A 55,419-nucleotide genomic window follows, 5' to 3' on the forward strand; every position below is an offset into this window, starting at 1 on the left:
TCCACGTCGTCCGGGTGGACGCTCACATCTGAGCGGACGGCGACGACATAGCCGATGCCCCGGCGCTCCAGGCCGTCGCGGAAGTCGGCGTTCTGGCCGTAGCCGGCATCGGCCACCACCACCGGCGGGACCAGGCCCCATCCGGCCAGCTCATCAAGGGTGTCCAACGCCAGGCGCCACTTCTCCCGGTGCCCGATCTCCTCAGGGATCCCCGTCTTGCGCCGACGGACCGGATCGGCCGCCCACTCCTGGGGCACGAACAGGCGCCACTGCAGCGGAACCGACGCGGTGTCGGAGACCGCGTGCACGCTCACCGCGACCTGGCAGTTGGCCTGCTTGCCCAAGGCTCCGCAGTACTGAGGGGCGACCGCCACCGACATCTTCCCGTCCTTGGGGAACGACACATCATCGACCGCCCAGGCATCCGGGCCGATCTGCGGCACCATCCGCTCAGCGATCCGCCGCCGCACCAACACCGGATCCCAGGTCGACTGGTTCACGAACTGCTGCAGGTTCTGCTCGTTGCCGTCCGGCAGCCGCTCCGCCATCGCCTGGATGGACTTGCGACGACCGTCGAGCATCAGTCCCCGCAGATAGCAGTCACTCTTCGCCCGCTGGTCCTTGCGCGGCACCGACGCGAACACATCAGCCACGAATAACCCCAACTTCACCCGGGCACGGTTCACTTCATGTGCGTCCATACCCCCAACATGCCCCCAAACAGGACCGCGAGACAGACGTAACGGAGTCCTACTAGGAGTTGTCTTCAAATGTCACGCCCACATCAGGAGCGAGGCGAGGGTGACAGCTGCTTGGTAGGACTCGATCGTCTTGTCGTAGCGGGTCGCGATGCCACGCCACTGCTTGAGACGGTTGAAGCACCGTTCCACGACGTTGCGCTGCTTGTAGAGCTGCTTGTCGCAGGCCGGTGGGCGCCCGCCACGGCTGCCGCGCCGGAGCCGGTTGCGGACCTGGTCTGCTCGCTCGGGGATGGTGTGACTGATGCCGCGGCGCCGCATCCAGGTGCGTATCGCCCGGGAGCTGTAGCCCTTGTCGCCCAGCACGTGGGCGGGCCGAACCCGTGGCCGGCCCGGCCCGAGGCGAGGCACCCGGATCGCCTCCATCACCGTGGTGAACTGCGTGCAGTCGTTGGTGTTCCCGCCCGTGACCACGAAGGCGGGCGGGCGGCCGAAGGCATCGCAGGCCAGGTGGATCTTGCTGGTCAGACCGCCTCGGGAGCGTCCGAGGCCAGGGCTGCGGAGCCCCCTTTACGGGCCCCGGCGGCATGCTGGTGGGCCCGCACGACCGTGGAGTCGACCGACACCAGCCAGTCGATCTCCCTGGCCGCATCGGCTCGGGCCTGGGCGGCCTCAAGCATCCGCTCGAAGGTGCCGTCCAGAGCCCACCGGCGAAACCGCGTATGCAACGTGGCCCACGGGCCATATCGCTCGGGTACATCCCGCCAGGCCGTGCCCGTGCGGAACTTCCACACGATCCCGTTGAGCACCCTTCGGTCGTCCAACCGCTTCCGCCCCCGCAGGGTGGTGGGCAACAGCGGCCGGACGAACTCCCACTCCTCATCGGACAGTTCATGGCGACGCATCACCCGACCATGATCCACTACTCAAGATCATCATTTGAAGACAGGTCTTAGGCGCTCCTGCGGCTCGGTGCTGGGCCCATTGATCTTGCCGGTTGCGTGTAACGCACCACCGGCGTGGTTGTTGCCGCCTCCAATGGCGCGCAAGGCCGAGCGGAACCGGGGCGAGGAGTACCCGGCGGCATCCGTGCGGCCTTCGTTCACGCGTACACCGGGGGTAAGGCCCTGCGCTGCGCGTTCTCCTATTACCGGGCCCTGCCTACTGGCGCGCAACAGATCCAGGACGCCGTCGCGACGGCTCGGCTGACCATGCCCACCATGGCCGTCGGCTCTCACCCCGTCGGCACCGGGCTCGAACGCCAACTCCGTCCCATCGGCGATGACCTGGTCGGACACCATCTCCAGGACTGCGGCCACATCATCCCCCTCGACCGCCCCGACGCGTTGTTCGTGCTCCTTGCTCCCTTCCTCTCCACCGATCTGCCGAAGTGACTGGAGCGGGGCCGAAGGATCACGGCCGGCGGTTCGGGTGTTCGTCCCAGCGGTGACTTGCCCAGGACCGCCGGATCAGGCGGCGCACGGTGATGATTGTGTCAGCGAGGTCGAAGAAGGCATCAATGACAGTGACGCGACGCTCTTGACTTGCTCCTCGGGCTGAAGCCCGAGGATTCTGGCCTTCTCGATCGTTGCTGTGCCGCTACGCGGCAAAGGTTTCGGTCGGGAATCCGTGGCTTCCTGCTTCTTCGCGCTGTGCCGGGATCGCTCCTGGTCTTACCGGCGCTCCGCAGGCCGATACCGCCAGTCCGGCGGCCGTCTTCACGTTGATCGCGGCGTTGGTGTCCCGGTCGTGGACCGTACCGCAGGCAGTACAGGTCCACTCCCGGACATCGAGGGGTTTGGGTCCGTCCTTGACGCCGCAGGTGGAGCAGGTCTGGGAGGTCGGTTCGAACCGGCCGATCTTGACCAGGGTGCGGCCGTACCGCTCCGCCTTGTACGCCAGCATGGTGATAAACGAGGACCAGCCGGCATCGTGGACGGACTTGGCCAGCTTCGTGCGGGCCAGTCCTGCCACCGACAGGTCTTCCACGGCGATCCCTTGGTTCTCGCAGATCAGTCGCGTGGAGAGCTGGTGGTGGAACTCGCGGCGTGCGTCGACGACCTTGGCGTGGGCGCGGGCGACCCGCAGGCGGGCCTTGGCGCGATTCTTGCTTCCTTTCTGTTTGCGGGACAGCTCGCGTTGGGCCTTCTTCAGTCTCTTCTCCGCGCGGCGCAGGAACCGTGGGGAGTCGATTTTCGTGCCGTCGGACAGGACCGCGAAGTGGGTGAGGCCGAGGTCGATGCCGATGGTGCGGTCGGCTGCGGGCATCCGCGCCTGGTCGGCGGCGGGGTCGGTGTCGATGACGAATGAGGCGAAGTACCGCCCGGCCGCGTCCTTGATAACGGTGACGGAGGTGGGGGTGGCGGGCAGCGTGCGGGACCACTTCACCTTCACCGCCCCGATCTTCGGCAGGTTCAGCCGGCCACTGCCGGTGATGCTCCAACGGGCATTCGCGGTGAACCGGATCGACTGCCGCGAATCCTTGCGGGACTTGAAGCGCGGAGGGCCGATCCTCGGTCCCTTGCGGGTGCCCTTGAGGGAGGCGAAGAAGTTGCGGTAGGCGGTCTCGACGTCCCGCAGTGACTGCTGGAGGACGACGGCGGAGACCTCACCCAGCCAGGACCGCGCAGCGGTCTGCTTCGCCTGAGTGATCAGGCGAGTGGACAGCTCGCCGGCCGTCGGGAACGGCTGCCCGGCCTTACGGGCGTCTTCCCGGGCGCGGACCGCGTCGTTGAACACGACACGGGCACACCCGAACGCCCTGGCCAGCGCGGCCTGCTGAGCGGCGTCGGGGTACAACCTGAAGGCGTACCGGAGCTGCATGACGATCACACTAGACAAGTCGAACCCACGTCGTCACCGAGAACATACGAGCGATCCATCACCGTCACGAAGCAGGGTCCAGCTCCGCCGGAACGCCACCGCGACGCTCCGCGTCGCAACCATAGAATTCGCTTCACCCTCCGGCCTGAAGGCCGGAGCACTGCGAATGAATCCCGGTAGCACCGGGCGAGAGGGTGAAAGGCATTCTGCCACGCGTGAGTGCGTTCGACGCGCCAACGCCGACTGGCCTGAATGGGCGCCTTCTCCCTCTTGTGCGCGATGCGTCCGTGCGGGCCGCGTTCGCTGAGCTGGGCGCGGGTGGTGTCCGAGTCGTAGCCGGCGTCCAGGTGCACGGTGATGATGTCGGGCGGCGGGCCGAGGCCCTCCAGAGACGGTCCGGAGTCGGGGCGAGCAGCGAAGAGTCGTGGCGGTTGGCAAGCTGGCCGCGGCCATCACGCTGGCCGGTCGCATCCGTCGCGCTCAGCCGCGCGGCGGCCTGATCAATGAGTACCAGCAGTCCGCGTGACCGGGACGCGCCCGCCAGAGCCGAGGCGCGACATGCCTGATCAGCGGTCCGACCTCGGGTTTTCAAGCGGGGCAGGGTGTCCACCCTCGGGAACGTAAATGGTGCTAAGACAGGGTTATGAAGGGATTCTTTGGCCCAAAGCGTCATGAGTCGGATCGTCTCTTCGCTGGCCTCTCGCGTGAGCGAGGTGAGTCCGCGGGCTCGTGGCTGCGCTCTTTGCTGAACCTGCGCACCGCCGCCGGGCAAGTGTTCGTCTTGCAGATCGTGATCGTGGTGCTGCTGGTGGCGGCCGCGGTGACGGCCTTGTTGCTCCAGGCGGGTCGCGACAGTACGCGGGAGGCCGCACGCCAGGCGCTGACCGCAGCTGAGACCTTCGCGAACGCCCCGGGCACAGTCCAGGCATTGCACAGCGAGGATCCGACGGCCGTGCTGCAGCCGCGTGCCGAAGCAGCCCGCAAGAAGGCAGGCGTGACCTTCATCGTCGTCATGGACACCAACGGAATTCGCTATACGCACCCCGACCCGCGACAGATCGGGAAGAAGTTCATCGGCACCATCAAACCGTCCTTGGAAGGCCGCACCACCATCGAGCGGGCCCTCGGACTGCCCCTGCCCGAGGGCAGCGGGCCGGTCATCCAGGCGGTGGTCCCGGTGACCGATGACCGCGGCTCGGTCGTCGGCCTGGTGTCCGCCGGAATCAAGGTCCACAGAGTGACCACGCTGTGGGCACGGCAAATGCCGATCATTTTCGGTGCCGGGGCGGCCGCGCTCGCCTTGTCCACCCTTGGGACGGCACTGGTGGCCAGGCGATTGCACGGGCAGACGCACGGTCTGGGCCCGGCGGAGATGACGCGGATGTACGAACACCATCACGCGGTGCTGCACGCGGTCCGGGAGGGGGTCCTGATCATCGGTGCCGACGCACGGCTGATGCTGGCCAACGACGAGGCGCGGCGGCTGCTGGAGCTGCCGGCGGATGCGGAACAGCGGCAGGTGGCAGAACTGACGTTGGATGCGGATATGGCGCGGCTGCTGGCGTCGGGTGAGCCGACCACAGATGAGGTGCATCGCGCGGGGGACCGCTTGCTGGCGGTCAGTATGCGGCCCGCTGCCCCGTACGGCGCTCCGGCCGGCTGGGTGGTGACGTTGCGGGACACCACAGAGCTGGCAGCGGTCACCGGACGGGCGGCGGTGACGCGGGAGCGGCTGACGCTCCTGTACGACGCGGGGATGCGGATCGGTACCACGCTGGATGTGGTGCGCACCGCGCAGGAGCTGGCGGATGTGGCGACCCCACGGTTCGCCGACATCGTCACCGTCGATCTGCTGGAGTCGGTGGAGAGGGGCGGGGAGCCGACCAGGACGGCGGGTATGCGCCGTACGGCAATCAGCGGGGGGTATCAGGAGCGGGAGGGGGTCTACCCGGTCGGAAAACTGATCATCTACTCGCCGGCGGCTCCGCAGGCGCGGGCCCTGGAAGCGGGGCGGGCAGTGCTGGAGGGCGACCTGCGACAGGCCTGGGGTTGGCGGGAGCAGGACCCTGACGGGGCCAGTAGGGCCCTGGAGCGTGGGGTGCATTCGCTGGTGACAGCGCCTCTCCAGGCGCGTGGCGTGGTGCTGGGGACGACGAATTTCTGGCGCACGGGGGATTCGCCGCCGTTCAAGGAAGAAGACCTCTCCTTCGCGGAGGAGCTGGCGGCGAGGGCGGCGGTGGCCATCGACAACGCCCGCCGCTTCACCCGTGAGCACTCGATGGCGGTGACCCTGCAGCGAAGTCTGCTGCCGCAGGGGGTACCGGAACAGGACGCATTGGATGTGGCCTGGCGGTACTTGCCCGCTGAAGCCGGCGTGGCCGGGGACTGGTTCGACGTCATCCCGCTGCCGGGCGCCCGGGTGGCGCTGGTGGTCGGAGACGTGGTCGGCCACGGATTGCACGCGGCCGCGACGATGGGGCGCCTGCGCACGGCGGTACACAATTTTTCCGCCCTGGACCTGCCGCCGGACGAACTGCTCGGGCACCTGGACGACTTGGTCAGCCGCATCGACAGTGACGAGGGCAACGGCGGCGGCCCGCAGAGCCACGCCGAATCGGTCACGGGTGCGACCTGCCTGTACGCGATCTACGACTCGGTCACGGGAGTGTGCACGACGGCGCGAGCAGGACACCCGGGCCCGGCGGTGGTGCATCCGGACGGGACCGTCACCTATCCGGAAGTATCTGCTTCGCCACCTCTCGGCCTGGGAAGTCACCCCTTTGAGGCCACCGAGCTGCACTTGCACGAGAACTCACGACTTGTGCTGTATACCGACGGGCTGATCGAGAACCGCGATCGGGACATCGACACCGGGCTGGACCTGCTGCGCGGGGCGCTGGAGAGGGCGGGGCGCACTCCGGAGGAGACGTGTCAGGCGGCGATCGACGCGATGCTGCCGGCGCACCCGGCCGATGACATCGCGCTGCTGGTGGCGCGCACCCGGTTGCTCGAGCCTTCGAGGGTGGCGCACTGGGAGGTGTTGCCGGATCCGGCGGCGGTGGCCCCGGTACGTGCGGAGTGTGGGGCGCAACTGCAAGCGTGGGGCCTGGAGGACATCGGGTTCACCACTGAACTCATTCTCAGCGAGCTGATCACCAATGCGATCCGATACGGCTCGCCACCCATCAGGGTGCGGCTGCTGCACCACCGCAGCCTGACCTGCGAGGTGTCGGACGGGTCCAGCACCTCTCCACATGTGCGGAGGGCAGCGACAACGGACGAGGGTGGACGTGGGCTGTTCTTGGTGGCGCAGCTCGCCCAGCAGTGGGGCACGCGATACACATCGGGTGGCAAAGTCATCTGGGCTGAACTGTCACTACACAACGGTGCCGCTGCCTCGATGAGCGACACACTCACCGACGCCCTTCTCGACCAGTTCGACGATCCCACCCTCTGATCTGCGTGAACCAGCGGCGCTCCAGCAGGAACTGACTTGGCGGCCGGATCCGCCGCGAGGTGGGGCAAACGCAGTGCTCATCTGCCGACAGCAGCCGAACCGCGCGCCGGAGTGTCAGGTTGCGGGCGCCAGGTGACTTCCGTCCCGCAGCGGCACTTTGACGTCCTCCCGCGCGACACCGTACGTCCCTGGTCTGTCGTACGAGACGAACAGGTCGGGCGGCACCGCGGTCGCCGCCGGGTTCGCTGCCGCGGTCCGCGTGGGGACGAGAGCCGCCGTCAGAGCGGTGGAGACACCGAGCGAGCACACTGTGCGGCGGCGCAGCGGCGCCGCACCTTCAGAAAACTGCATATCGACGTGTCCTTGAGGTCGCCCAGAGTGGTTCACAGGGAGATGGCACCGGTGAGCAGGGCCGCGGCGGTCATCACGAGCGTGGTGCCGAACGCCCAGCGGAAGATGAAGCGCTGGTGCTCGCCGAGTTGGACGCCGCTCATGCTGACGAGGATGAACGTGGAGGCGGTGAGCGGGCTGAGCGGGAACCCGGTGGTCATCTGGCCGAGGATCGCGGCCCGTGCGATCTCCGCCTGGTCGCCGCCGAACCCGGACGCCGTGTGGGAGAGGACGGGCAGCACCCCGAAGTAGTAGGCATCCGGGGTGAAGGCGAGGCTCAGGGGCATGCCGGTGACCGCCACGAGTGGTGCGAGGTGTCCGCCGAGGGAGTCGGGCACGACGGAGACGAGGGCCTCGGCCATCTCGGAGATCATCTTGGTGCCGGTCAGGATGCCGGTGAACACACCCGCCGCGAAGATCATCGTCGTGACCAGTACGACGCTCTTCGCGTGCTTCTCCAGGAGCGTCTGCTGGGCTTCCCAGGTGGGGTGGTTGACGACGAGGGCGAGCGCGAAGGCGATCACGAACAGCACGGGCAGCGGCATGACTTCCGTGACCAGGGCCACGACGAGGACGACGGTCAGCACCGCGTTGAACGCGGTGAGCAGGACCGGCGGACGCGCCACCGAGGGCACCAGCGGGGTGCCGGGACCGTCTCCGGCCGCGTGTACGGCGGACTCCTGCACCTCGCGCAGTCCCTGAACGGCGAGGCGGCGGCGCTCGCGCCGGCCGATCCAGTACGAGGCGAGCAGCACCCATACGACACCGCAGATCATGGCGGGGACGACCGGCGTGAAGACGTCCGAGCTCTCCAGCTTCAGCGCCGCCATGGCCCGCACGGTCGGTCCACCCCACGGGATCAGGTTCATCACGCCCGCACCCAGGCAGACGACACCGGACAGGACGAGTGGGCTCATGCCGAGGCGCTTGTAGAGGGGCAGCAGGGCGGAGACGGTGATGAGGAAGGTCGAGGCGCCGTCTCCGTCAAGGGCCACGCACATGGTGAGGACGGCGGTGCCGACGGCGATGCGCGCCGGGTCCTTTCGGGCGATCCGCAGGATGCCGTTGATGAGCGGGTCGAAGAGGCCGACGTCGACCATCAAGGTGAAGTAGAGGACCGCGAAGGCGATCATGATGCCGGTCGGAGCGACCGTGGTGAGCCCGTCGAGAATCATGTCGCCCATGTCCCCGGCGAATCCGCCGACGAGCGCCGCCAGCACCGGCAGCAGCACGAGGGCCACCAGGACGGAGACCCGTTTGCTCATGGTGAGCACGAGGAACAGTCCTATCGTGCAGAAACCCAGCGCTGCCAGCATGGTTGTCGCTCACCTTCTCCTACTGTTGCGCACCGTCGCGCGTGTCTGCCCGGCTGAGTGACGAGTCTCGGAGCTGCGGCGGATCGGCGTCCAGCATCAAACCGAGATCTATCCATGCGGTCTGCGCATCAATGACAGCCGCAGACCGTACGCTCGTTCGCCATGGACAGCACTCTCCGGCATCTCACCGCGTACGCCGCCGTGGCCCGGGCGGCCAGTTTCACGGCGGCCGCCGCCCAGCTGCACGTCTCCCAGTCCTCGCTCAGTCGCGCGGTGGCCGACCTGGAAAGGCAGTTGGGCGCCCAATTGCTCGAACGCGACACCCGCAACGTCGAGTTGACCGCGGCGGGCCGGGAAGCACTGCGGATAGCCGAGCAGATCGTCAACGCCCACCGGTCGGGGATGAAGGAGCTGCAGCGCTTCCTGCTCGGTGAGGCGGGGAACGTGGCGGTGGCCACCCTGCCGTCGGTCGCGGCGGTGCTGCTGCCGCAGGTGATTCTGGAGTTCCGGCAGCAGCGGCCGCAGGTCGCGGTGCAGATCATGGACGGTCTGGAACAGTCGGTGCTAAGCCGGGTTCTGTCGGGTGACGCGGACTTCGCGATCACCACCACCGGTGAGCCGTCGGGGCAGTTGGAGCATCGGCCGCTGGTGCGCGACCGGTTCGTCGCAGTGCTGCCGCGGGACCATCCGCTGTCCGACCTCACCGAGGTCACATGGGACGAGCTGGCCCGTGAGCCGTTCCTCGCCGTAGGCCGCGACTCCAGTGTGCGGCGCCTGACCGATGCCGCGTTCGCCCAGATCGACGCACGCTCGGCGCCGGCCGCGGAGGCGGGCAACGTCGCCACGGTCGGCGGCCTCGTGGCGGCCGGGCTCGGGGTGAGCGCGATGCCCGCACTCGTGCTGCCGCTGCTCGGCGCGGGCCCGCTCGTGCACCGTCCCCTGGCCGAGCCGACCGTGCACCGGCGCCTGGACATCGCCCTGCGCGCGCAGCGCCCGCTCCCGCTCGCGGCCGACCGGTTCCTGGAGACGCTCCAGGAGTACCGCACGCGCCGACACCCGTTGCCACCCGGCGTGTCCTGGGTCTGACCCCGGTCTGCCAACTCCCTGCACTTATGCGGTTTCCGCAAGGATTCATCGCTCTTTCTTGCTGGACGCACATGTCGGCGGCTGGGCAAGCTGAAGAGCGCCGCAGTCGACCGAGTCGGGGAGCACAGCAGTGTCGAACAATCAGCAGGAGGCCGGCGGCCAGGGACAGTTGCACGGCCTGAAGGTGGTCGAGTTCGCGCACGTGGTGGCCGGTCCGCTCGCCGGGTCGATGCTCGCCGACCAGGGTGCGGACGTGGTGCACGTAGAGCCGCCGGGTGCCGGCGACGCGGCGCGCGCCATGGGCCCCAAGAAGGACGGCCATCCGCTGTGGTTCAAGGTCGCGGGCCGCAACAAGCGGTCCGTCACCCTCGACCTCCACCATGAGTCGGGGCGGGAGATCGCCCAGCGGCTGGTCGCGTGGGCCGACGTGGTGATCGTGACCTTGCGCAACGGCCGCCTGCGCTCCTGGGGACTCGACTGGGAGGCAGTGCACCGTGTCAACCCGAAGGCCGTGCTGCTGCAGATTTCCGGCTTCGGCGCCACTTCGTCGCGGGCCGACGAGCCGGGGTTCGGCAAGGTCGGCGAGGCCCGTAGCGGTGTGGTGCACCTGACCGGCTTCTCCGACACCCCGCCGGTGCACACCGGCTTCTCGCACGGGGACGCCGTGACAGGTCTCATGGGCGCATACGCGGTCCTGGCCGCGCTGCACCGTCGCGACCACGACCCCGACTTCGACGGCGAATGGATCGACCTCGCTCTCTTCGAGCCGCTGTACCGGCTCGTGGAGTGGCAGGTCATCGTCCACGACCAGCTCGGCACGGTGCCCGAGCGCTCCGGCAACCAGCTCGCCGTCGCCCCGGCCGCCGTCATCAACACCTATCGGTCGCGAGACGACGAGTGGATCACGGTGACCTCAGCCACTCTTCGCTCCGTACGCAATGTCGCCGTACTGCTCGGCTGCGACGAGACTGAATTCGCCACCGCGGAACAGCAGTTCGCGGGACGTGGCCGGCTCGACGACGCGCTGCGGGCCTGGGTGGCCGAACGGACGGCGGCCGAGTGCCTGAAGGCGTTCGGGCGGGCCGAGGTGGTGGCGTCGCGGGTGTTCAGCGCGGCGGACATCGCCGAGGACCCCGTCTACGCCGAGCGCGAGGACATCATCACCGTCGACGACGCCGACCTCGGCCCCGTACGGATGCAGTCGGTCATCCCGCACTTCCGGCAGCGGCCGGGCGCGGTGTGGCGGACCGGCCCCACGCTGGGGCAGGACAACGACCTCGTCTACCAGAAGTGGCTCGGCCTGGACGCGGAACACCTCACGGACCTGGAGAAGCACGGTGTCGTCTGAACCCACGGCCCCGCCGCGTCCGCTGTTGCGGTCCCTGCTGTTCGTACCCGGCAACCGGGCCGCCGCCTGGCTGCCCAAGGCGCGGGCAGCCGGCGCCGACGCGGTCATCCTCGACCTCGAGGACGCCGTGCCCGACGGGGCGCGCACTGACGCACTCCAGCAGGTCGCGGACGCTATCGCCCAACAGGACTCGCAGGGACCCGCGTTGTTCGTCCGCATCCCCCCGCTCGACAGCTGGGCCGCGGCCGACGAGCTCCGCGGTCTGTGCGGGCCCGGCCTGACCGGGATCGTCCTGCCCAAGGTGACCGGCCCCGACGACGTCCGCATCGCCGACCGGCTGCTCGGCTGGAGCGAACACGAACACGGTCTGCCCAAGAACCACTTCGCCCTCCTGCCGATCCTGGAGAGCTCCGCCGCACTGCGCGACGCCTATGGCTGCGCGTCGGCCGCCACCCGTGTCGCCTACCTCGGCGCGGTCACCGGAGCGGGCGGCGACGTCGAACGCGCAGTCGGCTACCGCTGGAGCCCCGGCGGCACCGAGACGCACACCCTGCGCGCCCGCGTCCTGCTCGACGTGCGCGCGTCGGGCACGCCGCATCCGGTGGCCGGGCTGTGGACCCGCATCGGCGACCTCGACGGCCTGCGCGCCTTCGCCGAGCAGAACCGGGCACTCGGCTACGCGGGCATGATGGCGATCCACCCGTCCCACGTGCCCGTCCTCAACGAGGTCTTCGCGCCGGGCCCGGACGAACTCGCCCGCGCGGCACGGCTGATCGCCGTCATGGAGGAAGCCCAGGCGCGCGGCGTGGGCGCGGTGACGTTCGACGGGGAGATGGTCGACGAGGCGATGGCGGCGACCGCGCGGGCGCTCCTGGCGCGGCACAGATGAGTGCGGTGCCGGTGTACTGGCGCTGGACGCCGACGGTGCGGGTGCCCATCTTCACGTCCCCGGTCTCGTCGACCACCAGCACTGCACCCTCGTCGAGTACATGGTCCAGGACGCACTCGCGCACGTCATCGCGGACGGCATCAGCGTCACATCAGGCCCGGCCGAGATAGGGGGAGCATCCCGTCAGGGGTGGCCTCTCCGGCCCACTCGGCGATGCTCCAGCAGTCTTTGCGTGGCAGGTCCGCCAGCAGCCCCAGCATCAGAACCCGTACCCGACGCCGGGGTTCAACCCGGGCGAACAGGCCGGCTATCCGGCTCATCAAGCTCTCGAACTCCCGGCCTGCCAGCGAGCAGTTCTACGCGGTGACCTGCGGCCACCGCAAGATCGTCAGTCTGCACACTCCGATGATCAGCGGTGGCCGCGGCCTTCCCGCAGTCGACCCACGAGGAAGATCAAGGTCTATGTCTGGAGGTCGCGCTGGTACCAAGTGCCCGACTTGCCGCCGAGATCGGACGGGATGGCAGGGCCAAACGGAACGAACCCGGCCTTGGCCAAGACTTTCTGGGACGCGGCGTTGTCGTGGGAAGTGGCCGCCCGCAGTGTGCGCAGGCCGTGCATCGCTGTCGCCATCCGGCACAGCTCCCGGACGGTCGCGGTCGCCACGCCGCGGCCGGCGACCCGCTCCGCGACCCGGTAGCCGAGTCTGGCAGTACCGTCCTCCAAGTCGTACAGGTTGAACCTGCCGAGCACCGAGCCGTCCTCGCCGACGAGCACGTAGAAGACGCAGATGCCGGCCTCCTGCTCTGCCAGCGAGGCGTTGTACCGGTCGGTGAACCGGTCGAAGAAGTCGTCGCCGCGGTCGGAGATCGAGGCAGCGAAGTAGGTGCGGTTCGCCAGCTCGAAGGCCAGGACCGCCGGGGCGTGGCCGGCTTGCAGCCGCTTCAGCTCGGGCATCGCCCGACTCTAGCCAGATCGTGCGCTGAGGCCACCTGAGTTTCCGCCAAGGACAGACAGCCTCAAGACCAGAGAACATAACGATTTACGGCCGGAGTACTGATCCTTCACCGATCGCGAGAGTCCACTTTTCCCGAACGGGCTCCCCACGCAGCGCGCGGCCCAGCTGGACAACGTCCAGCCAGCGCGCGGCGCCGGCTGGCCCGTTCGGCTACGACTACTGCGCATGGGTGCCCGGGGCGCGGCGGATCTTGGGCCCCGGACCGGTATGGATCTGGTCGCGCAGGTGTGTGGCGTTGGTGACCTGCGGGGCGGGTGGCCTCCGGCTATAGACTCGGACCGCTCACTATTTTTCACGAATTTCTGGAATCTGCGCGGCCCGCGGGATCAACACCAATCACCCACGAACCCACCTGCCTGTTGGGTGACCGGACTCAGTCGAACTGCCGAGTGACCGGCTCCCGTCCAGCCGGCCGTACTGCGGTCCGGCGTTCCTGGACCTGCGCGTAGTCCACCAGACCGAGCAGGACGGCCAGGAGTACGGCCGACGACCCCGGCGCGCCGGGGTCCAGGCCGCCCTTGGCGACCGGCTTGGTCAGGAAGTCACCCGCGGTGGCGCCCAACGGGCGGGTGAGGACGAAGGCGATCCAGAAGAGCAGCACGTTCGGCACCACCGGCACCTTCATCAGGGCGGCGAGAACGGCGAGCGCCCCGGTCACGAGCAGCGCGCCTCCGGCGTCACCGAGCCCGGAGCTGTCGGACAGCAAGTCACACATCGACGTGCCGAGGGTGTTGGAGACGAGGATCGCCGACCAGAACAGCGCCTCGACGCGTAGGTGACAATGTCACGGATCTGGGGTCATCCCGGTGGCCTTCCACACCGCGAAGATGACCAGCAGGATCGAGATGAGGACCGCCTCCCCGGTGGGGTAGCCAAGGCCCAGTCCCTGCGGGCCCCAACCGAGTGAAGTGGCGTTGCCGGACAGGTACTTGGCTCCCGCGTCACGGATCATGAAGTCGGACATCGTGGTGCCTGCCATGCTGGTCGACAGGATCACGGTCCGGTAGAAGAACGGGTTGTAGCGTCTGGACCTCAACTGCACGATCAAGGTCACCACGAAGATCAGGAACAGCGCGATCGTGGTGAGGAATTGACTTGCTCCTCGGGCTGAAGCCCGAGGATTCTGGCCTTCTCGATCGTTGCTGTGCCGCTACGCGGCATAAGGTTCGGTCGACAATCCGTGGCTTCCTGGTTCTTCACGCTGTGCCGGGATCGCTCCTGGTCTTACCGGCGCTCCGCAGGCCGATACCGCCAGTCCGGCGGCAGTCTTCACATTCCTGGCGGCGTTGACATCCCGGTCGTGGACCGTACCGCAGGCCGTACAGGTCCACTCCCGGACATTGAGGGGTTTGGGTCCGTCCTTCACGCCGCAGGCGGAGCAGGTCTGGGAGGTCGGTTCGAACCGGCCGATCTTGACCAGCGTCCGACCGTACCGCTCCGCCTTGTACTCCAGCATGCTGATAAACGAGGACCATCCGGCATCGTGCACGGACTTGGCCAGTTTGGTGCGCGCCAGTCCTGCCACCGACAGGTCTTCCACGGCGATCCCTTGGTTCTCGGAGACCAGTCGCGTGGAGAGCTGGTGGTGGAACTCGCGGCGTGCGTCGGTGACCTTGGCGTGGGCGCGGGCGACCCGCAGGCGGGCCTTGGCGCGATTCTTGCTTCCTTTCTGTTTGCGGGACAGCTCGCGTTGGGCCTTCTTCAACTTCTTCTCCGCGCGGCGCAGGAACCGCGGGGAGTCGATTTTCGTGCCGTCGGACAGGACCGCGAAGTGGGTGAGGCCGAGGTCGATGCCGATGGTGCGGTCGGTTGCGGGATCGGTCCATCGGATGCGGTCGGTGTCGGGGTCGGTGTCGATGACGAAGGAGGCGAAGTACCGCCCGGCCGCGTCCTTGATCACGGTGACGGAGGTGGGGGTGGCGGGCAGGGTGCGGGACCACTTCACCTTCACCGCTCCGATCTTCGGCAGGTTCAGACGGCCGCTGCCGGTGATGCTCCAGCGGGCGTTGGCGATGAACCGGATCGACTGCCGCGTGTCCTTGCGGGACTTGAAGCGCGGAGGGCCGATCTTCGGTCCCTTCCGGGTGCCCTTGAGGGAGGCAAAGAAGTTGCGGTAGGCGGTCTCGACGTCCCGCAGTGACTGCTGGAGGACGACAGCGGAGACCTCACCCAGCCAGGACCGCGCAGCGGTCTGCTTCGCCTGGGTGATCAGGCGAGTGGACAGCTCGCCGGCCGTCGGGAAGGGCCGCCCGGCTTTGCGGGCGTCTTCCCGGGCGCGGACCGCGTCGTTGAACACGACACGGGCACACCCGAACGCCCTGGCCAGCGCGGCCTGCTGAGCGGCGTCGGGGTACAACCTGAAGGCGTACCGGAGCTGCATGACGATCACACTAGGCAAGTCGAACCCACGTCGTCACCGGGAACATGCGAGCGATCCATCACCATCACGAAGCAGGGTCCGGCTCTGCCGGAACGAAACCGAGGTTGCCAGTATCAGCCTGAACACATCCGGAATGCTCCCTGCACGCCTGCTCAGGCCGCGTGCCGGGCGGCGGGCTGAGGCTGCGTCACGTCCTTCCGGGTCACCGACAGGTACACGACCAGGCCGAGGATGACTGCGAGGAACAGCACACTGGTGACAACCGTGCCCATGCCCAGGCCGCCGTCGCCGGTGGGCTGGGAGAGGTAGTCACCGATGGACGCGCCGAGCGGGCGGGTGAGGACGTAGGCGATCCAGAAGCTCCAGACGGCGTCCAGGCCGAGCTTGAAGTGCGCGAGGGCGACCGCGCCGATGGCCAGGCCGAACAGAACCGCGGCGAGCCAGTAGCCGAGGTCCATGCGCTCGGAGACCAGGTCGCCTGCAGCGGTGCCGAGGGCGAAGGTGAACAGGACGGCGAGCCAGTAGAAGGACTCCCGGCTGGTGCTGTCGATGCTGTGGATCGACAGCGTCCGCTCACGCCGGTACCAGACCACGAAGACGAACGCGAGGATGATCGCGAAGACGGTGGTACTGGTTTCCAGCGGCACACCCATGTTGTCGGTGAGGTTGTCGCTGATCAGCGTGCCGACGACACTGATCAGGGCGACGGCGAGCCAGTACACGCCCGCGCGATACGCGCTGGTGCGGAACTGGACGACCAGGACGACGGCCAGCAGAGCGCTCATCAGCACCGACACACCGGTCAGGCCGAGGCCGGCCTTCTCGTTGAGCAGGTCGGCAGCTGTCTCACCCACGGTGGTGCACAGCACCTTGATGATCCAGAAGTAGGCGGTGACTTCGGGCACCTTGTTCCAGCGCTGCCGGGGCCCGGAGGCCGGCGCCTGGGTGCCGGCCGCCGACGCTGAGGAGGTCTTTGACGTCTCGTATGTCATGAGGCCCGACCGTGCCAATGCATACCTGAACGCATCCTGACTGCCGTGCGGCGTCGCCTGCCGCATCCGCCTCGGCCGAGCACCATACGTGCCGTGACGACTCGTGATCAGGGCCGTGCGGGCCCGGACACGCCGTTCAGGATGCATTCAGGCTCGAAGTGCCATCGTGCGGATCATGATCGCAGAGCACGTCCTCGACGACCGGCCCCTCATCCCCGTACGGCACTTGGCGAACAAGGTGCCGCAGGTGACCGCCTACTTCTGGATCATCAAGGTACTGACTACGGGCATGGGCGAAACAGCGTCGGACCTCCTGGCCCGTACGCTCGGCCCGATACCTGCGGTCGCACTCGGCGGCCTCGCCCTGGCGGCCTCCCTGGTCATTCAGTTCACCCGCCGCCGGTACGTCGCCTGGGTCTACTGGACCGCCGTCGTCATGGTCAGCGTTTTCGGCACCATGGCCGCCGACGTCCTGCACGTCGGCCTGGGCGTGCCGTACGTGGTGTCGGCCCCGGCCTTCCTCGCCGTGCTGGCCGCGGTCTTCGTCCTCTGGTACGTGAGCGAGCGGACCCTGTCGATCCACACCGTCCGAACGCGCCGTCGCGAAGCGTTCTACTGGGCGGCCGTACTCGCCACCTTCGCCCTGGGCACCGCCGCGGGCGACCTCACCGCCGCTGACGGCTTCGGCTACCTGGGCTCGGTCGTCCTCTTCGCGGCCGGCATCTGCATGCCCGCCCTGGCCCACCGTTTCGGCACCATCGGCGCGGTGACCGCGTTCTGGACCGCGTACGTCATCACCCGCCCTCTCGGCGCCTCGCTCGCCGACTGGATGGCACTCGGTCACACCCGCGGAGCTCTGGGCCTCGGACTGGCGCCGGTCACGCTCGCGTGGACGGCCGCGATCATCGGATTCGTCGGCTACGTCGCCGTGTCACAGCGCGACAGGCGCACCCCCACGGCAGCCTGAAGTTGAACCTCCATCCGTGTCCTGCCCCGCTCCGACAGCACTTCCTGGCAGCGGCACGCCATGCTGCACAACTCGGCTCGCCGCTGTCTTCTGCAGCGGTCGTCTTGCGTCCGGAGTCCTCACCGCTGTCAGCGTGGTGACCCATACCCGGGCGCAGGAGCACGGGAGCGCTGCCGGCCTGGTCACTCGGCCGGCAGGCTGACGGTGAATCTGGCTCCGGGCGAGTGGCCGGGATCGTGGGCCACTTCGCCGCCGACGGCGCGGGCCAGGCGTCGCGCGAGCGGGAGTCCCAGGCCCGCGCCGTCGTGCCCGTCGCCGAAGTCGGCGCGACGGCCGGGCTGGAACAGGTCGCTGACGAACTCCTGCGGTACCCCGGGCCCGTCGTCGTCGACGTCGATCGTTACGGCTCCGGGGACTTGCCGCGTGGACACGGTCACGTGGGAGTGGGCGTAGCGGGTGGCGTTGGCGAGCAGGGGACTGAGGATGCGTTCGAGGAGGGCGGGTGCGATTCCCGCCTGTGGCTGCAGAGTTGGTGTCTGCAGTGTGGTCTTGACCTGATCCGGTGTGTCGAGGTTCTGGAGAAGGCGGTCGATGACGGGGACGACGTCGGTGGTTCCGGGGACCGTGGCCGGGTTGAGCGCGTTCTCGCGGGCATCGTTCAGGACCGTGTCGCAGATGGTCCGCATGGACTGTGTGGCCTCGGCGATGACCTCGAGGGTGGCACGGGTATCGGCGTGCGTGCGGGGGCGTGATCGCCACCAGTCGAGTTCCATGACGATCCGGGTGAGCGGCGTGCGCAGTTCGTGGGACAACTCGCCTGTCAGCTGCTGCTCGTGGCGCAGCACGGTGCGGATCCGGTTCAGGAGTGCGTCGAGTGAGGCACCGAGGCGGGCGAGTTCAGCGGGGCGGTTCTTCGTGTCGAACCGCTCCTCGGAAGTCACTGCGCTCCACTGGGTGGCCTGGTCGGTCATCGTTCGCACCGGGCGCAGGGCCCGGCCCACGGACAGGCGGGTGAGGATGTAGGTGCAGCCGAGCATCACGGCGTCCAGGACGAGCGATCCCAGCAGCAGGGTGTCCGCCGAGTTGCGGTACGGAGCCAGGTCCAGGGCGGTGACGACGGTGGCGGTGCTCCGGCGGTCGGTGAGGGGGAGCGAGCACAGCCGGACCGCGTCGACGGTGGTGCAGGCAGGCCCGTCCCTTCTCGCCAGCCGGTCGGTGGCCCGGGTGAGCGGGCTGTGGGTCGCGGCGGAGGGCGGCTTCTCGAGCAGGCGGGTTCCGTCGTAGATCCATACATTCGCATCCAGCAGGCGGTCGTTGGCGGTCTCCAGGACGCGTACGCGGGGCCCGCTGGTGTCGACGGTCGTGGCCACCGCTGCCGCCCGGTCGCGCAGTTCGTGGTCCGCCTGCCGTTGCAGGTGCTCGTCCATCACTGCGTTGAACACCACGGTCAGGGCCGTCATCAGCAGGGCGGCGGTGGCCAGCGCCGCGAGGGAGAGGCGGCCGCGCAGGGTGCGCGGGGCGAGGTGGCGCAGGGCGCGCCGGGCACGGTTCACGACAGGCGGTGTCCGATCCCGCGCGCCGTGCCGATCGTCAGGCCGCTGCCCGCCTCGCGCAGCTTGCGGCGCAGCCGGCTCAGGTACTGATCCAGGGTGTTGTCGCTGACCTGTGCGCCTTCGGGCCAGCCGGCCCGGACCAGGTCGCGGCGGCGCACGTGGTTCCCGTCCGCAGCTATGAGCAGGGCAAGGAGTCGGAACTCCGTGGGCGACAGCGGGACGCGGACGCCGTGCACGGTGACGTGGTGACCGACCGCGTCAAGGCTCAGGTCGCCGGTCGTGGCCGGGGAGCACGGGCCGGCGCGTTTGAGTATGGCGCGCAGCCGGGCGGCGAGTTCGGCGAGGTGGAACGGCTTGGGGAGGTAGTCGTCCCCGCCGGCGGAGAACCCGGACAGGCGGTCGGTGAGCTGGTGGCGGGCGGTCAGGAAAATGACCGGGGCGAGGAACCCGTTGGCGCGCAGGGCCTGACACACGTCCCGGCCGTCCGCGTCGGGCAGGCCGACGTCCAGGACCAGTGCGGCGATGTCAGAGGTGGCCAGCCGGAGGGCTGTGGCTCCGTCGGCGGCGGGCACCGGGTCGAAGTCCTCGTCCCTCAGGCCGCGGCGCAGGACGTCACGCAGGGCGTGATCGTCCTCCACGACCAGGATCTTGGGGCGCATGGTTCTCCATCGGCGTTGGGGCCGGATCTGTCGTGTCGGTGAAAAGGCGGTGGGGCAGCAGGCGGGCGGCCAGGTACAGGAACGTCCCCAGCCAGCCGAGGGCGAACAGCCAGCCGCCCAGGACATCGGTGAACCAGTGCACACCGAGGAAGATCCGGGTCAGTCCGACCGTCACACCCCAGCAGCCCACGGCGACCCTCAGCGCTGTGCCCCCGCGCGGGCGGCGCACCGTGAGCGCGGCTATCAGCAGGCCGGCCGTCAGCAAGGCCGTGGTGGAGTGTCCGGAGGGAAAGGAGTAGCCGCTCGCATGCGTCGTCCAGTCGCTGTGCGGTGGGCGCGCACGGTGGACGATCTCCATCACGGCGTACCGCACCACCTGTCCCAGGCCGAGGCAGGCCAGAGCGAGGGCGACGCCGAGCAGGCGAAGCCGCACGGTGCGCCCCGCCGTGACACCGGCCAGCACGGCGAGCATGTACGGGGCCACGCCGGTGCCTGAGTCCGTTACGCCCCGGGCCACTTCCACGGCCGCATCCGGACGGTGACCGACCGACCAGGTGAGGAAACCGGCGTCCACCCACAGCGGAGAACCGGCTCGGCCGGCCACGGCCGCGGCCAGGACGCCGAACGCCGCCCATGCGCCCAGCGCGACAGGGCCGAGCAGAGCGGCTGCGCCCTTGCGGGTCATGACGCCGACAACAGGGGACGTAGCGAAGTCACCGCTGTCATGCGCCGGGCCAGCGCCGAGGACCGGCGCCCCACCACGAGCATTGAGCCGAGCGCGAGGAGCCCGCCCACCATCAGCCCGGCCAGGACGTCGTGCGGATAGTGCACGCCGACCCAGACCCGCGAGGCCGCCATGGCAGCCGCCACCAGACACGCCAGTGCGCCCAGGCGCCGCGAGACGAACAGCAGCGCCACGGCGACGGCCGCGGCGATCGCCGCGTGGTTACTGGGAAACGACCAGTCACCGGGCGCCGGACACGCCTCCAGGGTCCGCACACGCAGGCTCTGGCACGGCCGGTCCTCGCGCACCAGCAGCTTCAGCACGGCATCTACGCCGTACGCCAGGACCGCGACCACCGGGACGGCGAGTGCCGTCACCGCGGCCGCGGCACCCGCGTGCCGGGCCCGCCACCAGCCCAGGATCATGAGCAGAGCGAACACTCCCAGCCCGTAGGCCGACCACACCGTCACCGCGCCGTCCAGCCAGCCCGGCGCGCGCTGCGCGAGATCCGCTACGTGCCGGTAGGCGGAGCCGTCGATGGACGCCCCGTCGAACGCGGGCATCATCAGCGGACCTCCTTCGCCTGGTCACGCCTGCGGCCGCGGTACAGCTCGGCGGCGAGCGGCAGCAGGGACACCGCCACGATCACAGCGACCAGGGGCAGCAGATAGCGGTCCACGTTCGGGACCGAGGAGCCCAGCGCGTATCCCGCCAGGGTCAGGCCGACGCTCCACACCAGGCCGCCGGCCACCTGCCACACGGTGAACACCCTCACCGGTACCCTCAGCGTCCCCGCCAGCGGATTGAGCACGGTCCGCACCACCGGCACGAACCTCGCCAGAACGATCGCCTTCGCGTGCCCGTAGCGCGCGAGCAGTTCCTCGGCTCTCCTGGCGCCGTCGTGCAGCCGCGCCGAGCGGCTGCGGGCCAGAAGGGGACCGCCCGCCCGGCGCCCGATCAGATAGCCGCACTGAGCGCCGGCCACCGCGCCGAACGCCGCCGCAGCCAGCAGCGGCCCCAGGGACAGCCGGATGCCGTGCTGCCCGTCCCCCGTGCACAGCAGCCCGGCGGTGAACAGCAGAGAGTCGCCCGGCAGGAAGAACCCGATCAGCAGACCCGTCTCGGCGAACATCACCGCGCCGACCCCCAGCACGCCGAAAGCGGCCAGCAGCGACTGGGCGTCGAGCGGGTTCACCGCGAGCTGCGACGATAGAACGACGGGTGTGGTCATCGGCATGAGTCCCTTCCCTGCGGACAACGCGATGCACGGGGGCATGCACAGCACCTGACTGTCTACAAGCCTGTAGACGGTCTACACTACTGTAGACGACGCGAGGGTGAGGATCGTGCCCATGAGCACCGAGAACGACGACCGTCGGCCGGCAGGTGAGCTGGAGGCCGCGGTCATGGCCGCGCTGTGGGCCGCGGATACCGCGCTCACTCCGGTCGAGGTCCAGGCGGAACTCGCCTCCGGGCTGGCCCGGACCACGGTGACCACGATCCTGTCCCGCCTCTACGACAAGGGGACGCTCGAACGGGAGCGCCGGGGCCGCGGCTACGCCTACCGCCCCATACAGGACCCGCCGGGCCTGACCGCCCTGCGCATGCACGGCGAGCTCGACCGTGACAGGGACCGTGAGGCCGTCCTCGCCCGCTTCGTCGCCCAGCTCGGCCCGGACGACGAGCAGGTCCTGCGCCGACTGCTGGAAGAGGGCCCATGACACTCGCCGTGCTGATGATCCCCCTGCTTCTGCCCTGCGTGGCACCGCTGCTGGCACGCCGGATCCTGGGCCGCTGCTCGCCCGTGGTCGCCCTGTGGACGCTCACCGCCTCGGCACTCCTCCTCGCGTCCGGCACCGTCGCGGCGCTCGGCACCCTGGCCCTGACCGGACTGTTCAAGATCCCGGCCCTCGCCACCCTGGGCGAGCTGGTGCACCCGCTGCCCACGCCCGCCGGACGACTGGTCCTGCCCCTGGCGGCCCTCGCCGCCGGGCTGCTCGTGCTCGCCGCGCTCGCCCTCGGCCGTTCGCTCGTACGACATGCCGCGGGCCTGCGCAACGCCCGGTCCCAAGCCGACCGCCGGCCCCCCGCGGGCGACCTGAGCGTCGTAGAGTCCCCGCACCCCGACGCGTACGCCCTGCCCGGCCGCCCGCACCGCATCGTCGTCACCACCGCCATGCTGCGCAGCCTCGACGCCCGAGAACGCGAGGCACTCTTCGCACACGAGCGCGCACACAACAACGGTGGCCACCACTACTTCCTGGCCACGGCGGAAATCGCCGCCCACTGCCATCCCGCCCTGCGCCCGGTTCGCGAGACCATCCGTCTGGCCGCCGAGCGCGCCGCCGACGAAGCTGCCGCCACCGCCGTCGGCGACCGCCGCCTGACCGCGCGCGCCATCGCCCGCGCAGCCCTGGCCACGCACACGACCAACGCCCCACGACCCGTGATGACACCGGCAGCCACCACCAGCCCGGTGCCACAGCGTGTGGCCGCCCTCCTGTCCCCCACCGCGCGCCCCACGCGCGCAACGTCCTGGATCGCCGCACTGCTCGCCGTGTGCGCACTGTTTTCCTGCACCACCGCGGCGGCAGGCGTCCTGCATATCCACCAGGAGATCGAAATCGCCCAGGGCGAGGCCGCCCACTAACGAATCGCCACAACTCGTCACTTCGAGACCCGCTCAGCGTGAGCGCGATCCAGCGACAGAGACATGGACGCGCGCGAACTCGCTCCTCAGCTGTAGTCCTTCATCGAGGCCGGCTGCTGCAGTTCTTCGTCGAGGCCGGCGTGCAGGAAGGCAGCCATCGGTCCACCACGCTCTGCGTGAGCTCATGCTGAGAACGGCAGCCACTCGCGGTCTGGACCCTGACCGGATCTCCTGCACCGAGACCCTGCGCTCTGCCCGGCGCAGCGTGACCGTCACGCCGGGCAGCTTTTCCCCTTGACCTCATGGTCAGAGCGCTGGTGATGCTCGAACAGGACCTCATGGAACGGCTCCTGCCCATCAGCCGCGTCCGCAGCCAGCCCCGCGCGGTGAAACGCAAGATGTCCAACTACCACCTCAAGCGACCTGAACACCGTTCCTGCCCGCAGCCGACCCGCACCGGACCTCCAGCAGTCCTCACATCACAAGACCCCAACCCGCAAGCCTGTAACGCAACGGCATTGGGTCTAAGCCTTGATTGGTGCGGCCGATCTGGCGGCCTGCTCGATCTTCGCGCAGTGGGCTGCACGGGCTTCCTCGTCGATCTGCTTCTCATGTTCGGCGCGCAACCCGGTCCGGCCGTCGAGGCCCTCGCGCAGAATATCGGCGTGCCCTGCATGCCGTATGGACTCGCCGAGGACATGGATCATGACGGCGAACAGGTTCGTGTCGGCATGAGGCTCCGGCCACCAGGGCACGTGGCCGGGGCCGTCGAGGGGAAGCTCGTTGATCGTCGCGTCCGAGTGTTCCCACGTGCGCCGGTAGAACCCGATGATCTGACCGCGGGTCTCGTCCTCGGTCGCCCACAGATCGCTGCCATTGGCGTCCTGCCACCGGGGCAGCGGTTCCGGGGAAGGACGGTCGAAGACCTCGCCGAAGTACCTGGCCTCGACGGTGGCCACGTGTTTGACCAGGCCGAGGAGGTTGGTCCCGGTCGCTGTCAAAGGTCGGCGGGCGTCGTATTCGGACAAACCGTCGAGTTTCCAGAGCAGCGCCTTGCGGTCTCGCCGCAGTCTTCCGTGCAGGTTGTCTTTCGCGAATTCATCGATCATGCGGCATGAGCCTGCCATGGGCTGCTCGTGGCCTCAAGATCCTGTACATGCTCCGCAACGACCGGCGGAGCCGAGGCCTGGCCATGGCCGCCGCCGTGACCTGCTACAAGAAGCTCGCGAAACTTGCCACGTGAGACAACCTCTATGGCTTCACCAAGTCCGGGGCACCTGTGCGCCGGATCATGTCCACGACTTGCACCACCTGCTCCGCGTGGACATACAGACGTACAGGCCCCGCAGAGGAATCACACTCGATTACCCACGCGCCGGTCGGGAGCCACCAATGCTCGTCGAACGTCGAATCGCGTGAGCGGACGTAGCGCAGATCTGCCGGGAGTTCGCGCAGCCCCGTCCGAGACCTGCGAGGTTCCCATCGGAACTCGTGCCCGGCTCGCACCCGGCCACGGCTGTATCGGCGTCCCTGGTCCGGGCGGTTGGCCCCAACCTCGAAGAAGACGGCTTCCCCCGCCGCGGCCCGAGCACGTGTCCGCCGGGCTCGCCGCGTTGCGATTATTGCGCGATGAACGGACTCAGGAAGGCCATGACCCCCGTAATCATGCGCGCAGTAAACCAGGTGGCCAACTGATCGCCAAGGGATCAGGCACCGCTTTGATCTGCCACTTGACCTGCCACTTGATCTGCCCCACCACCTCCAGCTCCCATCCTGTTCGCCACGATGTGCCCGCGGCCGGAAACGACGCCCCGCCATCCCAGTTCCGGCCGGTCCCCCGTCGGAGACATCGTCTGTGACGGTGGGCCGCCGGCTCGGTCTGTAACCGGGCAGGTCAGTGCGCAGTCCCGGGCCGCGGGCCGCCCCGCGCGAGTCTTAGCGCTTCGGGCGAAGCGGCGCCGGCTGTGCGGGCGTCAGGTGGCGGTCAGCCAGGTCCTGGTCCTGGTGTTGGCCACCGGAATCTCCGCACGCACGGTTTGTGAGCCGGATGTCAGCGCAGCAGCCTCTTGGGAACGAGAGCGCGGCGCACGAGGGTGCCGAACATGCTCGTCTGAAGCCGTCGGGCGGTCACGTGCTCTCCCCGGAAGTCGTGGACACGACACCGCCGTCGTTTCTCATCGAGACCCGTGAGCCAGGCAATCACCAACCGCGTCCGAAGGCGGTCGCCAAACGCTGTTCCTGGAGAACAGCGAAGCCACAAAGCCGTACCTGCGAGCGGGTGGAGCTCTCCGGGGACCGTCTGGACGCGCTGGATTCCATCGCCCCGGGCCGGCGCCCGGCCTGGAACACCGCGTAGCAACGCTGCTGCCGCCGGGCCAAGAACCACATCGACGCCGACGGCGCGTTGCCGAGTGAGCTGCGTCCTGGTCTCGCAGGGCCAAGACCTCGACGCAGGGGTGCTGGCACAGCGGCTGGGATGGGACAAGCTCCGCAAGGCACAGCAGTGGCTGCTTGAGAGCGTCCTCAGGATCGAGGAGGCCGGGGAAGACGAGTGGCCGGTACAGCGGACTCAGGACGACAAGTAAACGCTCGGCCTGACCGCCGCACGCCGCTTCCACACCCGCGAAGGACACCTGAACATACTTGGAAATCAAACCGAGTTGGTGCCCGCGGGAGGGTGCGGACGCGGCTCGATCGGCATGGGGAGCGAGGGGGACGGTGTGCCCGTCGCACTCGGCATGTGGATCGCCAACACACGACGGCGAGCCGCGAAGCTCACCCACGACGACGAACGGACTTGGACGCACTCGGCATGCGCTGGTGAATACGTAGAGGAGGCTTCGGGCCTGGCGAGGCAGGCCGCTGATGCGAGCGGGCCGCATCGTCCCGCCGCGCGGAGGGGCTTTGGATCTGGGTTGCATGACCCCCGCCCGGACCCATCCTCTCGGTGCTCCCCGTCCCTTTCGCGATGCGCCGCGAGGCACCTGCCCCCAACCCCAGCCGTCGGCCAGCAGTAATGGGCCACGGGTGACCGTGGCCGATGTCACGAGATCAAAACGGACATATGATGCCATCATCGAGGTCATGCAAGATTCAACCATCCGGCTGGGCCGCACTCCGGTGTCGGCAGCAGGGCCGCTACGTCGCCTCGTCGGCCGACTCCACACCAAGCGGGCCAGCCATGTGGTGCACGGCGCCAAAACCCTCATCGCGGCAATGCTCACCTGGGGCATCGTGGCCCCCTGGTCCCCCGAGGAGCGGCCCTACCTGGCGGTCGCCACGGCTCTGCTCATGGTCAACGCGTCCACCGTGTACCAGTCCGTGACCAAGGCGGCACAAAACGTGGTGGCCAGAGTCGCCGGGCTGATCCTCGCCCTCGCGACGGCCCGGCTGCTGGGACCGACCGCGGGCGCCGTCGCGGTCATCGCGGTGATCGCGGTCATCGCGGGCCCTCGCCGCACCGCTGACGACCGTCTCCAGGTCGCCTCCACCGCAGTCATCGCGCTGGCCGCCACCGCAACCGATCCCATGGGCAGTCTCATATCCTCCGCGCTGCAGACGCTCACAGGCGCGGCGGTGGGCATCGCGGTCAACGCCCTGGTCCTGCCACCGCTCTACCTGAACGAGTCCGATTCCGCCGTACGCGACCTCGCCCGCTCTATAGGAACACTGCTGCACGACATGGGCACCGGCCTCTCCGGGCGACAGCTCACCCCTGAGGCCCACACCTGGCTCCACCAGGCGCGCAGCCTGGACAAACGCCTCACTCGTGCAGAGGAACAGGTACGGCAGGCCGACGAGAGCCTGCGGTGGAACACACGCTGCGTCGCGCACACGCGACGCAAGGAGACGACCTTCGACGACACATTCAGGGTCTTGCGCGGCGTGTCGATCCAGGTGCGCGGAATCGCACGGACCCTCGCCGACAACGCGCACGACAACCACGCCGACCACCACCTGGGACACCAGTTCCTCGACCAGTACGCCGAAACCCTCCAACTGGCGGGAGCAGCCGTCCAGGCATTCGCCGAACCCGGCCCGGCAACGGGCTCACCGGACGCATCTCCCCGCGAACGCTTGCGCACAGCGATCGACGGCACACTGTCCTGGCACGACACCATGACCGACAGCATCGCCCGCGGAACCCTCACCAAGCCCGGCGCCTGGCACGTCTACGGCTCACTCATGACCGACGCGGAAAGGCTGCTCGCCGACCTCGACCGCACGGACACGCACTGACCCACGGCGCAGGCTGCCGACGCCTGGTATCCGGCCAGCGGGACAAGCGCGACCCTGAAGGCGGCACAGTTGAAGGCCCGTTCAAGCGCGGGAAGCAAGTACTGACTCCAACCCGTCGGGCGAGGAGGATCTTCAAACCACCGCAATCTCGTCCCAGTGCCGTAAGGGCTGCAGGCCCCGGCGCATCCGCGCCTTGTCCGCGATGACGTAGGCGTCTTTGGCGGCGGTCTTGCCGTGCCTCGCAAGCTGCGGAAGGAGCCGGGGCTACCGGAACGCTCTGGCGACCGAAGGCTACTGGCGCGCCCGTGACGTGCCCGAGCAGGCAGATGGGGCCCTGAACCTCATCCAGCCGCAGACCGTCACGCAGACCTGCATCGCCCTCAGGAGCCGCCAGGAATCAAGGCGTCGCCTCCGATCGCGATCGTCGTTGATCCGGTATGGCGACTCAGAGGTGATGCGCGGTCAACCGGCAGCACGATCGGTGGCCTTGTGTTGTTGCTGTCCTTGAGTGAGCGGCATCGTCGGCCGGAGCCGGCGACCGGGGCGGGGCCGCTCGGGCACAGCGGCGCACAAACCGTTGCCTGCGTCGCCAGGGTGAGCGCGTACACCGGCCGGGCGGGAGACACAGACTCGCCGAGGAACGGATCCCCGGTCGCCCGTCCCGGCGGTCACCGCCGGTCAGCCGCTAATGGGGCAGGGCATCAGCTTCAGGCCCGGCCAAGACCCTGACAGGTCAGCAGCACCCGGCTCCGCCACGCCAACGAGCAGATCACGCAGCACCAAGCCGGCGGCGAGCAGCCGTCAACACCGACGTGAAGAAGAAGTAGCCGCTCCGCCAACTGCCCGGTCCCAGGCAACCGATTCGGGCTACCGGAAAGTCCGACGCAACGACTTTTCGGGACATGGCGCACCTCACTCCTCAAGTAGTTCATCATTCAACCACCTCCCTGTACTGTCGTCAGTGCCTGATTGAAGACGAGCCCTCGCGGCCTGCTGTGCAGGTCATTGGGTATGCAAGGAGGAAAAAGATCATGGTTTTCACAATTGCGCAACGTGCTGCTGTCGGGGCCGCTTCCGTGACGTTCGCAGCGGCGGGACTCCTCGCGACGGCTGGTTCCGCCTCGGCGGCGGCCGACCCGACCAACGACCGGACAGCCATCGCTTCCCACCACGTGCAGCTCCTCGACACCCCTCACGACGGCCGAAGCCGTGACGCGGGACGGGACAGCAACGACGACGACCGTCGCCGCTGGGTCAGCGACCAGATCGCATGGATCCTGGACCACAGCGGACCTCGCCACTGAGTCCGGGAGAACGAGGGGCCGTCATACCGCTGAGACGGCTACCGCAGGTTCCCAGCAACACCACGGATGCAGGCTTCGAAAACACGTGGCCGTAGACGCCTCCGCTAGCACTGCAACGGGCTTTGGCGTGGCTCTCCAAGGACTGCCGACCGAGCTCGAACGGGCCGATGCCTTCCACGTCATAGCTGCCACCCGCCACGAAACCGTCGTCACGCTGGGCCATCGACCATCCCGGCCACGACCTGTTTCCCGGGCCGCCCCCGGCAGAAACGGGACGCCGTCCCTGCGGCAACGGCACCCACGGGCCGCGTGTCCTCGACTGGGAGAGAGTGGAGGTCCGCCCGACTGGCACCGCGAAGTCCGCCGCCATGCAGCGATCGCCCGCAGCAGCACCAGCCAGCCCCAGGCCATCTCCTACTACACCGCCTGCTGCCCATCAGCCACCACACCCGACGACCCGATCCGCGTCGCCGGCAGCCGGTGGAGCGTCGAGAATGTTTCCAGACCACGAAACAGGACTACGGCTTGGACACCTACCAGGGCCTCTGCTACCCGGGCCGGCACCGCCACATCACCCCCGCCATGACGGCCCACGCCTGCCTCACCGCCCCGCAGGACCTCGCTCTCGATGCCGGGAAAGCAGAAACGGATCCTCCCACGCTGACCGTGGCCGTCGGCACTTCGCGCAAACCGCCAGGTCGACGTCCGCGACTGCGGACCGATGGCCGTTGGCCAGGCCGAGTCCGGGCGGCAGCAGGGCTGGCTCCTCCTGGATCCGCATCCCCGTCATCAGCGCCAGCTCCTACATCGAGCGGTTGTGGTGAGGCCGCCACCCCCGGAAAGCCAAGTCCAGGTCGCCGCCCGGCTGCAGGCCGCCGAACCCGACGTCCCGGAAGAACCGGTACTGGTCAAGCTCCATGTGCCGGACCCACGGGCCCCGCCTCACCCCGCTGCCCAGGGACTCTCCGCGTCCCGTCTCCCGCCAGGGCCGCCCGCTCACGTAACCGACCTGGGCCAGGTAGTCGTAGAGCCCGCCGATAGCGGCTGCATCCCGATCCCAGGTGGCCTCGCCACCCGCCTCCTCGGCATCCTCCCGCCGCCACCGCCGGAACTCCAGGACGTCGTTCTCGGTCGGCAGCCGCGAGTCCAGGTCCCGCACTGTAAGGAAGTTGAGCAGTATCAGGACGGTGTAGGCGTACGCCCGCATAGCCTTGGAGGGAGTTTGATCAATGTTCTGATTTCTCTGCCCGAGGGCGCCTCGGTCTGCGCCCGGGCCTGTCCGTGCATGCTCCGGGCCCGCCCGCCGCGAACGGTCCTGCTCCGGGCGAAGGGGCGCCGGATAGGCGGGCGTCAGGTTGCGGTGGGCCAGGTCCGGAGCAACGCGGCGATCTTCCCGGCGGTGCAGGCAGGGTCGAGGAGCAGGTCCTTGAGGGCGATGGCGTCTTCACGGGCGGGCTTGGCGGGAACGCCGGCCGCGTCGAGATACATGACGCCGGTGGCGGCGGCGACGGCCAGATTGGAGCGCTCCAGCCAGCGGCACCGGCCCAGACTGTGCACCAGGGCGGCGGCTTTGGCGTAGGGGCCATCGTAGACGGGCTGTTCGAACAGCTCCGCGCGGTGACGCGCTACCGCCGAAACGGGAACACCGTAATCATCGGGGGCCGGATCGTCGGCACCGGCGGCCTCGGTGACCTGCAGGATCCAGGGAACGTCGATATGCAGTTCCATCAGGCCGCGTGCGCTCCCCGAGCTGCCTGCTGGGCCTCTTCGGCCTCGTCGAAGACCCCTTGGTGCTCGGCCAGGAAGCGGGCGGCCGCGTCCACCGCACGGGCACGCAGGCCGCTGGCATCGTCCTGCACCAGCCGGGCGAGGTAGTCGCCCACACTCAGTCCGAGGTCCGCGGCGCGCTTCCTCGCGAGTTCCGCGACTTCCCCATCCACCCGCGCACCCAGCTGCTGTTTCTTCGCCATATCTCGATGGTAACAGTTGTTACCACACAATGGGGAGCCAGCCGCAGGACCGGTGGCCCCTGCCGTCAAGTCCTCCAGCCCCCGTCGCAGCACTGATCACTGGCGGGACCCTTGCCCTTTCCTCGGTAGGTGCAGCGGCGACTACCGCTGAGTCGAGATCAGCCGGCCGTCAAAACGGATCACCCGCCCGCTCCGCCCTACCTGATCGCGTGAACGGCCAAGTACGCGACAGAGAAAGGCTGGTCGATCCGGTCGAACAGTGCGTCAAACGTCGTGAAGCGATGCCGGATCGGCGGCGCTAATACGTCCAGGAAGAGCAGTGAGGGCGGGCTCAGCCCGCCCTCACGCCGACTTCGAAAGCCCCTTGGGCCCGGAGCTGTCTACTTCAGGCTTGGTTTCCGGGCCGGATCCTCAGTGCTTGGCCAGGGTGTGGTCGAGGAGGGGCAGTAGGCGGTCCCAGTGGCGCTGCAGCGCCACTGGGTTGAAGGCGTCGGTGTCGGACATGGTGAAGCCGTGAGTGGTGCCGGCGTAGATCTCGGAGGTGTAGCCGATGCCAGCAGCGTCCAGGGCCTGGTTGAGGTCGCCGAGGGCCTCGGGTGTCATGTCGCCTTCGGCGTGGCCGAAGTGGACCTGAGCGGTTAGCTTGGCGAGGCTGTCGGGCCCGTCGGCGCCCACGGGGCCATGGAAGGCGGCGACGGCGGCCACCTGGCCTGGGTGGGCCGCGCCGGTGCGCACCGCCAGGAGGCCTCCTATGCAGTAGCCGGTCACCGCGACCGGTCCGGCGACGACCTCGGGCTGCGCGGCGAGGAACCTGAGGTAGGCATCGGCGTCGCTCAGGACACGTTCGGCGGTGTGCGCCTCGATCAAGGGCATCAGCTGGGCGAAGATCGCGGGCCGGACCTCTTCTCCGATGTGCTCGGGAAGTTCGATCACCGGTGCCGGGCCGTGCCGGTAGAAGAGGTTGGGGACGAGCACGTAGTACCCGTGCCCGGCCAGTTCACGAGCCATCTCCTGCAGCACGGGCCGGATACCGAAGCCGTCGGCGTACATCAGCACCCCCGGGTGCCGTTCACCACCGTCAGGGAAGGCCGCGAAAGCGTCCGACTGGCCGTCCGCGGTGGGAATCTGCAGCGTCTTGGTGGGCATGAATTCTCCTGTCGTGGTTGATGTGTCGAACCTGTGGTCAACACGACGGAGGCGGAGCCCGCGCAGCAGCGCAAGATCCTCGATCGAACAGCGGGCCCTCACCGACCCGTACGGCGCTCAGAAGAGCACCGGGTCACCAATCCGTGTGTGGCGCAATGCCGTCCCGGTAGTCATCGCCTCGCAGCGTAGCCCACCGGACGAGAGTCGCCGCCAGCACCCGGGAGATCCCGGGCTCTGTTCGAGACACCGGCACACCCCGACAACCTTGATTCCACGGCCCATCCGTGCACTTGCTGGGCGGGCTCACTGTTGGTTCATACGGTCCGCTGCCCTCTCCCCGTTGCGCTGCGTTGTGCGGGAGCCGGGGCGGTTACGTTGACGAGGCAAGGGCCAGGTCTGGCTCGCCTACGAAGGAGTAGTGGACTGCTGGCTCGCCCGCCAGAACCCAGCCCTCGGCATCAGGTGTAGACCCGTCCCGCACAAGAGTTGTTGTGGTGCCCGACGGCAGCATCGGCATGGGTACCGCCGGGCGTTGTCCAGCGTGCCACGAGGCACTGACATTGCTACTCGGGCTCCGGTGGCCGTGACCCTGGCGCTGACTGACGCCCTGCTGTGTTGTCGGCGGTCTCAACGTATCCGCGCCCGCCCTCTGACCTAACGTGCGGTCCAAATCCAGCCCAGTGGGGTGAGGCTGAGAGTGCGGGCGACGGATTGGGAGGCGTGGTTGTCTGCGGTCGTGCTGTAGAAGAGCACGGTCTTGTTGCGGTACTCACGCTGGTACCAAGCGGCTACGACGGTCGATGCGAGACGCTTGCCGCGGAAGTCGGGGCGGGTCCAGATCCCTGCCTCCGCGGCGGTGGCGTTCGACGCGGGTGTGAAGCAGATCGACACCGGCTCCCGGTCGTGGACGGCCATGGCCCACTCCCCCATGCGCCCGTTGATCAGTTCGTTCCACTCGTCGAACTGCCAGTTGTCAGGCCGGATCAGGTGTTGAGCGGTGCGCTGACCGTCGACGCTGGAGGAGATGACGGGCAGCGGGGCTGGGCCTGGGACGGCGAGACGGTCCGGGAAGACGAAACACGGGCCGCCTTCCACAGACGCCGTCCGATCGTCGACGGATGCGACCAGACAGCGCAGTGCGTCGGGTAGCTGGCCGGGTCTGTACTCCTGCTCCATGCCGTCGATGGAGCTGGGGAGCGCGAGTCCGGGCGCGAGTGCCAGGACACGTGCGTGGGGGGACCATGCCCACACCGCGAGCAGGGATGGATCACTCAGGACTGCTTGAGGGGTGTCCGGGGCCGGTGCGAGGCCGTAGTTCGCGTCAATCTCCAGGGCTAGCAGGCGTCCTTCGTCCCAGGTCATGGCGAGAGGCTAGCTTCGCTGGAGGGCCTGGACCAAAGAGATTTAGCGCGCGGCCCTGGTGTGATCATGCGCGCTGTCGAGACGCTGATGATCAACCAAGGCCGTGAGAGCGAGTCAGCTGCACGACACCGCCCACGTGAGTCCCTGACTGAGCTGTCCCGGTTCCGGCCCGACTTCTATGGCTGCTTACCCGCTCGGGGTGACGCGCTGTTTGAGCTGACCGACGCGATGTTGTGCGGCGATGGGCGAGTGAAGACCCTGGTAGGGCTGTCTGGCCCCGGGACACAGGCGTGCGCACGGTGCTCTCCATGCGGGCCTGAATCAGGGCTGGAGGAGCACCGTCTGCGGCAGGTGACAACGTTCTTACCTGCGCCCCAACTACCGCGCTCAGTCACACCAGATGTGACTGAGCGCGATAGTTGGGGCCGAGCGTCGGTCAGCCCGGTGAGAGGTCGTAGGTGGCCCACACGTCCGCGCGGTGCCCTGGCTCGTAGACGGCCGGGAGCCCCGTTTGTCCTGGCCGAATGATGGCTGAGAGAGGCTTCAGCGTCGGCGACGTGCTGTCGCTCGCTTGCGCCTGCACGGCGGCCAGAGTCGAGCGGGGTGTCACATTGGATCACCTGTCGGTGCAATGGCCCTGGTGGGAAGTCGATGCCAACACCGATTTCGCGCACTGGAACGGGATCATCACCCTCGGTGTCGGCAGCAGGGACTTGGGTTCCGGCCTCAGGCATACCAACGTGGTCGAACACCAGAACTTCAGGGGAAGCGCGATGCCGGATGACGTATGCGGCGACACGGATTCTGGGTCGGGGCATCCCGGCAGTGTCAGTCATCGGCGCCTTTCATAGTAGCCAGGGGCGTATCGGCTCCAGGTTCCGCCGGCTTCGGTGACCAGCCGTGTGGCGTCCTACGGGCGTACTCTGATGACTGTCTTCCCGTTGCGTCGCGTGGTCGGGTTAAGGGCACCAACGGCGTCATCCAAGCTCGCGACGTCACCGATGTTTGTCCGCAGCCGTCCGTCCCGCACCCGCTGCACGATCTCAACCAGTCCGGCACGATCGGCCTCGACAACGAAGTCCACCGCCAGACCGTCAGCGGGTCGCGCCTCAACCGGGCCGACGATGGACACCAGCGTTCCTCCAGCCTTGATCAGGGCAGCGGACCGCTTCTGAACGTCGCCACCGATGACATCGAAGACCAGATGGACGCCGCCGATGTCCTTCAGCGCGTCACTCTCGAGGTCGACGAACTCATGCGCGCCGAAGTCGAGTGCCTTCTCGCGGTCGGCGGCGCGTCCGGTGCCGATGACGTAGGCGCCGGCCTCACGTGCGAGCTGGGTCACCATCGTCCCTACTGCCCCGGCCGCGCCATGGGCAAGGACGGTCTGGCCAGCCTGAAGGCGGCCGTGCTGGAACAGCCCCTGCCACGCGGTCAGACCGGAGATGGGCAGGGACGCGCCCACCGTGAAGTCGACGTCGCCGGGCAGCGGTGCGAGGTTGCGTGCTTCGATCGCCACGTACTCCGCCAGGGTGCCGTCACGGTGCCAGTCGGCGAGGCCGAACACCCGCTGACCGACCGACAGGCCCGTCGTGCCGTAGCCGAGGGCGGTGACCACTCCGGCCAGCTCGTGGCCGGGGATCGACGGCGTCTTGTCACGGCCGGCGCGATCGGTCCAGGTCGATGGCCACTCCATCTCGGTCGGGACGAAGCCCGATGCATGAATCTGAACGATGACGTCATTGATCGATGCGGGCGGGTCAGGCCGCTCCGTCAGCGTCATCCCCGCCGTTCCCGCGGCCTGGTCGGTTACCACGATGGCTTTCATTGAGATGGTCCTCTTCCTCGTATGTGTTGTGCGTTTTGGTTTCCGGGTGGGTGTCTAGACGAAGGTGAACAGCTGGTCAGCGTCGAGTCCAGCTCCGACACCCGCGTCCCCGGCGACACGGTCAGCAGGGAATCGAGAACCGCCCGCTGACCGGGGCTCAGCACTCCGTAGAGGCTGTCCCACAGCCGCTGGTCGCCGCCTCCCGCACCGACGCGATCACCACCGCTCTGTACGCAGGCTGTCGGCGGGGCCGTAGGGGGTACGTAGTCCACTAGCAGCTGCCTCTCGCCGCCCTGGCAGCGGCAGGCTTCCGGGGAAAGTCGGGTACCCAGGTGTTGCCGACGACAACGCCCTCGACGCCGGTTGGCCCGTTGCGGCGGGCGCCAGCGCGGCTCAGGCCACCGCGCACCGGTGGCCCGATCGCCGCAGTCGGTGGCCCGGTCGCCGCAATCTGGCCCCGTAGAGTTCCCCGTCGCTGTGTCCTGGCCGAGGCCGTGCCGACGCTGCCCCGCGGCAAGGTCTGGTACCGGCAAGTCCCACATACTCATCGCGCTGGGCATCGAGGCCGGGATGAAGGACTACCGCGTCCTGCACCCTCGCCACGAAGCTGGTCAACGAGCGGGTCGAGGCTGCAGACGAGAAGCAGCTGAACAAGACGATCGCTCGCTACGGACGCGTGGACCTGCTCTGCGTCGACGAACTCGGATACATGGAACTCGACCGCCACAGTGCCGAACTCCTCTTCCAGGTCCTGACGTCCTGACCGAACGCGAGGAGAAGAACAGCGACCACCCCGAGGCCCTTGGGCCCGCGCTTCGTCGAAGGCGGCGCCGGCCTCGAGCGCCACGATCGCGACGCTGTGCGCGAGCATGCCGTGCAGTTCCCTGGCGATGCACAGCCGTTCGAAAGTGATCGCCTGCTCCGTCACCTGCGGGCGCAGCGCCTGCCGGTCGCCCGGAGGACCGGAGGTTGGTGCCCGGCGCCCGGTGGCTGACAGCCGGGCGCCGGACGCCGGTCGGGCATAGTTCAGATCAGATCGTTCTTGTAGAAGATGCTGGAGCGGCGGTCGCCCTCTTCGCCAGTGGCGAAGCCGATGAAGAGGCGGGCCTCGCCGGCGTCGGTGCGGTAGATCGCCAGGCCCTCGGGCTCGCGCCACTTGAGGGTGGAGCCGGCCTTGGTGAGGACGGGGCCCTGCTCCACGGTGCCCGTGTTGATGTCGATGCTGGTGACGTAGGTGTTGCCGTCGCCAACGGGGGTGCCGTCGCCGGGATACGGGTCACCCGTCAGGAAGTACATGTACGAGCCGTAGAGGGTGTAGCCCTGAGCGGTGCCGGAGATCGTCGGCTGCTGGAAGTCGACCAACGGCGACCCGAAGCTTCCCGTCTGGAAGGCGGAGAGGGGATACACGGCGACGCGCTTGCCGGCGCTGGTGTTGTAGCGCACGATCATGCGCTGGTAGACGGGGTCGGCGGAGCAGGTGTACTCAGTGGCCCCGGAGATCGGCCGGTAGGCGGCCGAAGCAGCCGGCGAGGCCAGGGTGGTGTCGGCGGTGTAGCGGATGGGGGTGAGCGCGGTGCCGTACCCGTTGTCGTTCGCGGCGCACTCGATCCACAGATCGGTGCCGGAACCGCTCGGCACCGCGGCGAAGGCGACGCCGTGGCCGAAGCCGTTGAGGTGCATGTATGAGATGTAGTTCCCGTCGAAGTCCATCTTGTTGATGCACAGGTCACCGGCGGACTCGGCGCTTCCATCCCGCTTGGTCGCCACGAACAGGAACTTGTTCACCCAGTCGAAGGCGAAACTCTGCTGGACCCGCGGACCGTGCAAGTCCTTGGACCGGAACAGGTCGTACGACGGCTGCGTGAGATCGAATCGCTTGGTGGTGGCCACCGCCGCGGAGGCGGTCTGCGCACCGACGCCGAGACCGAGCGCGGCCAGCGAGGCGCCGGCGCCGGCGCCGGTGCGTATGAGGCCGCGGCGCGAGAGAGGAAAGCCAGGAGTGCGGCTCATGGGGGCTCCAGAGGCAGGGGTGGAAGACAGGGGCATGTGATGCTATCCGCCGCAGGGAGGTGACGTGCCGGGTCCCGGTGGGCAGTTGAGTGTCCGATGACCCTGTGGACCAGCGCGAAGTGGAGTGGTCCGTGGCCACCCCGGACACGGTTGGCGGTGAACCGCCACCACTCGCCGCGGAGACGAACCCGCTCAACCACGAAGCCGACGCACTCTGCCGAGTGTGCGCGTGAGCGGCGCCTTCAACAACGGCACGAGCCGAAGCCTCGCACAAGCCGCCTTACAGGGATCCGTCCCACGTATGCGTGGCATCCCTCTCCTCGCCCTCGTCGGGGCGGCTTCCCGGCCTGACGTCTCAGCGACACAGCCGGCGTTCGCCGCAAAACATGGTCGCCGCGTCATCCTGGAGGGTGAGGGAGTTGGGGGAGCGCTCAGAGCCCTGGCGTGGGTCACGCCGATCAGTGTGTCCTGGCGGCCGAGCTGATTCCAGGCGAGCGGCACCGGTGGAGCGGTTGAACTGGGAACGCGGCTGCGGGCCTGTGCAGAGGGCGAGCACCCCACCGTCAGCACAGAGGAGGCCGCGGCAATCCTCTCCCCGCAAGAACGCGCCGCTCATTGTTCGTTCATGTGGCCCGATGGCCGGGTGGCGGCCGTGCCGCATGACAGCGGCGAGGACGACACCGACACAGGCGCCCAGCGTCGACAGCAGTCAGGCGCCCGTGAATCCGCCCGCCCCGTAGCGAGCTGGCCGAACTGCGCGGAGACGAACTGAGCTGTGTGTGCTGTCCAGGACCGCCGGTCGGCCCCCAGGTACTAGGCGAAGGCCCGGAAGGCATCCGCGGTGCTCCACATCACGGCCAGCGCCCGTCGTTCACCAGACATTGGAATGGCCCATGAGACACGGTCCTGGCCTCGGGCCGCCTACTTGGTGGAGTCGTGCAGAGAGCTGACGACCTGTGTGCTGACGTGCTGATAGATCACGTTGCTGCGGAAGTTGACGACTTCTCGGCGCTGGCTGAAGCGGTCCATCAGGAATGCGTGCAGCTGGTCGACGTCCGGTACGGCCACGTGGACGAGGAAGTCGTCGCTGCCCGCGATGACGAACACGGACAGGACTTCGGGCAGGTCGCTCACGTACGCCTTGAATCCCTCGATGACGTCCCTGCTGAGCGGGCGCACCTGGATCGACAGCAGCGCCTGGACGGGGCGGTTGAGTGCGCGCAGGTCGACCGCCGCATGGAAACCCGTGATCACTCCACGCTGTCGCAGCGCGCGCGTGCGCTCCAGACAGGTTGACGCGGCGATCCCCAACGAGCGGGCCAGCTCCCGGTTGGTGATCCGCGCATCGCGCTGCAGATGTTCCAGGATCAGCGAATCAAGTTCGTCCATGACCACCATTCTCGTCCCTCAGCCGAATTGCCTTCGGCCGAGCCCCTGAACGCCTGTCCATCGCTCTACGTTCACCCACGTCAGACGAACCAACGAGTGGAGGCGTGTGATGGAGAGGCAGTCCGGCCTGGGGGTCGGGACCGGCACGGCCCTGTGTATCGGTGCGGTGCTCGGGCCGGGGGCACTGACGTTGACGTCCACGGCCGCGGCGGCCGCCGGACCGGGGTCGATTCTGGCGTGGCTCGGCCTCGTCATAGTGAGCCTGCCGATCGCCTGGGTGTTCGCGGCTCTGAGCGCCCAGCAGCCGGACGGTGGGGGGGTGGCAGCCTTCACTCGCAGAGCCTTCGGGCCGCGCCTCGCCGCGCCGGTGGGCTGGTGGTTCTACTGGGCCGTTCCCCTGGGCGTACCGGCCGCGGCACTCATCGGCGGGCAGTACGCGGCCGCCGCCGCGGGGTGGGGGCATTCCACAGCATCGGTGGTCGCCCTGCTGGTCCTGGCCACGGCCTACGGCAGCAACCTCGTCGGCCTGCGCCTGTCGGGCCGAATGCAAATGCTCCTGGTCGGACTCCTGGCAACCCTGCTGGCGATCACCATCACCGTCTCCGGCACTCATGTCCGGACAGCCCACTTCACCCCCTTCCTGCCCCACGGCTGGACCTCCGTCGGGATCGCGGCCGGCATCCTGTTCTTCGCCTTCGCGGGCTGGGAAGCCATCAGCCACCTCGCGGCGGAGTTCTCCACCCCGCGCCGAGATCTTCCCCGGGCGACCCTGCTCGCCTGGAGCATCGTCAGCGTCCTCTACCTGGGACTCGCCCTCGTCACCATCGGCGCGCTCGGCCCGCGGGCCGGAACCACCACCACACCTCTCACGCTCCTCCTGGATCAGAACTTCGCCGCCACCGCCCGCGCCGCAGCTGCAACCGCCGCACTCCTGCTCACCTTCGGTGCGGTCAACGCCTACCTCGCAGGAGCCGCCCGGCTCGGCGAGGCCCTGGGACAGCAAGGCGCCATGCCGCGAGGCATCACCACTCGAACCGCAGCAGCCACCGTCCCCCGGCGCAGCCTCACGGTCGTCACGCTCGCCTCGGCGGCAATCACCACGGCGGCGGCCCTCGGGCTCATCGGCCTGGCTGGTCTACTGCGCGCCACCTCTGCCTGCCTGGCGGCCGTCACCCTTGCCGGACTCGCCTCAGCGACCATCCTCTTGCGCGGCCGCACCCGCCTGCGGATCAGTGCCGCCGTCAGCTGCGGTGTGGTCGGTACGGTGCTCATCTTCTGCGGCCCGTTCCTGTTGGTGCCCGCGGTCCTGGCTGTCGCCGCCACCGGCTTCCGCATCGTCAACACCGCAGCCCGCACCGCACATCACACACGAACTGACAGCACCGCACCACGTCATGAAACCGCAGAAAGCCGCGAAGAAGGCATCACCGCGTGACGACCACCATGTCTGCCCTCTATCGCCTGCAGCGACAGACAGCCTCGGTCTCGCAAACACGCACCACGCTGGACCAGTCCCCTATATCCCGCATGGCCGCGGTGCTGCCGCCGGTTTAGGTTAAAACGCCCGGAAGTCATCGAAAGGGGGTTCAAACGAGGGGTCAGGCAAGCGGTACGCCTTGCACCGGGCCTCTTGTCCGCGCTGAGGTCCGACGCCGGCCGCCTCGCCGGGGAAGGCATCTGAGATCACCGTCCATCCCAGATTCCGCTCGTAGTACTGGACAGCCATGTGCACGGACGGCCACCAGTCATCGTCGACAACAATCAAGCCACCGGGGCGGACGATCTTGCGCAAGAAGTAGAGATCGACGAAAACTTCATGGAACCGGTGACTGCCGTCCACGAAAGCCGCGTCGGCGATGAAGCCTTCGGTCAGCAGCTGCGGGAGCGCGATCGACGAAGGAAGGAGCATGAGCGTGGCGATCGAGTCCAGCCCCGCGGAGCACAGTAGGTCCCAGCCGACGTTGGAGTACTCGCGTTCTTGAAACGGGTCGATGATGACGTGCTGGGGAAGCGGACGGTTGACGGTTACCAGCGCCTCTCCGATGGCGAGCGCTGAGCTGGCGTAGGCAAGACCGACCTCCACAACCTTCTCGACTCCCTCGGAGACCATCAGATCGCGTAGTTGATCGCAGTGCTGCTCGGGCACCGTGACGGTCTCGAAGTCTCCCTCGTGGTCTCGCGTCCGCGGCGGCCCCTCCTGCAACAGACGGCGGCGCACCTCACGGACCCGAGTCGCGCCTTCATCCGTATTCGCCATGACCGACCATTCCTCCTCGGCAAGACAGCACAACACGTCACTCTCACCCTAGGAGCGACGAGAAACCTGTGGGCAAGTTCGTCTCGGGGAACTGCGGCGGCGGCCAGGAGCCATGGCCGACGCGGAGATGCGAAGCTCACCCCACAACGACGGACGGATTTGGACGCGTTGGGCATGCACTGGTGAATACGTAGAGGAGGCTTCGGGCGGCCCGGCGAGGCAGGCTGCTGATGCGAAGGTGGTCCCCATCCGCGGCGCTCACATCGCTGGTTCACACAGGCGGAGTGGACTGATGTGCTGGGACGAGCAGACGACATGGCTGGGCCTGTTCCTTGACTCCGCTGTCTCCGTCTGGCTCCAGCCGATACAGCCGGGCCTGAGGCGTGCGGGTCACCGAGTCAGTCAGCCGACCGTCGGTGAAGAGAGCACCGACACCGTCCTCCACTGCCCAACCGGCCGGAAGTGCGTGGTTGGCCACGGCCGCCTGATAGGACGACCGACGCCCCAGCTCACTGTCGTAGTGGGGGCAGACCGAGCCGGACAGCAGTCCCAACCCATCACAGAGGTGGGTCAGAGGCCCGAAAGAGTCAGTATGCGAGCCCTCGGCCCAGCAGTTGGCGCCGGCGCTGATACCGCACACCAGGGTCCCGCGGTCAAAGGCATCGCTCAGTAGTCGGTCCACGCCGTGCGCACGCCAGACCGCCAGGAGGTTCGCGGTGTTGCCCCCACCCACATAGATCACGTCCTGAGAGAGTAGGAACGTTCGCAGGCCGTCGTCATCGAGGTCCCGCCGAAACAGCTGCAAGACACTGGGCTCGCAGGAACGTGAGTGGAACGCCGCAAGGAATCGCTCGACGTAGGCGGGAGCGTCGCCACTGGCTGTCGGCACGAAGCACACCTTGGGCCGGGGAACACGCACCTGATCGAGCACCCAGTCATCCAGCAGACCGTCGTCCTCGGTGGAGAAGCCGCCCCCCAGGAGAACCACACGCCGTTCCGGAACGACAGCCACGAGGGTGCCTCCTCAGTTCACGATGCAGACGCGGACGATGTCCCGAACAGTGCCAAACCATCGGCTGCGTCCGCAATCAAATAGACCGTCCGTCGACGCGAAGTCCTGTCCACCCAGAGCAGGACGGGGAACGACCGCGGACCGAGAACGACGGCAAGACGGCGAGCCCGCAGTCCGCTCCCGAGACCGGAAATGGCCCCCATGTGTCGGGGTACGGGCTGATCTGCAGAGCGAACTAGGGGCTCAAATCCAGAGGTGGGTACGACGCTTTCGGCCGGGTGGTCCAGTTGCTCTGCCCGATACCGGTGAGACCGACGCCGTCTCCACCCGCAGCTTGCGGGCTGCGACACCAACTGCGTGGTGCGGGTGAGCCCGTGCTCCATCGCAAGGTTGACGATGTCCATCCACGCTTGCAACTCGGCCCGGTTGTCGTGGTACTCGGTGACCAGCTTCTGTCGCTTTCGCGTGAACGCGGTACCGGCGCGGCGCCGTGTTCGCCACAGAGAATCCCTTCCGTTCACACCAGCGCATCGTGCCCTCGACGTAGGCGTCCTCCATGCCGAGGAACTACTTGATGACGGCCGCCACGTACGGAATGTCGCGGGGGCAGGACGCGCTCGATCGTGCACTCGGTCGACGCGTAGCAGTCTGGCTCACACAGCGTGGGCACCATGGCGTCGTCGGCCGGATCGGCATGGGTTTCCGGGCCGGGCGGGGTGCGTCAGTCGACCGGGTCGGCCGGATCCGGCGACGGATCGGGCGAGGGCGGGGGCGGGGGTGCGGACGGCTGCGCTGTTGGGGCCGGGATGGCTTGCTGCTGAACCGTCGGTGCCCTCACGGCTGGCGCCGGGATCGTCGGCGCCTGCTGCTCGGCCAGGATCAGGGCGCTGGATGGGACAGCGACGCGCAGTTCGCGCAGGCCCAGGAGGGCGGTGTGCAGATGCTCGGGGCCCTCATAGGCGTCGTAGGCCAGGATGAGCCGGGCGCGCGTCTCGAGATTCTGCCAGGCGTAGCGTCTGCGGAGGTTCGTCATGTGGCGGGCGTCCGCCCGCAGGAAGGTCGACCCGGCCGAGAACCCGGCGGCCAGGAGCGCAAGGATGGCCGCAGGCACCCGCGCCCCGGCGGAGGCCAGACCCGCCGCGCCCGACATACCGGCGAGGACCGCCGCAGGAAAACCCAGGCTGAGATAGGTCGCGTGCCACAGCTTGGCGCGGCGCTGCGCACGCCGTGCACCGATCTGGGCTTCGGTGATGAGCTTCTCGACTTCGGCACGCAGCGCGAGCAGCCCTGCGTCGTTGACGGCACCCTGCGCGGCTCCGGCGGAGATTCGGTCGGGCACTAATTCCCCTTACTAGCAAGGGAGTTGAGGATCTCAGTCCAGAGTTTAGGGGTTGCGCCCGGGTGGGCGACAGGGAACGTACTCGCGTCATCCGTAGGGGATCAGCCGCCGCCGAAGGCCTTGTGACGTCCGGTCGAGAAGTGCGGGCGGGGCAGCGAACCAAGGCAGCTGGTCAGCCGGCTACGAGGGTGGGCACAGCATCCGCACGTCCGTAGAGAGCACCTGGGCAAGGACTCCACGGAACAGGACGATGTCCTCAGCCGGCGCCTCAAAGCGGCCTCGATCTCGCTGTCGGTCAATCGCAGGTCTTCCAGCGCTTCGGGTGCGAGTGAGATTCGTCGTTCCGCAGGGGCGCCCAACTCCGGACAACACATCGACGGCCAACCGCAAGCTGGCGGGCTCGGCGACGGGCTCGGCGACGAGGATCGCGGTTGGCGTCGACATGATCCTCGTGGCCGCATACGGCTGAGCGTCGAGCGCTTCTTGATGCCGTTTGGTTACCGAACAAGGGCAGCACGCTCACCGACTGCCACAAGAATGTCGTCGTCGTCACACCAACCAGGTTCACCGGCACCAACGGGGAGAAAGCCATGCACCGTTCCATCGCGTCCGCCGCCGCAACCGTCGTGCTCGCCGCCGCCCTCGTGGCATGCGGGGGTTCGGACGGAGACAACGCCAAGGCCGAGCCCACGAAGGGCGCCGGCTCCAGCGGCACCGCGAAACCTGGCGGCGAGCAGACGTCGCAGGTGACGCCCACCAGCACACAGCAGGCCGGCGCCAAGCTCGGTGACACTCTCTCGCTGAAGGGCATGCCCGGCCTCAGCAGCGGGGGCACCGTCACGGCCGACGTCACGTTGGACCAGTACGAGGACCGCGCCAAGCCTGCGCTCGACGCCTTCCAGGCTGCCCCAGGGCACCGCTTGGTCGCAGCGAAGTTCACGATCCTCAGCACCGGCGACGCCGCCTACGGCGACACCGGGAACATGGGGGCGAAGCTCGTCGACTCGACCGGGACGGTGTATGCCGCCAAACCCGGCAGCCCCACCGTCGGCGATTCCTTCGGCCTCACCCTGAACGTTCCGCCGGGCGAGAAGGTCACCGGCTGGGTGATCTTCGACGTGCGGGAGAGCGCGAAGATCACGGCCGTGCAGTACGAGATGGACGCGGCCGGCCTCGGTCTCAACCTCGACGAACGCGCGGGCAAGTGGACCCTCGGGTAGGGGCCTTGACGGCGACGTGACCTGGATGTGAGCAGCGGCAGCGGCCTTGCGCCGTGGGAGCGTTGCCCGTTAGGCCTTCCGGCCGTATCGCGGCCGCGGTGTCCACGAAGCGACCGCCGCCGGGCCGCCGGGTTGCGGGATCGGACCTACGCCCGCTCGGTCATGGAGGGACTCCCCACGAAACTACTCACTCTCCGAACAATCTCATCGACCACCTCACGGTGATCCCGGCCTCGGCCATCGCGCCGGGGCGTCCGGTCCGCAACAACGGCTCGATCCGCGCCCACTGCCACTGCTCGTTACTGAGCTTTTCGATGGGTTGTCGGGTGGGTTGGTCTGGTTGGTGTGAGGCTGAGCGCGGCGCCCTGGAGGAGCAGGGCTGGTTGGCGGCGCGGTTGTCCTCGCTCTCAGTTCTCAGGCAGCGGGCCCGGGTGGTAGGTGGACGGTCATGATCAGGTGGCAGGTGGTGTCGCCGGCTCCGAGGTAGGTGTGCGGGACGTCGCCGTCGAAGGTGGCGGTCTGCCCCGCCTCGACCGGATGCTCAGCGCCGTCGACGACGAGGATCATGCGCCCCTCAGTGACACTGACGGTCTCAGCGACACCGGCCTGGTGGGGATGGCTCCGGTACTCCTCGCCCGGTTCCAGACGCCAGCGCCACACCTCGACCGGGGCGGGACCCGAGGTGGTCAGCATCAGCCTGGCCTCGCTGCCTTGCTCACCGGCCCACAGGGGTATCACGGCATCGGCCGACACCACGCGGACCCGACCCTCTGCAGGCCCGTGCAGCAGCGCTGAGACCGACAAGCCGAGGGCGTCGGCCAGTCTGACCAGCGTCGCGAAGTTCGGGTTGCCCTGAGCCTTCTCCAGCCCGACCAGTGCGCCCTTGCTGACCTTGGCCCGGCGGCCGAGTTCGTCCAGGGACAGGCCCGCGCGGGTGCGGGCCTGCCTGACGTTGTGCGCGAGCGTGCGCAGGGCTGTGTCTGCCTCGGCCACCTGGTCGCCTTCCCTTGATGACGGATCCGTGGAATGCGCCACCCGGTCGCTTGGCTGCGGTCATTCCGTTGTATGGTTCGGTCGTTCTACTGTGATCGTAAGGGATCGTCTCGTGATACCTCTGCTGCTGGCTCTGGGCAGCTCTCTCGCCTACGGCTGCGCCGACTTCCTCGGCGGTCTCGGCGCCCGCAAGGCACACGTGCTGCGCACCGTGCTGGTGGCGGCTCCCGCCAGCCTCGCTTTCGAGCTGCTCATATGGCCCGTGCTCGGCGCCTCGTTCAGTCCTGCGGCGCTCGGATGGGGCGCAGCGTCCGGCGCGGCCTCGGCCGCCGCGTTCGCCCTGCTCTACCGGACCCTGGCGATCGGGCCGATGAACGTGCTCTCTCCGGTCACGGCACTCGTGTCCGCCGCGCTGCCCGTCGCCCTGGGTCTGCTGCAGGGTGAGCACCTGGGTCTGGCCGGTCTGATCGGTCTGCCGCTCGCACTGGTCGCGGTGGTGCTGGTGAGCGCCGGGCACGGTGCGGGATCGTCGCGCCCCTCGCGCACGGCACTGCTGCTGGCCCTCGGTGCGGGCGCCGCCATCGCGCTCCAGCTCGTCTTCCTGCACCAGACACCGTCCGGCAGCGGGGTGGCACCGCTGATCGTGGGCAGAGCCGTCTCGTCGGCGGTCACCCTGGCGGCGGCCGGCCTTCTGCGCCGCAGGATCGGCCCCGAGAGGCCCGCCTACGCCGTATCCGCCGCCGCGGGCGTGCTGGACTCGCTCGCGAACCTTCTCTTCCTGCTCGCCGCGCGCAGCGGAGATCTCACCGTCGTCGCCGTGGTCACCGCCCTGTACCCGGCCGGCACCGTGCTGCTCGCGCGCGGCGTGCTCGCCGAGCGCATCCACAAGGGGCAGTTGGTGGGTCTGGGCGCCGCCGCGGTCGCGGTCAGCCTGCTCGCTCTCACCTGAACCCCCTTCCCGTAAGGAGACTCGCATGTTCATCCAGCCCTGGGACGCGGCACTGGACGAGGCCGAGTGGCAGACCTGGATCGCCGATGGGCACGACTTCGGGCTGCTCAGCGTCAACGGTCTGCTCGGCCACGCGCCCACGACCGTGCCGACACACTTCGTCGCGGACGGCAGCCGGCTGCTGATCCACCTGGCCCGGCCGAACCCGGTGTGGGCCTCGCTCGAGTACGACCCGAACGTCACCTTCACCGTGATCGGCGACTACGCCTTCGTCCCGGGCCCCTGGCGCGCGAGCCCCGGCGCCGAGCCCACCCACGGCGTCCCCACCAGCTATTACGCAGCCGTCCAGTTCACCTGCCAGGCCCACATCGTCGACGAGCCCGAAGCCAAGGCCGCACTGCTGCACCGGCAGATGGCCCACTTCCAGCCCGACGGGGACCACGCCCCCGTTCTGCCCGACCAGCCGCCGTACGGGCGCATGCTGCCCGGAATTCGCGGCCTGGTGCTGGACGTGAGCGAAGTCAGGGCCAAGTTCAAATACGACGATCACAAGCCCGTCGAGCACCGCACCGGTGTCGCCGACCGCCTCACCGCCCGCGGCCAGGCCCTCGACGATCTCACCGCACGCCAGCAGCGACGCCGCCTGGACCGCATCGGCCCCTGGAACCCCTGACCGCCCCTCCCACACCTTCCGTGCACCGAACGGAGCCCAGCTCATGACGACCTTCCGCTACCTCAGCCCGCAGGAGCCCAGCGCCGCGATCTGAACCGCCCCGCCGGGCTCTCTGCTCGCCGGCCTGAGCGCCTTTGCCCTCACCGCCGTCCCCGGCAACGGACGCGTCGACACGAAGGCGTGGGCCCCGCCGGCGGTGTCCACGAGACCGAGTTCTGACTCAACTCGCGTGACGCAGCCGCTCTGAGTAACGAGGTAGCGTCCGGGCGGCATCTGAAGTCGCCCGAGACTCAGCCGTGCCCCATGCAGTTGGGCCGAGGTTCGGGGCCGTTGAAGAGGTCGTGTTCCGGCTGAAGGAGCTGTTGTTCCCATCGATCGCGGACGTCGAAGTGCTGTCGGTAGACGTGAAGATCGCCATGATTCGTGCCGACGCCTATGGCACCGCGGACGGTGCCGCGTGCCCGGGGACTGAGCGGCAGCTGGAGACCGTGCTCGGCCGCTGATCAGGTACACCAGCGCCCGGTGTCGCCTCAGCTGACTCGTGGCACTCTTGCCGGTCCTCCCGGCCTCCTGGTGTCGAGGCCGGCCGAAGCGGTTTGTTACTCCGTGGAGGGATCGGGAACTCGCACTGTGCATCCCGTGTCGTGGCGGAGGTGAGGGCAGCGACACGACAACCCGGTGAAGTGCCGGCAGCCGTTATAGCCCCGCTCGCCGATTGAGGGTCTGGAGCAGCGCATCGGCTCTCTGGATGCTGGCGAGCACGTCGATCGCAGGGCGATGGTGCAGACCTTGGAGGCCCGGGCTCGGTGTCCCATTGTCGGCTGCCTCACGCCACGAGGGACACCCAGGCTGACGGGCTCTGGCCTGTTGGGGAGGACAGCCGAGAGGAGCAATCACATGACAAGCCCTGGTGCCGTTCCTGGCCGGACCCTCGGACTGAAATCAAGCGGCGGGATACTCCCCGGTGAAACCCCTCCCGCTGAGGGGGATACCACCTCTGGCATCTCCTATCCGGAGGCTGAGCTGCGCAAGGGGTGGGGACCGTTGCCTCTCGCGCTGATCATGCTGGTGGTGGCGCTGATCGCAGTCGGGCTGATCGCGATGGCGGTGGCCTTGTGGGTTTAGAGGCCCAGGCAGCAGATACGTGCTGGTTGATGCTTTGAGCGCCCCGGAGGCAGGGACGGCACGAGCCCGGTTGATCACTGAGTCCCCTACGCTCGGTGATCACTGGAGGACTCGTGCCGTCCCTGCTGTCCTGCCTGCGCGAACCGCTCTGGGACCAGTTCCCGGCGCTGCTGCGGGAGCGCGTCGAACGCCGATCCGCTCGGCTGCCACAACACGCACATCAGACCCGGTCCACGGCGTCGCGGTCGCCCGCTCCGCCTTCCCAGGCACGGGCCCCGCCGTGCGGCTGCCGTCGGCGGTACGCCGCCCGAACCTATGGCGGATTGCTGGTGACCAGGTCGAACGAGCCGGGTGCGAGGCCTGTGCGTCGGCGTGCTGGGCCCGGCACTTCGAGGTCGCGGGCGCGTCACTCGCCGTCTGACGACGAGTGACGCGCGTGCGGATGGCGCATGCGCACCCAGATGTCGCGCGCCTGGCGTCCGGCGGCGGTGCGGCTGCGGGCCACATCAGAGACACAGGCCCCGCCACCCACCTACTCTTGAGCGATCACCCACTGCTATCTACGCAGCTCAAAGCCCCCGCCGAACGACGGTGCGGCCGAACGGCCCTTCTCCACAACCTCCCGGCCGAGGGTTCGTTGAGCTCTCCGAACGTCCAGCCCGTGATCGGAAGGTGTCGTCATGACCAGTGCTATCTCAGTGGAAGACCGCTGCATCGACGCCTTCAACGAGCTCAGAACCAACCGGCACATCACCACGGTCCTGTGCCGGCTCAACGACAGCCTGGACACCCTCATCCTCGACTTCGAGGGGAACCTGACCCACGACGAGCTCCTCCAAGTCCTGCCGTCCGATCCACGCCTCGTGGCCTATGAACTCTGTTTCGCTGACCGGGACGGCAGCCGTCGAGAGGCCATTGTCCTGATCTCCTGGTCGCCCCAAGATGTCAGCCCCGAGCAGGGAGCAGCGCACGCCGCGGTGTACGTCGCCCTCAGAGATCAGCTGGACGGCATCGACCTCTCCGTCGAAGCCGTGAGTCGGTCCGACCTGGAGTACAACCGGCTCGTCAGCGCCGTCCGGCCGTAGCACGACTCTCACGAGCTTCCCTGGCCGGGGCAGCCTGCTCGGCGCACACCTTCGCCGCCATCACCGTCTCGCCCGGGGTGAACGCCCACTACGGCCACCGGCGCGAACGCCTGCGTCAGCCCCCGTCCGGCTGCGCACTGCCGTTCGGCCGCGCCGAACGCACCCAGCGCAGATTCTGGCCCCGCACGGAGTGCTGCTGTGCAACAACCAGCTCGGCGAGCACGGACCGCTCTGCCCTTCTGCCCCAGGAAGTCGCCGACGCCCTGTCAGGACACTGGCAGTCAGGCAGTTGGGGCAGCTGGGCCGTCCTGCGACGTAGTTGGCACCTTCGCAGAGGGCTCTGTCTGTGCAAACGGTCAATCACCCGCTGCACAGTCGAAGAGTCGGAGCCGTCGGCACTCTGCTCGCTGACTGACTGGCTAACTGGCTAACTGGCTGACCTGCGACGAAACTGTGCACGGTTGTCGTGTCGCCGAGCTCGGATGGCCGAAGGCAGATGGCTATCGCTGATCAGCCAGCCACACCGGGCACCAGCGCGCCTCGCTGCGCGAGAAGAAGGCTGCCCGGTGCCCGACTGGACGTGAGTGGAGGGCGTCAGGCCGCCCGGGCAGGCGCTTGGCCGTCCCCGTCCCGGCTTGCGACGACTGTTGTGCAGCCACACCCTGACCATGACGCCCTTGTGTTCGCACTGCTCCGGCCCAGTCAATTGATTCCGAAGGCGTTGTTCGAAACTGCCCCTTGGGGAACACATAGCTGCGCGACTCGACGACGGCAGGCGGTGACACACAGGTGGACGACGGTTCGCGTCGTTCGCAGCGGCAGCAGCCGGCCCAATCCGGCACGCGTCCCCGCTCCGGTCGCGGTGGGCGACGGCGGCGATATGTCGTGCCGGGGAGCCGACCCGCACGCGGGGTGCGGACGGGTGCACGGGCACGTACGACTGGGACTGCGGTGCGGCGCGCCGGGGACCTCGACGGCGCGGCCGTGAACCGCGGGCTGCGTGTGGCGGCGGCATACGCATGGCGGCTGCTGCTGCTCGGGGTGGCCGTGTACGCGGTTTTCACGATCCTGGGGCGATTGCAGCTGGTCGGTGTGGCGCTGTTCCTCGCACTGGTCGTGACCTCGGTGCTGCGTCCGCTGGCTGATCTGCTGGCGCGACGTCTGCCGAGGGCCGCGGCAGTTGCGCTGAGCGTGGTGGGGAGCATGATCGTCGTGCTGGGGCTGCTGGTGCTGGTCGGCGGCCTGATCGCGGGAGAATCGGCACAGCTGGGGCAGGAATTCTCCGGGGGCATCGGGCGGATCCAACGGTGGCTCGAGGGCTCCCCCTTCCACGTGAGCCACGCAGTGCTCTCAGATCTTCAGGGCAAGGTGTCCACTTTCATCTCACAACACCGTTCGGAACTCATCAGCAGCGTGCTCAGCGGCGCCGGGCGGCTGGTGGAAGCCGTCACCGCAGCGGCTCTTGCCCTGTTCTGTTCCTTCTTCTTCATGCATTCCGGGGACACGTACTGGTACTGGTTCCAGGATCTCTTGCCGGAGGGCGCACGGGACACCTGGGGCCGTGCGGGGCGAGCGGCGTGGCGCACCTTCGCCGGATACACGCGAGGCATCATCATCGTGGCGGCCACCAACGCCGTGTTGGTCGGGATCGCCCTGTTCACATTGCGCGTGCCACTGGCCCTCCCGCTGATGCTGCTGGAGTTCTTCGCCGCCTTCGTCCCTCTGATCGGCTCACCCATCGCGCTGGCGGTGGCCACGGTCGTCGCTCTGGCCTCGCGGGGCCCGGTCACCGCGATCGTGGTGCTCGCCCTGATCGTGATCGTCGGCCAGATCGAAGGCCACGTACTACATCCGCTGGTACTGGGCTGGGCGGTGCGGCTGCACCCCGTGGTGGTGGCTCTCACCGTCATCACCGGCAGCGTCCTGGCCGGAGTGGTCGGCGCGGTCGTGTCCGTTCCCATGGTGTCGGTCGCCTGGTCCGTGCTCCGCGAGCTCCGCATCCCGCGGACCCGGCCCGAGCCGGACCACCCTGGGCGCTCGCCGGGCTGACACGCTGAGGCCCCAAGGGCCCAGGGTCTGCCGGGCGCCAGTCGAAACACTCGCCCGCGACCCCGACGGAAGTGGCAGGTCAGCGGGTTGCGCTGAGTCGGACGTCGACCCGCATGGCCCGGCACCACAAAAGTTGAGCCAGGGCCCGAGAAGGAACAGCAGATGTTCACCACTTCGGGAGGCGGTCCCTGGGGCCGCAGCGTTCGCATTGTTCACGAGCTGCGGCAGGACTGGTTGCCGGTGTTCAGTGACAGTACGCGGCTGTCGCGATCTCGATGAAGGATCGGATCAAAGGGTTGGTGTCACCCTCGTTCCACACCGCCACCACTCGGCTCGGCGGCATGTCGATCAGCGGTACCACGGCCAGCTGCGCCGGCAGGTCGTGTCCGAGCGGGGCCAGGCCGACCGTGCCGTTCCACAGCACGGCCTGCAGGCATTCCTGGACGGCGCGTACCACTGGGCCCTCGCGCGGCCTGCCACCGTTCCAGTACGACTGCCAGATGGGGTCGGTGCCCTGCGGGAACTGGAACCACCGGCGGTCGCTCAGTTCGGCCAGCCGCAGCCCGTCGCGGCGGGCCAGCGGATCGTCGGCGCGCAGGACCACGCCGACCGGATCGGTCCGCAGCACACGCACGGTCAGGGCAGTCTCGTCGAACGGCGCCCGAGTCAGCGCGACGTCGACCGTTCCGGCGCGCAGCCCGCAGGTTGGGTCGGTCAGATCGGTGTCGCGGATGCGGATGTCGATGTCGGGGCGGCTTCGGCGGTAGGCGGCGGCCATCCTGGCCACTCCCGGGTCGGTGCCGTCGCCCAGGATGCCGATGGTGATGGTCGCGGCACCGGCTGCCGCGCTCACGCGTACCCGGACGCGGTCGGCATGGTCGAGGAGGGCCCGCGCCTCGTCGAGCAGCACCGAGCCCACCGGAGTGAGCGTGACCCCCGTGGGCGAGCGGACGAACAGCGGGGATCCGACATCGGCCTCCAGCTGCTTGATCGCCCGGCTCAGCGGCGGCTGACTCATGTGCAGTCGGGTGGCGGCCCGGCCGAAGTGGAGTTCCTCGGCGACCGCCACGAAGTAGCGCAAGGTCCGTAGCTCCACGCTGCAACGATACCCACGAGGTATCGGCGTCGCGGGATGGGTCTTGGACACCGGCAGGTGCCGGGCGGTCCACTTGTGAGCATGAGCGAAGAAGCGAAGAGCAGCGAGCCGCAGACCCGCCCCGCTGTGTCGGTGGTGGGTCCCGGCGACGGCGAGACCATCGTTCTGGGCACCACGCGGATGCGCGTTCTGGAGGACGGCAGCCACACCGGGCACCGCCTCGCGATCGCCGAGTCCGTCCTCGCCCCGCACACCCAGGGACCGCCGCAGCACCGCCACGCCCGACACGACGAGGGCTTCTACATCCTCTCCGGCACCGTGCGATTCACCGTCGGGGACGAGGACCACGACGCCACCGCAGGCACGCTCGTGATGGTTCCGCCCGGAACCCCGCACACCTTCGCCAACCTGACCGACCAACCCGCCGTCATGCTCAGCACATTCACCCCCGACCTGTACGTGCAGTACTTCCGAGAACTCCAGGAGGTTCTGGCCGGCGGCCGGCAGCTGACGCACCAGGCCAACATCGATGCGATGAGCCGCTACGCGACCGAGCCCGCCACCGACCTCTCCTGAAGCCCACGGCACAGCACGTGCCCGGCCACTCCCCTTTGGACCGGCAGGACGGTGACGCTGCCGCCTTTCAGCGTCGTCGGCGGCCCGCGCATCCGGATCCCCTCGGACAACAGGCCGGGCCTTCACGAGGTCTCTTCTGGCAAGCGACGCAATCGACGGGCCCCACGGACCGGTGGCCCATGAATGGGAACCATGAACATCGCCTACTGGATCGTCGCGGGACTGCTCGCGCTCTTCTACTTCTACGCAGGCACGCTGAAGGTGATCCGCAGCCGCGATCAACTCCGGCCGATGATGGCCTGGGTCGACCGCATACCCCTGCCTGCCCTCAGGGCGCTGGGGGCGGTCGAAATACTCGGCGCGACCGGCCTGATCCTGCCGGAGATGACCGGCATCGCTCCCTCGCTGGCGCCGGCCGCGGCCATCGGCTTCATACTCCTGCAGACCGGCGCGATCGCCGTTCACCTGAGGGGCGAAGACCGCCGGATCGCGCTCAACGCCGGACTCACCATCACCGCGGCCGTGGCCCTCTGGCTGGCCACCCAGCTGTGATCGAGCACAGTCCTCGACCGGTGGATGCGACTACAGGGCCGACCGCCCCACGGCCGCTGCCATTTCTCACGAACATCGAGCATGCCGCCGTCCACGCGCTGCTCGGCGAGGTGTACATCTGCTGCGTGAGCGGTCCGCCCGCTGTCCCCGGCGTGAACACCGGGGACAGCGGGCGGGGTTGAACGCCTACTCGTAGTCGTGCCGGGTGGCGAGTTGTCCCGCCTCCCACATCTCGTGGACCCGCTTCAGGCATTCCTTGTCGGTTTTCACTTCGTCCGCGAGGCGGAGGCCGATGATGTTGTTCGCCTCGTCCGCCTTGTTGTCCGCATCGGACCCGGGGAGGGCCTCCTCGTGCGCTTCGGCCATCTGCTTGGCGAAGTCTTCCCCGAGCCTCTTCTTGAGCAGGCACTGCCAGTACACATGACGGATGGAGTTCTGCATCTCCGCGTCCGTCATCTGTCCGGTTTCCTTGTACACGTCTTTGTGCACTCCGAGCCATCGGACGACGTTGGCCGGGTAGCTGAGGGCCACCCGGGCCTCCGCCCCGGAAATGTTCTTGTCGATCAGATACCAGTACTTTTTCAGCGCCGAGGGGCCTTCCCTCACGAGATCCTTCGCGACCTTGTCGAGGATGCCCGCGGCGTCGGAGAGGTTTTCCGCGACACCGGCCTTGCTGGTGCCCATGTGCGCGAGTACGGAGAGGCCTGCTCCGGCGGCAGCGACGGCCAGCCGGCAGGAGAGGGCGAGTTCGGGGGGCAAGCACCCAGACAGCCGCGGTGCCCACGAACGCCGCGACGCTGAACCAGCTGATGTCCCGAGGTTCGAGGCCCTGCCCTTCGTGGAGTTTCCGACGGGTCTCCACCATGGTGTCGAAGACGTCCGCGCCCGGCAGAGTGTTGCATTCGCAGCGGAACTCGGCGTCCCTGGTCACGCTCATCGACATGGTCCAGTCGCCGGGCTGCGGGTTCTCGACGATCAGGCACTGGATCGAGTCGCCGGACATCTTGACGAGTTTGCCGTCCTCGTCGACGTCCTCGTCATAGGTGTTCCCGTCGGGATCCGTGACGGTCATGACGACACCCTCGGGGAAATCAACCGAGTCGTCGTCCTTCGTGACCACCGAGTGAAGGAAGGGCGCGTCCTCGCCGATGGTCATCGTGTTCGTCAGGTTGAACCGTTCTACGTTGTCCAGACCGTCCAAGGACGGAAGGATGTCGACCTGGCAGTACATGCAGTCGTTGTCGCCCTTGGCCTGCACCGTGAACGCGGGGATGGGGCTCAGCTCGTTGCTGACGTCGAAAATGCCCCAGAGTCCGCCGACTCCCTTGTCCTCGATTTCCGTCGGCTCGTCGAAGTACTGGCCTGCGATGAGCGCAGGGGTCTGCTTTGCTGCCTCTTGCCAGTCGTCGCTGAGGGAAAGCCCCCAAAGGCGCGAGGCATACCGCGTGTGCCCGTCGGGCGCCCCGTCCTTCTCTTCCACGTGACCCCAGAACCAGTCCGGGACATCGTCATTGTCGAGGACGTCGAACTCGCCCCAGAGCCCGAGAGCGCCCTTGTCCACGATGCGAGTCGGCCGGTTGAAGTACTGCCTCTTGACCACGGCCGGGCAGTTCTGGGCGACGCTCTTCCAGTCCGCGTCGTCGGGAATGTTCCACAGCCGCGCCGAGAACTGCCGCATGCCGTTGTCTTTGGTGCCGTCGTCCTGGAACTGCAGAGGGCCGGCCGCGTGTCCCAGAAAGCCCGTGGAGTCCCAGATTCAGCCCCACCCGTCGGCTGTGAAAACGTCTCGGCTGGCGCGCCGACTTGAATGGTCCGAGTGGACGCGTCCGAAATCTGCGGGTCGCTTCCAGGACTCGGGGACGTTGATGTGGTCGGGGCGTTTCGATGAGTTGATCGGCTCGTTGCGGGTGAGGTTCGCACCGGTGCTTCCGCATCTGAATGAGCGTCAGCGCCGGTTGTTGTACGGCGCGGAGGCCCGGCAGTTCGGGCATGGCGGGATCGCGGCTGTCACAGCGGCGGCCTGAGGCTCGAAGGGCTGTGTCGAGCCGGGACTGGACGGCCTGGAGGAGGATGCCGAGCCGGACAGCCGGGTACTCCTCCGAGCGCAGGCCGTCCGGCCGCGGTGGAGAAAGCCCTTGGGTTACGGGCCGCGTTGCTGGACCTGGTCGAGGACCACCCAGGGTGATCCGGTAGGTCCAAGTACCTGGACCACGAAGTCGCAGCGCAATCTCGCCGAATCCGACGCGCTCGCCGCACAGGGCACGCGACGGCGCGGGGCGGGACACGATCGCCGCGCT

Annotated in this window: 52 protein-coding genes and 7 pseudogenes; 26 read left to right on the forward strand and 33 right to left on the reverse strand. The window is 68.3% G+C overall.

Annotated features, from left to right (window positions below):
* Both ACZ67T_RS35655 and ACZ67T_RS35660 read right to left on the reverse strand, forming a co-directional pair.
* A partial coding sequence (locus ACZ67T_RS35655) for an IS701 family transposase (protein WP_469989764.1) occupies positions 1 to 701 on the reverse strand: 701 nt, incomplete at its 3' end.
* Positions 702 to 773: 72 nt separating this feature from the next.
* Positions 774 to 1,603 (reverse strand): annotated as a pseudogene (locus tag ACZ67T_RS35660) (IS5 family transposase).
* A 159-nt stretch (positions 1,604 to 1,762) separates the two neighbouring features.
* Between ACZ67T_RS35660 and ACZ67T_RS35665 the strand changes: the two are divergent.
* Positions 1,763 to 2,092 (forward strand): annotated as a pseudogene (locus tag ACZ67T_RS35665) (alpha/beta hydrolase); the annotation flags it as partial.
* A 19-nt stretch (positions 2,093 to 2,111) separates the two neighbouring features.
* Here the strand turns inward: ACZ67T_RS35665 and ACZ67T_RS35670 are convergent.
* The 3 genes and pseudogenes from ACZ67T_RS35670 to ACZ67T_RS35680 all read right to left on the reverse strand — a co-directional run.
* A pseudogene (locus tag ACZ67T_RS35670) lies at positions 2,112 to 2,237 on the reverse strand (IS5/IS1182 family transposase); the annotation flags it as partial.
* Positions 2,238 to 2,297: 60 nt separating this feature from the next.
* Positions 2,298 to 3,521: an RNA-guided endonuclease InsQ/TnpB family protein gene (locus ACZ67T_RS35675; protein WP_469989766.1), complete on the reverse strand. Its 1,224-nt coding sequence runs from the start codon at positions 3,519 to 3,521 to the stop codon at positions 2,298 to 2,300.
* 155 nt (positions 3,522 to 3,676) lie between these two features.
* Positions 3,677 to 4,020 (reverse strand): annotated as a pseudogene (locus tag ACZ67T_RS35680) (transposase); the annotation flags it as partial.
* Between the two features lie 144 nt (positions 4,021 to 4,164).
* On the opposite strand from ACZ67T_RS35680, the gene ACZ67T_RS35685 reads away from it, so the two are divergent.
* Positions 4,165 to 6,978, forward strand: a complete 2,814-nt coding sequence (locus ACZ67T_RS35685; protein WP_469989768.1) for a SpoIIE family protein phosphatase — start codon at positions 4,165 to 4,167, stop codon at positions 6,976 to 6,978.
* Between the two features lie 114 nt (positions 6,979 to 7,092).
* Here the strand turns inward: ACZ67T_RS35685 and ACZ67T_RS35690 are convergent, their stop codons facing one another.
* A complete protein-coding gene (locus ACZ67T_RS35690; protein WP_469989770.1) occupies positions 7,093 to 7,329 on the reverse strand; it encodes a hypothetical protein in 237 nt (78 codons plus the stop codon).
* 32 nt (positions 7,330 to 7,361) lie between these two features.
* Positions 7,362 to 8,684, reverse strand: coding sequence for a CitMHS family transporter (locus tag ACZ67T_RS35695; RefSeq protein ID WP_469989772.1), 1,323 nt, complete (start codon positions 8,682 to 8,684; stop codon positions 7,362 to 7,364).
* Positions 8,685 to 8,846: 162 nt separating this feature from the next.
* On the opposite strand from ACZ67T_RS35695, the gene ACZ67T_RS35700 reads away from it, so the two are divergent.
* The 3 genes from ACZ67T_RS35700 (at position 8,847) to ACZ67T_RS35710 (ending at position 12,007) form a co-directional block, all read left to right on the forward strand.
* Complete coding sequence (locus tag ACZ67T_RS35700; protein ID WP_469989774.1) at positions 8,847 to 9,770, forward strand: LysR family transcriptional regulator; 924 nt, start codon at positions 8,847 to 8,849, stop codon at positions 9,768 to 9,770.
* Positions 9,771 to 9,900: 130 nt separating this feature from the next.
* Positions 9,901 to 11,118 carry a CaiB/BaiF CoA transferase family protein gene (locus ACZ67T_RS35705; RefSeq protein WP_469989776.1) on the forward strand — a complete coding sequence of 406 codons (1,218 nt, stop codon included), beginning with the start codon at positions 9,901 to 9,903 and terminating at the stop codon, positions 11,116 to 11,118.
* Entirely contained in the window at positions 11,108 to 12,007 is a 900-nt protein-coding gene (locus ACZ67T_RS35710; RefSeq protein WP_469989777.1) for an HpcH/HpaI aldolase/citrate lyase family protein, read from the forward strand. Before ACZ67T_RS35705 ends, ACZ67T_RS35710 begins: the two co-directional genes overlap by 11 nt.
* A 1-nt stretch (position 12,008) precedes the next feature.
* Here the strand turns inward: ACZ67T_RS35710 and ACZ67T_RS35715 are convergent.
* The 6 genes and pseudogenes from ACZ67T_RS35715 to ACZ67T_RS35740 all read right to left on the reverse strand — a co-directional run.
* Positions 12,009 to 12,327 (reverse strand): annotated as a pseudogene (locus ACZ67T_RS35715) (transposase); the annotation flags it as partial.
* 140 nt (positions 12,328 to 12,467) lie between these two features.
* A complete protein-coding gene (locus tag ACZ67T_RS35720; RefSeq protein WP_469989779.1) occupies positions 12,468 to 12,962 on the reverse strand; it encodes a GNAT family N-acetyltransferase in 495 nt (164 codons plus the stop codon).
* A gap of 434 nt (positions 12,963 to 13,396) precedes the next feature.
* Positions 13,397 to 13,783, reverse strand: a complete 387-nt coding sequence (locus tag ACZ67T_RS35725; RefSeq protein ID WP_469989933.1) for a COG4705 family protein — start codon at positions 13,781 to 13,783, stop codon at positions 13,397 to 13,399.
* A gap of 24 nt (positions 13,784 to 13,807) precedes the next feature.
* Positions 13,808 to 14,077 carry a hypothetical protein gene (locus tag ACZ67T_RS35730; protein ID WP_469989781.1) on the reverse strand — a complete coding sequence of 90 codons (270 nt, stop codon included), beginning with the start codon at positions 14,075 to 14,077 and terminating at the stop codon, positions 13,808 to 13,810.
* A 96-nt stretch (positions 14,078 to 14,173) separates the two neighbouring features.
* Positions 14,174 to 15,403: an RNA-guided endonuclease InsQ/TnpB family protein gene (locus ACZ67T_RS35735; protein WP_469989782.1), complete on the reverse strand. Its 1,230-nt coding sequence runs from the start codon at positions 15,401 to 15,403 to the stop codon at positions 14,174 to 14,176.
* Between the two features lie 152 nt (positions 15,404 to 15,555).
* Entirely contained in the window at positions 15,556 to 16,395 is an 840-nt protein-coding gene (locus ACZ67T_RS35740; RefSeq protein ID WP_469989784.1) for a COG4705 family protein, read from the reverse strand.
* A 175-nt stretch (positions 16,396 to 16,570) separates the two neighbouring features.
* On the opposite strand from ACZ67T_RS35740, the gene ACZ67T_RS35745 reads away from it, so the two are divergent.
* Complete coding sequence (locus tag ACZ67T_RS35745; RefSeq protein ID WP_469989786.1) at positions 16,571 to 17,362, forward strand: COG4705 family protein; 792 nt, start codon at positions 16,571 to 16,573, stop codon at positions 17,360 to 17,362.
* A gap of 182 nt (positions 17,363 to 17,544) precedes the next feature.
* On the opposite strand, the gene ACZ67T_RS35750 is transcribed toward ACZ67T_RS35745, so the two are convergent.
* Genes ACZ67T_RS35750 through ACZ67T_RS35770 form a run of 5 tightly spaced genes read right to left on the reverse strand, consistent with a single transcriptional unit; the run spans position 17,545 to position 21,529 of the window.
* Entirely contained in the window at positions 17,545 to 18,915 is a 1,371-nt protein-coding gene (locus tag ACZ67T_RS35750; RefSeq protein WP_469989787.1) for a sensor histidine kinase, read from the reverse strand.
* Positions 18,912 to 19,574: a response regulator transcription factor gene (locus tag ACZ67T_RS35755; RefSeq protein WP_469989789.1), complete on the reverse strand. Its 663-nt coding sequence runs from the start codon at positions 19,572 to 19,574 to the stop codon at positions 18,912 to 18,914. Before ACZ67T_RS35755 ends, ACZ67T_RS35750 begins: the two co-directional genes overlap by 4 nt.
* The gene (locus ACZ67T_RS35760; RefSeq protein WP_469989791.1) at positions 19,528 to 20,259 is read right to left on the reverse strand and encodes a phosphatase PAP2 family protein; all 732 of its coding nucleotides are present in this window, start codon (positions 20,257 to 20,259) and stop codon (positions 19,528 to 19,530) included. Before ACZ67T_RS35760 ends, ACZ67T_RS35755 begins: the two co-directional genes overlap by 47 nt.
* A complete protein-coding gene (locus ACZ67T_RS35765) occupies positions 20,256 to 20,864 on the reverse strand; it encodes a phosphatase PAP2 family protein (protein WP_469989793.1) in 609 nt (202 codons plus the stop codon). Before ACZ67T_RS35765 ends, ACZ67T_RS35760 begins: the two co-directional genes overlap by 4 nt.
* Positions 20,864 to 21,529 (reverse strand): DedA family protein, encoded by a 666-nt coding sequence (locus tag ACZ67T_RS35770; RefSeq protein WP_469989795.1) that lies wholly within the window; start codon positions 21,527 to 21,529, stop codon positions 20,864 to 20,866. The genes ACZ67T_RS35765 and ACZ67T_RS35770 overlap by 1 nt, the downstream gene beginning before the upstream one ends.
* A 121-nt stretch (positions 21,530 to 21,650) precedes the next feature.
* Between ACZ67T_RS35770 and ACZ67T_RS35775 the strand changes: the two genes are divergently transcribed.
* A complete protein-coding gene (locus ACZ67T_RS35775) occupies positions 21,651 to 22,019 on the forward strand; it encodes a BlaI/MecI/CopY family transcriptional regulator (protein ID WP_469989797.1) in 369 nt (122 codons plus the stop codon).
* Positions 22,016 to 22,948, forward strand: coding sequence for a M48 family metalloprotease (locus ACZ67T_RS35780; RefSeq protein WP_469989798.1), 933 nt, complete (start codon positions 22,016 to 22,018; stop codon positions 22,946 to 22,948). The genes ACZ67T_RS35775 and ACZ67T_RS35780 overlap by 4 nt, the downstream gene beginning before the upstream one ends.
* Positions 22,949 to 23,472: 524 nt before the next feature.
* Here the strand turns inward: ACZ67T_RS35780 and ACZ67T_RS35785 are convergent.
* Positions 23,473 to 24,057, reverse strand: a complete 585-nt coding sequence (locus tag ACZ67T_RS35785; protein WP_469989800.1) for a DinB family protein — start codon at positions 24,055 to 24,057, stop codon at positions 23,473 to 23,475.
* A gap of 5 nt (positions 24,058 to 24,062) precedes the next feature.
* On the opposite strand from ACZ67T_RS35785, the gene ACZ67T_RS35790 reads away from it, so the two are divergent.
* The 5 genes and pseudogenes from ACZ67T_RS35790 to ACZ67T_RS35810 all read left to right on the forward strand — a co-directional run.
* Positions 24,063 to 24,191 (forward strand): hypothetical protein, encoded by a 129-nt coding sequence (locus ACZ67T_RS35790; protein WP_469989802.1) that lies wholly within the window; start codon positions 24,063 to 24,065, stop codon positions 24,189 to 24,191.
* 1,168 nt (positions 24,192 to 25,359) lie between these two features.
* Complete coding sequence (locus tag ACZ67T_RS35795; RefSeq protein WP_469989804.1) at positions 25,360 to 25,533, forward strand: hypothetical protein; 174 nt, start codon at positions 25,360 to 25,362, stop codon at positions 25,531 to 25,533.
* Between the two features lie 499 nt (positions 25,534 to 26,032).
* Positions 26,033 to 27,187 carry an FUSC family protein gene (locus tag ACZ67T_RS35800; protein WP_469989805.1) on the forward strand — a complete coding sequence of 385 codons (1,155 nt, stop codon included), beginning with the start codon at positions 26,033 to 26,035 and terminating at the stop codon, positions 27,185 to 27,187.
* A gap of 1,031 nt (positions 27,188 to 28,218) precedes the next feature.
* Positions 28,219 to 28,491, forward strand: coding sequence for a hypothetical protein (locus ACZ67T_RS35805; RefSeq protein ID WP_469989807.1), 273 nt, complete (start codon positions 28,219 to 28,221; stop codon positions 28,489 to 28,491).
* Positions 28,492 to 28,591: 100 nt separating this feature from the next.
* A pseudogene (locus ACZ67T_RS35810) lies at positions 28,592 to 29,151 on the forward strand (transposase family protein); the annotation flags it as partial.
* A gap of 142 nt (positions 29,152 to 29,293) precedes the next feature.
* On the opposite strand, the gene ACZ67T_RS35815 reads toward ACZ67T_RS35810, so the two are convergent.
* The 5 genes from ACZ67T_RS35815 to ACZ67T_RS35835 form a co-directional block, all read right to left on the reverse strand.
* A complete protein-coding gene (locus ACZ67T_RS35815; RefSeq protein ID WP_469989938.1) occupies positions 29,294 to 29,698 on the reverse strand; it encodes a hypothetical protein in 405 nt (134 codons plus the stop codon).
* Positions 29,699 to 29,841: 143 nt separating this feature from the next.
* A complete protein-coding gene (locus tag ACZ67T_RS35820; protein WP_469989809.1) occupies positions 29,842 to 30,219 on the reverse strand; it encodes a fic family toxin-antitoxin system, toxin component in 378 nt (125 codons plus the stop codon).
* A complete protein-coding gene (locus tag ACZ67T_RS35825) occupies positions 30,219 to 30,461 on the reverse strand; it encodes a hypothetical protein (protein WP_469989811.1) in 243 nt (80 codons plus the stop codon). Before ACZ67T_RS35825 ends, ACZ67T_RS35820 begins: the two co-directional genes overlap by 1 nt.
* Positions 30,462 to 30,872: 411 nt before the next feature.
* Positions 30,873 to 31,607, reverse strand: a complete 735-nt coding sequence (locus ACZ67T_RS35830) for a dienelactone hydrolase family protein (RefSeq protein WP_469989813.1) — start codon at positions 31,605 to 31,607, stop codon at positions 30,873 to 30,875.
* A gap of 654 nt (positions 31,608 to 32,261) precedes the next feature.
* Positions 32,262 to 32,969, reverse strand: a complete 708-nt coding sequence (locus tag ACZ67T_RS35835; protein WP_469989815.1) for a GNAT family N-acetyltransferase — start codon at positions 32,967 to 32,969, stop codon at positions 32,262 to 32,264.
* 524 nt (positions 32,970 to 33,493) lie between these two features.
* On the opposite strand from ACZ67T_RS35835, the gene ACZ67T_RS35840 reads away from it, so the two are divergent.
* The gene (locus tag ACZ67T_RS35840; RefSeq protein ID WP_469989817.1) at positions 33,494 to 33,820 is read left to right on the forward strand and encodes a hypothetical protein; all 327 of its coding nucleotides are present in this window, start codon (positions 33,494 to 33,496) and stop codon (positions 33,818 to 33,820) included.
* A 59-nt stretch (positions 33,821 to 33,879) separates the two neighbouring features.
* On the opposite strand, the gene ACZ67T_RS35845 is transcribed toward ACZ67T_RS35840, so the two are convergent.
* The gene (locus ACZ67T_RS35845; RefSeq protein ID WP_469989819.1) at positions 33,880 to 34,797 is read right to left on the reverse strand and encodes an NADP-dependent oxidoreductase; all 918 of its coding nucleotides are present in this window, start codon (positions 34,795 to 34,797) and stop codon (positions 33,880 to 33,882) included.
* 504 nt (positions 34,798 to 35,301) lie between these two features.
* Here ACZ67T_RS35845 and ACZ67T_RS35850 point away from each other — a divergent pair.
* Positions 35,302 to 35,554, forward strand: a pseudogene (locus tag ACZ67T_RS35850) (ATP-binding protein); the annotation flags it as partial.
* 269 nt (positions 35,555 to 35,823) lie between these two features.
* Here ACZ67T_RS35850 and ACZ67T_RS35855 read toward each other — a convergent pair.
* Both ACZ67T_RS35855 and ACZ67T_RS35860 read right to left on the reverse strand, forming a co-directional pair.
* On the reverse strand, positions 35,824 to 36,807 hold the full coding sequence (locus ACZ67T_RS35855; RefSeq protein WP_469989821.1) for a phage baseplate protein: 984 nt from the start codon (positions 36,805 to 36,807) through the stop codon (positions 35,824 to 35,826).
* A 921-nt stretch (positions 36,808 to 37,728) separates the two neighbouring features.
* On the reverse strand, positions 37,729 to 38,196 hold the full coding sequence (locus ACZ67T_RS35860) for an Lrp/AsnC family transcriptional regulator (RefSeq protein WP_469989823.1): 468 nt from the start codon (positions 38,194 to 38,196) through the stop codon (positions 37,729 to 37,731).
* 109 nt (positions 38,197 to 38,305) lie between these two features.
* On the opposite strand from ACZ67T_RS35860, the gene ACZ67T_RS35865 reads away from it, so the two are divergent.
* The gene (locus ACZ67T_RS35865) at positions 38,306 to 39,631 is read left to right on the forward strand and encodes an APC family permease (RefSeq protein ID WP_469989825.1); all 1,326 of its coding nucleotides are present in this window, start codon (positions 38,306 to 38,308) and stop codon (positions 39,629 to 39,631) included.
* 120 nt (positions 39,632 to 39,751) lie between these two features.
* Here ACZ67T_RS35865 and ACZ67T_RS35870 read toward each other — a convergent pair whose 3' ends face one another.
* The 3 genes from ACZ67T_RS35870 to ACZ67T_RS35880 all read right to left on the reverse strand — a co-directional run bounded on the left by ACZ67T_RS35870 (position 39,752) and on the right by ACZ67T_RS35880 (position 42,804).
* Entirely contained in the window at positions 39,752 to 40,453 is a 702-nt protein-coding gene (locus ACZ67T_RS35870) for a class I SAM-dependent methyltransferase (protein ID WP_469989827.1), read from the reverse strand.
* 271 nt (positions 40,454 to 40,724) lie between these two features.
* Entirely contained in the window at positions 40,725 to 41,465 is a 741-nt protein-coding gene (locus ACZ67T_RS35875; RefSeq protein ID WP_469989829.1) for a Type 1 glutamine amidotransferase-like domain-containing protein, read from the reverse strand.
* 721 nt (positions 41,466 to 42,186) lie between these two features.
* Positions 42,187 to 42,804, reverse strand: coding sequence for a hypothetical protein (locus tag ACZ67T_RS35880; protein WP_469989831.1), 618 nt, complete (start codon positions 42,802 to 42,804; stop codon positions 42,187 to 42,189).
* Between the two features lie 590 nt (positions 42,805 to 43,394).
* On the opposite strand from ACZ67T_RS35880, the gene ACZ67T_RS35885 reads away from it, so the two are divergent.
* A complete protein-coding gene (locus tag ACZ67T_RS35885; protein WP_469989833.1) occupies positions 43,395 to 44,024 on the forward strand; it encodes a DUF4352 domain-containing protein in 630 nt (209 codons plus the stop codon).
* Between the two features lie 414 nt (positions 44,025 to 44,438).
* Here the strand turns inward: ACZ67T_RS35885 and ACZ67T_RS35890 are convergent, their stop codons facing one another.
* Positions 44,439 to 45,017, reverse strand: a complete 579-nt coding sequence (locus tag ACZ67T_RS35890; RefSeq protein WP_469989835.1) for a helix-turn-helix domain-containing protein — start codon at positions 45,015 to 45,017, stop codon at positions 44,439 to 44,441.
* Positions 45,018 to 45,129: 112 nt separating this feature from the next.
* On the opposite strand from ACZ67T_RS35890, the gene ACZ67T_RS35895 reads away from it, so the two are divergent.
* From ACZ67T_RS35895 to ACZ67T_RS35920, 6 genes are all read left to right on the forward strand, one after another.
* Entirely contained in the window at positions 45,130 to 45,966 is an 837-nt protein-coding gene (locus ACZ67T_RS35895) for an EamA family transporter (protein ID WP_469989837.1), read from the forward strand.
* A 25-nt stretch (positions 45,967 to 45,991) separates the two neighbouring features.
* A complete protein-coding gene (locus tag ACZ67T_RS35900) occupies positions 45,992 to 46,639 on the forward strand; it encodes an FMN-binding negative transcriptional regulator (protein ID WP_469989839.1) in 648 nt (215 codons plus the stop codon).
* Positions 46,640 to 46,980: 341 nt separating this feature from the next.
* On the forward strand, positions 46,981 to 47,142 hold the full coding sequence (locus tag ACZ67T_RS35905; RefSeq protein WP_469989840.1) for a hypothetical protein: 162 nt from the start codon (positions 46,981 to 46,983) through the stop codon (positions 47,140 to 47,142).
* Between the two features lie 394 nt (positions 47,143 to 47,536).
* Positions 47,537 to 47,764 carry a DUF6480 family protein gene (locus ACZ67T_RS35910; protein ID WP_469989842.1) on the forward strand — a complete coding sequence of 76 codons (228 nt, stop codon included), beginning with the start codon at positions 47,537 to 47,539 and terminating at the stop codon, positions 47,762 to 47,764.
* Between the two features lie 680 nt (positions 47,765 to 48,444).
* Positions 48,445 to 48,849, forward strand: coding sequence for a cofilin family protein (locus ACZ67T_RS35915; RefSeq protein WP_469989844.1), 405 nt, complete (start codon positions 48,445 to 48,447; stop codon positions 48,847 to 48,849).
* A gap of 951 nt (positions 48,850 to 49,800) precedes the next feature.
* Positions 49,801 to 50,898 (forward strand): AI-2E family transporter, encoded by a 1,098-nt coding sequence (locus ACZ67T_RS35920; RefSeq protein ID WP_469989846.1) that lies wholly within the window; start codon positions 49,801 to 49,803, stop codon positions 50,896 to 50,898.
* A 244-nt stretch (positions 50,899 to 51,142) separates the two neighbouring features.
* Here ACZ67T_RS35920 and ACZ67T_RS35925 read toward each other — a convergent pair whose 3' ends face one another.
* Positions 51,143 to 51,994 carry a LysR family transcriptional regulator gene (locus ACZ67T_RS35925; protein WP_469989848.1) on the reverse strand — a complete coding sequence of 284 codons (852 nt, stop codon included), beginning with the start codon at positions 51,992 to 51,994 and terminating at the stop codon, positions 51,143 to 51,145.
* A gap of 81 nt (positions 51,995 to 52,075) precedes the next feature.
* Between ACZ67T_RS35925 and ACZ67T_RS35930 the strand changes: the two genes are divergently transcribed.
* Entirely contained in the window at positions 52,076 to 52,570 is a 495-nt protein-coding gene (locus ACZ67T_RS35930) for a cupin domain-containing protein (protein ID WP_469989850.1), read from the forward strand.
* Positions 52,571 to 52,762: 192 nt separating this feature from the next.
* Entirely contained in the window at positions 52,763 to 53,122 is a 360-nt protein-coding gene (locus tag ACZ67T_RS35935) for a DoxX family protein (RefSeq protein ID WP_469989852.1), read from the forward strand.
* A gap of 186 nt (positions 53,123 to 53,308) precedes the next feature.
* Here ACZ67T_RS35935 and ACZ67T_RS35940 read toward each other — a convergent pair whose 3' ends face one another.
* Complete coding sequence (locus tag ACZ67T_RS35940; protein WP_469989853.1) at positions 53,309 to 53,881, reverse strand: DUF6973 domain-containing protein; 573 nt, start codon at positions 53,879 to 53,881, stop codon at positions 53,309 to 53,311.
* Positions 53,882 to 53,960: 79 nt separating this feature from the next.
* On the opposite strand from ACZ67T_RS35940, the gene ACZ67T_RS35945 reads away from it, so the two are divergent.
* Positions 53,961 to 54,929, forward strand: a complete 969-nt coding sequence (locus tag ACZ67T_RS35945; RefSeq protein WP_469989855.1) for a hypothetical protein — start codon at positions 53,961 to 53,963, stop codon at positions 54,927 to 54,929.
* Positions 54,930 to 55,419 lie beyond the last annotated feature (490 nt).

The sequence above is a fragment of the Streptomyces sp. NPDC107517 genome, from assembly GCF_055582645.1.

Coding starts and splice junctions, on each gene's coding strand:
- ACZ67T_RS35765 (WP_469989793.1), bottom strand. CDS start 20,864: ATGATGCCCGCGTTCGACGGGGCGTCCATCGACGGCTCCGCCTACCGG.
- ACZ67T_RS35685 (WP_469989768.1), top strand. CDS start 4,165: ATGAAGGGATTCTTTGGCCCAAAGCGTCATGAGTCGGATCGTCTCTTC.
- ACZ67T_RS35770 (WP_469989795.1), bottom strand. CDS start 21,529: ATGACCACACCCGTCGTTCTATCGTCGCAGCTCGCGGTGAACCCGCTC.
- ACZ67T_RS35860 (WP_469989823.1), bottom strand. CDS start 38,196: ATGGACGAACTTGATTCGCTGATCCTGGAACATCTGCAGCGCGATGCG.
- ACZ67T_RS35910 (WP_469989842.1), top strand. CDS start 47,537: ATGACAAGCCCTGGTGCCGTTCCTGGCCGGACCCTCGGACTGAAATCA.
- ACZ67T_RS35935 (WP_469989852.1), top strand. CDS start 52,763: ATGAACATCGCCTACTGGATCGTCGCGGGACTGCTCGCGCTCTTCTAC.
- ACZ67T_RS35775 (WP_469989797.1), top strand. CDS start 21,651: ATGAGCACCGAGAACGACGACCGTCGGCCGGCAGGTGAGCTGGAGGCC.
- ACZ67T_RS35695 (WP_469989772.1), bottom strand. CDS start 8,684: ATGCTGGCAGCGCTGGGTTTCTGCACGATAGGACTGTTCCTCGTGCTC.
- ACZ67T_RS35900 (WP_469989839.1), top strand. CDS start 45,992: ATGTTCATCCAGCCCTGGGACGCGGCACTGGACGAGGCCGAGTGGCAG.
- ACZ67T_RS35815 (WP_469989938.1), bottom strand. CDS start 29,698: ATGCGGGCGTACGCCTACACCGTCCTGATACTGCTCAACTTCCTTACA.
- ACZ67T_RS35675 (WP_469989766.1), bottom strand. CDS start 3,521: ATGCAGCTCCGGTACGCCTTCAGGTTGTACCCCGACGCCGCTCAGCAG.
- ACZ67T_RS35755 (WP_469989789.1), bottom strand. CDS start 19,574: ATGCGCCCCAAGATCCTGGTCGTGGAGGACGATCACGCCCTGCGTGAC.
- ACZ67T_RS35830 (WP_469989813.1), bottom strand. CDS start 31,607: ATGCCCACCAAGACGCTGCAGATTCCCACCGCGGACGGCCAGTCGGAC.
- ACZ67T_RS35700 (WP_469989774.1), top strand. CDS start 8,847: ATGGACAGCACTCTCCGGCATCTCACCGCGTACGCCGCCGTGGCCCGG.
- ACZ67T_RS35930 (WP_469989850.1), top strand. CDS start 52,076: ATGAGCGAAGAAGCGAAGAGCAGCGAGCCGCAGACCCGCCCCGCTGTG.
- ACZ67T_RS35690 (WP_469989770.1), bottom strand. CDS start 7,329: ATGCAGTTTTCTGAAGGTGCGGCGCCGCTGCGCCGCCGCACAGTGTGC.
- ACZ67T_RS35790 (WP_469989802.1), top strand. CDS start 24,063: ATGAGCCTGCCATGGGCTGCTCGTGGCCTCAAGATCCTGTACATGCTC.
- ACZ67T_RS35855 (WP_469989821.1), bottom strand. CDS start 36,807: ATGAGCCGCACTCCTGGCTTTCCTCTCTCGCGCCGCGGCCTCATACGC.
- ACZ67T_RS35740 (WP_469989784.1), bottom strand. CDS start 16,395: ATGACATACGAGACGTCAAAGACCTCCTCAGCGTCGGCGGCCGGCACC.
- ACZ67T_RS35805 (WP_469989807.1), top strand. CDS start 28,219: ATGGTTTTCACAATTGCGCAACGTGCTGCTGTCGGGGCCGCTTCCGTG.
- ACZ67T_RS35915 (WP_469989844.1), top strand. CDS start 48,445: ATGACCAGTGCTATCTCAGTGGAAGACCGCTGCATCGACGCCTTCAAC.
- ACZ67T_RS35720 (WP_469989779.1), bottom strand. CDS start 12,962: ATGCCCGAGCTGAAGCGGCTGCAAGCCGGCCACGCCCCGGCGGTCCTG.
- ACZ67T_RS35800 (WP_469989805.1), top strand. CDS start 26,033: ATGCAAGATTCAACCATCCGGCTGGGCCGCACTCCGGTGTCGGCAGCA.
- ACZ67T_RS35780 (WP_469989798.1), top strand. CDS start 22,016: ATGACACTCGCCGTGCTGATGATCCCCCTGCTTCTGCCCTGCGTGGCA.
- ACZ67T_RS35835 (WP_469989815.1), bottom strand. CDS start 32,969: ATGACCTGGGACGAAGGACGCCTGCTAGCCCTGGAGATTGACGCGAAC.
- ACZ67T_RS35760 (WP_469989791.1), bottom strand. CDS start 20,259: ATGACCCGCAAGGGCGCAGCCGCTCTGCTCGGCCCTGTCGCGCTGGGC.
- ACZ67T_RS35885 (WP_469989833.1), top strand. CDS start 43,395: ATGCACCGTTCCATCGCGTCCGCCGCCGCAACCGTCGTGCTCGCCGCC.
- ACZ67T_RS35865 (WP_469989825.1), top strand. CDS start 38,306: ATGGAGAGGCAGTCCGGCCTGGGGGTCGGGACCGGCACGGCCCTGTGT.
- ACZ67T_RS35845 (WP_469989819.1), bottom strand. CDS start 34,797: ATGAAAGCCATCGTGGTAACCGACCAGGCCGCGGGAACGGCGGGGATG.
- ACZ67T_RS35735 (WP_469989782.1), bottom strand. CDS start 15,403: ATGCAGCTCCGGTACGCCTTCAGGTTGTACCCCGACGCCGCTCAGCAG.
- ACZ67T_RS35785 (WP_469989800.1), bottom strand. CDS start 24,057: ATGATCGATGAATTCGCGAAAGACAACCTGCACGGAAGACTGCGGCGA.
- ACZ67T_RS35825 (WP_469989811.1), bottom strand. CDS start 30,461: ATGGCGAAGAAACAGCAGCTGGGTGCGCGGGTGGATGGGGAAGTCGCG.
- ACZ67T_RS35840 (WP_469989817.1), top strand. CDS start 33,494: ATGATGGCTGAGAGAGGCTTCAGCGTCGGCGACGTGCTGTCGCTCGCT.
- ACZ67T_RS35870 (WP_469989827.1), bottom strand. CDS start 40,453: ATGGCGAATACGGATGAAGGCGCGACTCGGGTCCGTGAGGTGCGCCGC.
- ACZ67T_RS35745 (WP_469989786.1), top strand. CDS start 16,571: ATGATCGCAGAGCACGTCCTCGACGACCGGCCCCTCATCCCCGTACGG.
- ACZ67T_RS35820 (WP_469989809.1), bottom strand. CDS start 30,219: ATGGAACTGCATATCGACGTTCCCTGGATCCTGCAGGTCACCGAGGCC.